This window comes from Saccharopolyspora indica, from assembly GCF_027853965.1.
Taxonomy (GTDB): Bacteria; Actinomycetota; Actinomycetes; order Mycobacteriales; family Pseudonocardiaceae; genus Saccharopolyspora; species Saccharopolyspora indica.
In genome coordinates this window covers 1-54,682 of the sequence record NZ_JAQGLB010000033.1, presented here as the reverse complement: position 1 = coordinate 54,682, position 54,682 = coordinate 1, and the positions used below count along the sequence as shown (strand labels likewise).

Here is a 54,682-nt window from a genome sequence, read left to right as displayed (position 1 = left end):
AGCCCGGAAGCCCGGAAGCCCGGAAGCCCGGAAGCCCGGAAGCCCGGAAGCCCGGAAGCCCGGAAGCCCGGAAGCCCGGAAGCCCGGAAGCCCGGAAGCCCGGAAGCCCGGAAGCCCGGAAGCCCGGAAGCCCGGCGCGCGGGTCGGTGGGATTCCGCGCCGGTGGAGCGGCGGGTGCTGGGCGTCGTCCGCACCCTGACCGCGCTGGACCGCCTGCTCGACGTGCTCCCGCTGCTGGCCGACGACATGCGCGTGGAAACGCGCTTCGCGGTGGCGGCCGGATCCGAGTTCGCGACGAACCTCACCGAGCAGCTGCACCTGCACGGCGCCCAGGTCGTCGACTGGGAAACGGCCATCGGCAAGGACTTCGACCTCGCCATCTCGCCCAGCGGCAACGGCCCGCTGCACGAGCTCGAGATGCCGGTCCTGACGCTGCCGCACGGCGCCGGTCACAACAAGCTGCGAGCCACCGAAACCGGTGTCACGGCTGAGGTTTCCGGCCTTTCCCGCCCTCAGCTGACGCACGGCGGACGAGTCGTCCCGGCGATCGTCGGCCTGTCGCACCCGAGCCAGCTCCCCCAGCTCCAGCACCAGTGCCCGGAGGCGATCCCGCGCGCGGAGGTGATCGGCGATCCCTGCTACGCCCGCCTGCGCGCCAGCCTGCCCATGCGCGAGCAGTACCGCAGCGCGCTCGCCGATGACCGCAAGCTGGTCCTCGCGGCATCGACCTGGGGCCCGGAGTCGCTGTTCGCCAAGCGCGGTGACCTGGCGAAACTCCTGACCGCCGACCTGCCGGAGCACCGGATCGCCCTGGCCCTGCACCCGAACGTCTGGCAGAAGCACGAGCGGCTCCAGCTCGAAACCTGGCTCCGCACGGCCCTGCGCAACGACCTGCTGCTGATCCCCCGCCTGCGGAAGTGGCAGGCGGCGCTGGTAGCCGCGGACGTGGTGATCAGCGACCACGGCTCCCTGGCCCTCTACGCGGCAGCACTGGGAAAACCCCTGCTGCTAGCGGCATTCGGCGACGCAGAGGTGGTCCCGGACTCCCCGATGGCACTGCTCGGCGACCGAGCCCAGCGCCTCGACCCGGCAGGCGACCTCCGAGCCCAGATCGACGCGGCGACCCCGATCCCGGACCACCACGAGCTCGCCGACCGCACCTTCGCGGGCAACTCCCCACAGCGCTTGCGCGAGCTGGTCTACCACTGGCTGGAGCTACCCGAACCGCCGTGGCCCGCCCGCCCGGAACCGGTGGACCTCTTCACTCCGCGCTGAGCTTCCGCCGCACCCGCTCGGCCTTGGGGCTCACGGCCTGCTCGTAGATGATGAGCGCTTCCTGCAAGCACTCACGGGCGCCTGGCCGACCGAGCGCGGTCAGCGAATCGGCCAGCAGTTCCAGCGGTTCTGCCACGTTGAAGGAAGACTGCTCGCGAATGACCGGAATCGCCTCGATCAGCAGCGGAATCGCCTGTTCGTGCTGGCCGAGCCCCTGGTGAGCGCGCGCCGTGGCGACGCTGATCCGGCTGGGCGTCTGCGTGTCCTCGGGAAACCCGGTGATGCGCTCCGCCGCCGTGGCCAGCTCGGCCAGAGCATCCTCGTACCGGCGAAGCTTGATGAGCGATTTGCCGGTCAGATATTCCTGGAGCGCCATGCCGCGCTGCTTTCCCAGCTCGTTGTTGAGCTGCCACGCCCGCGAGAAGTTCGCGATGGCCGCGTCGAATTCTTTGTCGGCGTGCATCGCCTTGCCCTGGAACTCCAGCGCAGAGGCCAAGATCCGTCGGTGCCCGGTGCGCTCGGCGATCTCCACGGCCCTCGCGCACTCATCGAGCGCCTCAGCCACCTCATCGCACTCCACCAGCAGCTGACCGCGCAGGCTGCGCATCCGCGCCTCGGCAAGCGGATCCTCGATCGCCACAGCGGATTTGATGGCCTCGCCCAAGGCCGACAGCGTGTCGGAGTAGTGCTTGTCCTTGTTGTGCAGCGCCCACAGCGGGCCGTCGCAGAGCGCGATCACGTCAACGTGCCAACCGCTTTCGGACGCGAGCCGAACCATGCCGAGCAGGTTGACCCGCTCGCTGCGCAACCACTCCAGCGCCGTTTTCTCGGTGAACGGATTGTCCCCGGGGAGGTCGTCATCTACCACGCGAAGGCGGGTCGGCTCCATCACCATCCGGTCGGCGAAACCGCCCTGCTGCCGGTACCAGGCGACGAGACGCCGGACCGCGTCGTCCGATTGCGCGTCCGATGTGCCGAGTGTTTCGGCGGCGTGCTCGGCCACGAGGTCGTGCAGCAAGAACTGGCACTGATCGTTCTCTTCCACGAGACAAAACCTGCGCAAATCTTCGAGATGGTAGTCGGCGTCGAACTCGCTGAGGTCGGTTAACGCTGCGACGGCCCCGACGGGCAGCGCGAGCGCAACCCGCCCGAGTAGCCCGTACACGCGGGCGGCGGCTAGCGTCAGCTGCTCGACGGCCAAGTCCAGTTCGGCGAAGGCCTTGCGGAAGTGCTTCCGCCGTCTGCGCTTCTCCGACAGCTCCTGCACCGCACGCGCGAGGGTCCACGACGTCCGGACGGTCAGCAGACCGATCATCACGTTGAGCGCGACGGGAAACCCACCCGTCCGTGCAGCCAGTTCCTTCGCGGCTTCGGGCGCGGCATCCAACCGTTCCCGCAGTTTGTCCCGCCGCAGGTAGTCGAGCGCGTACTCCTGTTCAAGCGGGTCCAATCTGATCAACTGCGCTCCGTGCGCAACGAGCTCGGCAGCCTCCTGGTGGCTCGTGCACAGCACGACGCTCGCACCGGACGCGGGCAGCAGTTCCAGGACGTCCGACGGCTCCACCACGTTCTCGAAGATGATCAGTAGCTTCAGGTCCTGGGTCCAGGTCCGCAGCATCGCAACCTTGGCACCGTCCGCCCGCGGAATCTGATCTTCCGGTGCACCGAGCATGCGCAGGCAGTGCTCTGCGGCGTCGCCCGAGCCGTATTTTCCGCGTTCGAAGTCGAACCAGATCTGCCCGTCCACGAACTCCTGCCGAACCTGGTGCGACCAGTGCCCGATGAGCGCGGTCTTCCCCACACCGCTGATACCGCTGACCACCGCAAATCCGGCCCGCCTCACCCGCGGCTCGACGAGCAGACGGTCTAGGTTGGCCTTCGGACCGTCGCGGTCGCTGAAGTGCTCCGGCGCGGCGCGCAGCTCCCCCGGCCGCTTCGGTCGCGGGCCAGCCATGTAAACGTCCCCGTTGATCAACCCGGCCTGCACGAGGTTGCCCGCGGAACCGTGGTTCTCGTTGCCCATACCCACCCCGGTGGCGTCGAACGGTAACGATCACCTGACGATACGCGACGAACCCCGCACCGCCCGCCGCGTGGCGCGAACCCGACCGGTGCCAACCCGCCCCGACCGGCCAGGTACGCTCCAATCAGGCCCTCGTAGCTCAGGGGATAGAGCACCGCTCTCCTAAAGCGGGTGTCGCAGGTTCGAATCCTGCCGGGGGCGCCACCTGAAAGCGCTGGTCACAGGCCAGCCAGCCGCTCGAACGACCGGGTTGGGTTCGAGCTTTCCACCACGCTCCGGGCGCAGTTGCCATTTTCCGCATCCATCGTCGTGATCGGCGATAGCGTGCTTAGCGGGAGGTGGCCATGCGACACGAGACGACCGTGACGATCTCCGCGCCGCCGGAGGAGGTTTGGGCCGTGCTGGCCGATGTGCCCGGTTGGCCTGGGTGGACGCCCACCGTCAGCTCGGTCGCGGCGTTGGACGGGGAGCTGCGGGTCGGGCACCGGTTCCGGGTCAAGCAGCCCGGGGTGGCCGCCGCCGTGTGGGACGTGGTCGAGGTCGAACCGGGCTCGTCGTTCTGCTGGGCCACCCGCTTCGCAGGCGGCCGGATGGTCGCCTCGCACTGGATCCGGGGCGCGGGCGTGGGCAGCGAAGTCCGCTTGCGGATCGACTTCACCGGCGGTCTCGCCCGCCTGCTGACTCCCTTGGTGGCCGGCCGGATCCGCCGCTTCGTCGACGAAGAAGCCGCCGCTCTGAAACGAGTTTGTGAATCATCCAGTCGCTGACACAACTGCGTTCACGAGTGACCTCGACCGCTCATTGGTCGTGAAGATTTTTCAGCGCGTGGGGTTCTGATCTGCGTGGTAGATCTCTACCCGCAGCACACATCGCGGGTACTCAAATGCAGAGAGGAACCAACTGTGTCTCGGCTTTCCACTGCTTCCCTCGTCGTCGCGGCATCCTTCGCGGGTGCACTGGCCTTCACCGCTCCGGCCACCGCAGCCGCGGGCACCATCAGCTACGACGTGGAAACCCTCACCACCACGTTCGCCCCCGCCGAAACCCAGCGGACCACCATCGAGAACCCGGCACCGGGCCGCTGCTACGACCTCCCGGCTCGCACCCAGGACGACCGATCCGTCACGGCCATCAGGAATTTCCAGAACGACACCGGCCGGTACGTCTTCTTCATCAACAAGCCGTGCGCGACGTACCAGCCGACCGATGAGAAGGTGCACGTCGACATCGCGGGTCCGGGCTGGATCCAGCGCGAAGTCACCAGCGAAGCGAAGGCGTTCTACGTGCAGTGAGCAATCGCCTTCCACCACGGGCCCCGGCGCCGAGCGGCGTCGGGGCCCGCGCGTGCGGCGACCGGCTCTTGCCCGGTGGCCGGGGATTCGACGATCATGCTCGGGTGGCAGAGCACGAGGCCGATCCGGGTTTCGACATCGAATCGCCGAACGCGGCTCGGATGTACGACTACTACCTCGGCGGCAACGCGAACTTCGCGGTCGACCGGGAGACCGCCGAGCGGTTCCTCAAGGTCGTGCCCAGCGCTCGGCAGTGGGCCTACGCCAACCGCGCCTTCCTCGGGCGCGCAGTGCGTTTCATGGTCGCGCAGGGCGTGGACCAGTTCCTCGACCTCGGGTCGGGCATCCCGACTGTCGGCAACGTGCACGAGATCGCCCAGGAAACCGCTCCCGCGGCTCGTGTCGCCTACGTGGACCGTGAGCCGGTCGCGGTCGCGCACGCCGAAGCGCTGCTCGACGGCACCCCGCGGGTGAGCATCACGCAGGCCGACATCCGCGATCCCGAAGCCGTGCTGAGCGCTCCGGGAGTCGCCGGGCTGCTGGACTTCAGCCGCCCCGTCGGCGTGCTGGCCGTTGCGATCCTGCACTTCGTGGCCGACGAGGACGACCCGTCGGAGATCGTGCGCCGCTACCGCGCGGCCTGCGCGCCGGGCAGCTACCTGGCGCTGTCGCACCTGTCCCCGGTGACCTTCACCGACGACCAGCTCAACGGGGCTCACGCGATCTACAACCGCACCTCCACGCCCGGCACGCTGCGCAGCCGCGACCACATCGCCGAGCTGCTCGCCGGCTACGAGCTCGTCGACCCCGGCCTGGTCCTGCTCCCGGAGTGGCGCCCGGACGACCCCGTCGATCCCGAAGCCGCCGCTCTCACCAACAGCTACGCCGCCGTCGGCGTCCTGCCCGCCGGGTGAGCCGGGAACTACGATCCCGGGATGGCCATGGATTCGGTTGATCGGATGGTCGCCGAATGGAATCGGCGGGCACCTTCGCTCGACGTCGAGCCGCTGCAGGTGATCGGCAGGCTGCTGCGCTGGGCGGAGCACGGGCAGCGCGCGATCAAGGACGCGTTGCGCCCGCTGGGGCTCAGCTACGGCGACTTCGACGTGCTGAACACGATGCGGCGGCGCGGCGATCCGGCAGGCGTCAACCCGCGTGAGCTCGCCCGGTCCTCGCTGGTCACCTCCGGTGCGATGACGGCTCGGCTGGATCGGCTCGCCGAGGCCGGTCTGGTGGTGCGCGAGACCGACCCCGCCGACCGGCGTGCTGTGCTCGTGCTGCTCACCGAACGCGGCGAGCAGCTGGCCACTGAGGCGTTGGCCGCGGTGCTGGCTGCCGACGAGGAGCTGCTCGCACCGCTTGACGATGCGCAGCGCGAACAGCTCGCGGCGTTGCTGAGAACAGCGCTCTCGCCGCACGAATCCGGCTGATCACCTGGCCTCGAACGCCGCCCGGTAGGCGGCCGCGCCCGGGAGCGCTTCGAAGGGCCAGGAGACCAGACCGACCACGGCGCGGCCCGCCAGCTCCTCCTCGACCAGCGCGGCAGTGGTCAGCGGGGTGCCGCCGCAGATCTCCACGACCTCCGCACCCGCGGCGACCGCCTCGGCCGCCGCCGCGACCGCGCCCGCCGCATCGGCGACCGGCACCACCGACGTGCGCTTGCCGTCGACCTCCACGTCGACGCGCCGCGCTCCGGGATCTTCGAGGTCGGCTCCGTAGATGGTCGCGGAGTCGCGCACCTCTGCGACCCCGGCGCCGAAGGCGAAACCGGACACCCCCACCGGCGCCCGCCCGTTGACGGCGTCGACGACCATCCGCGCTTCGCGCAGGCTGAAACCGCGGTACAGCTCGACCAGTTCGAGCCCGGCCGCGGCCTGCTCGGCGACCATCTCGGCCGCGGCTTCGGCATCGGGCACCCACACGAACGCGTTGACGCCGCCAGCGACCTGCTGCTCGATCCGCTGACCAGCGCGTTCGGCTCCGGGAGCCAGGAAGACGAACATCGTGTCGATCGATCCCACCGGACACCTCCGAGTTAGCTTGCCATTGAACTACTCAACACCAAGCAAAACCGTGGACCCTCTGCAGCTATTCCGGGCACGCGGCGCGAATGCGCTCCGGGAGCCGGCTCGGTGGGCCATGATTCCGGCATGGGCGAACGTGAGGTCGATTCGGAAGTGGTGGAGCGGTTGCTCCAGGACGAGCTCAGCCGGGGCGATGCCGCGATGGCTCGCACCGAGACCAAGACCAGCACCCTGCTCGCCGTGTTCAGCCCCATCCTCGCCGTCGGGCTCGCCGTGCTGCCCCGGGCCGCCGCGCCGCTCACCGCCGCACTGCTGTTCTGGGCCGCGTTGACGCTGCTCGCGGCCGCTCTGCTGCTCCTGCTGTGGAGCGTGCGGCCGCGGTTGCGGCGGAGCGGTTTCACCACCTACGAATCGATGACCGACGCCGAGATGCAGCGGCACTTCGCGCGCATCGCGGACGATCCGCAGCGCTGGCACCGCGAGCGGCTGCTGGTCGTCACTCAGGTCGGGGCGAGGAAGTTCCGGCTGCTGCGCACGGCGAGCCTGCTCATCATCAGCGCACTGCTCCTCGCGATCGCCGCCGCCATCGCCTCCGCGACCTTGGCCTGAAACGGCGAAAAGCCGGTGCGCGGTTCTCGCGCACCGGCTCCTCCGACGTCAGCCGCAGATCGCCGCGTCGACCAGTTCCCGGTACTTCGGGGACATGACGTTGGCGTTGGTCACCGTGGCCGCGTGCCTGCCGTCGGTGGTCACCTCGGTGTTCGACATGAAGCCGGGGACCATACCGTTGTGGCCCCAGGTCACCGCGCCGCAGGACATGGTGTAGCTGATGACGCCGAGCCCGACCTCCGCGCCGTTGGCCGGGACCGTCCGCCGCATCTCCGCCAGGCTCTCCGGCGAGGTGAGCTCACCGGCGACCACCGCCTGGTAGAAGCGGGTGATGTCCTGCTGGGTGGAGATCATGCCGCCCGCCGGGCCGAAGAACGACGGCTCGAACGCGGTCGCGTCGATCCACAGGAAGAACGGCGGGACGCGGCCACCGATGTAGCCGTTGATCAGCGGCGCCGGGATGGAGCGGTCACCCGCGGCCGGGTAGCTGGTGCCGGTCAGGCCGAGCGGCTGGATGATCCGGTTGGTGATCTCCTGGCCGACCGGTGCACCGGTGACCTCCTCGATCAGCATCCCGAGGATCTCGTAGTTGGTGTTGGAGTAGTGGAACTCCGCGCCCGGCTCGCTCACCGACGGGTGGCTGAGCCCGTCGCGCACCAGCTCGATCAGCTCGTAGGTGCCGTCCGGGTTGGGCTTCGGCGTCGGGTTGTTGCTGGTCGGGATTCCGCTGGTGTGCTGCAGGAGCTGGCGGACGGTGATCGCGTTCCCGTCGTGGCCGTTGCCCGCGACCAGACCGGGCAGGTAGCGCTCGATCGGCTCGTCGAGGACCACCTCGCCCTCGTCGACCAGCTGCATCGTCACGACCGCGGTGAACGTCTTGGTCTGGCTGCCGATCCGGTAGTGGTCGGTGGAGGTGATCGGCCGGACGGTGCCGTACTCGGCGGTGCCTGCCGAAAGCTCCCAGGGGCCGGTCCCGCTGTCGGCGTAGACGGCCGCCCCGGGTCCGACCTGCGCCTGGTAGGCCTTCAGCACGTCCTGGACGTCCGCGGGTTCGGCCGCCTGGGCCGAGACCGGGAGCACCAGCGCGGTCGCGACCGCGGCACCTAACGCCGCGAGCCGCCGCTTGCCTGTCATGTTCGGTCTCCTTGTCGGTTCAGTTGAGGTGGGGCCGTGAGCGGTTCGGGGCGCTATGGCACCCCGAACCGCTCACGGGCTCTGGTACTGGCAGGTGGCCAGGAGGACCAGCAGCAGGAACAGGATCGCCAGCACCGCAACGCATCCCGCCCCTTCGCGCTCGTTCTCCCGGTATTCGGCGCGGCCGCCGGGTTCGGCGCCCGGGTGCTGCTCGGCGTAGTGCTGCGCCAGCTGACCGGCGCTCCGCGGCTCGGTCAGCCACGGTGTCCGGTAGGAGCACTCGCCGCACCAGCACCGGCAGTTGCCGGCCATGTCGTCCCTCCAGAGCTCCTGGTCCGTCCCCGGTCATGGACGTTCCAGGCGCTTCATGATCAGGTCGACGTAGTGGTTCATGTCCGCCTGCAGGCACGGCAGCGACGCGTGCTTGCCGGTGCAGCCCTCCGCCCACTCGCTCCCGTCGCCGTAGTCGACGAAGGTGTGCGGGATCCCGGCGGCGGTCAGGTTCGCCGAGGTCACCAGGTTGGTGTCCTGGACGATCTTCTCCGCGACCGCCTGCACCGGGTTGACGGTCAGATCACCGCCGTTGCCGGTGTACAGGGCCACACCCATGCCGCGCAGGGATTCGACGTGCTGGGCCGGGCTCTGCGCGTTCCACACCCCGTCCAGCGGCCAGACCGGCGATCCGAAGATCGCGTCGGGCGCCACCGTCGGCGTGCCGGACGCCTCCATCACCGAGGTGCCGACCACGGCCGCGCGCACTCCCTGGTTGAGCAGGTCCAGCCCGCCGGAGAAGGCGCCCACGTAGCTGAACAGCTCCGGCCGGTGCTCGGCGTAGTGGAACGCGCCGAAGCCGCCCATCGAGTGCCCGACGATCGCCCGGCCCTCCCTGGTCGGGATGGTGCTCAGGTTCGCGTCGATCAGCGGGATCAGCTGGTCGAGGTGGAAGCTCTCCCAGTTCTGCGGGCCGACCGGGCCCGGGTTGACCCAGTTCGAGTACCAGCTGCGAACCCCGTTGGGGTGCACCGTGATCAGCGGGGCGTCCTCGGTCGCCCGCTCGGCCATCTGCTGGTTGGCCTCGGTGTTGGGCAGGTCGGGGTTGCCGTGCAGCGAGTACAGCACCGGGTAGCGCTCGGAGCTGTCGTAGTCGGCGGGCAGCGTGACCATGATGTCGTGCTGCCCCGCGGTCTGGCCCGGCAGCAGCGTCGGGTTCGGCACCTGGTCGGAGGCGACCGCGAAGACGAACGTGCGGTGGTCGTCGTCGACCCACTCCGGCTGGCTCACCACCGTCAGCCCGAAGCCGTCGTCGAGCCGCGGTGGTTCGGGCGCCGCGGAGGCGCTGGGAACGATCACCGCGGAGGCGGCCATCAGACCTATCGCCAGTGCGGCCCGGCCTCTTCTCATCACATCCGGCCTTTCCCCAGGGGTTGACCGATCGGCTGTCCCGACCGGCACCGCTGATCTTGCCGTTCGCGCTGATCAGCGGACCAGGACACCGAACCGGCCATGCATGTCCGGTCGGCCGGATAAGGTCCGATGGCCTAGATCATCCGGACGGGAGCCCACGTGACGAGCGAGTTCGGCCCGCTGCTGCGCCAGTTGCGCAAGCAGGCGGGCATGACGCAGGAACGGCTCGCGGAACGGGCCGAGCTCGCGGTGCGCACCATCCGCCGGCTGGAGACCGGCGCCGGGAACGATCCCCGGGTCGGCACGGTCAAGCTGCTGGCGCAGGCCCTGGAGCTCTCGCCGGACGACCGGCAGCGCCTGCTGGCCGCGGCCAGCAGCACGCCGCTTCCCGTGGCAGAGCAGCCTGCCGCGGCCACGCCGGAGACGATCGAGCAACCTGCTGCCGAAGCGCCTTCGGTGAAAGCCCCGCCGGAACGGCGGACCGCCGCCCAGCGGGCGCTGGACGAAGCCGCCGAGCAGCTCGCGCAGGTCGTCGCCGCCCGCTGGCAGCGCGAGGAGGAGCACCGCCGGGTGCACGACCCGTTCCAGCTGCCGGTGCGGTTCCGGGCCGGGGAGTCGAGCGGCGGGCTCGGCGAGATCGTCGACGTCTACCGCCGGACGCCGTCCGGCCGCCTGGTGGTGCTGGGCCGCCCGGGATCCGGCAAGTCGATCCTGGCGCTGCGGTTCGTGCTGGACCACCTGCGGACCCGCCGCGACACCGATCCGGTGCCGGTGATCTTCAGCATCGGCTCGTGGGACCCGACTACCACCGCGCTGCGGGACTGGCTGATCGACCAGCTGCTGCGCGACTACCCGGGCCTGGTCGCCACCGCTCCCGACGGCTCGACGCTGGCCGCCGCGCTGGTCGAGACCGGCCGGGTCCTGCCGGTGCTCGACGGCTTCGACGAGATCTCCAACGCCTTGCACCGCGCCGCGCTGGAAGCGCTCAACGCCACCACGCTGCCGCTGCTGCTGACCAGCCGTCCCGGCGAGTACGGCAGAGCGGTGGAGGCGACGGCCTTGGCGCGCGCCGCCGAGATCGAGCTCGTCGACCTCACCCGCGCCGACCTGGCCGACTACCTGGGGCCCGCGTGGGCCCCCGTCCTCGACGAACTGCGCGATCACCCGGAGAGCCACGCCGCCACCAACATCACCGCGGCGCTGACCACCCCGTTGATGGTCGTGCTCGCCCGGACCGTCCACCGCGACGCGAACCCGGCGGACCTGCTGGACACCGCGCGGTTCCCGACACCGGGAGCCATCGAGGCGCACCTGCTGGGCAGCTTCGTGCCGACGCTCTACCGCCCCGGCCCGCCGCAGCAGTCCACCAGCGGCAGGCCGCGCCGCAGCTGGGACCCGGCGCTCGTCCAGCGCTGGCTGGGCCACCTCGCCCACCACCTGGACCGGCGCGGCACGAGCGACATCGCCTGGTGGCAGCTGGGCAGCACGGTGCGCCGCTCGACGCGGATCCTCGCCGTCGTGGTGGCCAGCGCGGTCATCACCAGCCTGCTCGACCTCACCCTCAGCCTCCCGGCGTACCTGCACCACCTCGGCTTCGCCGGTGGAATCGGCGCGGCAGTGCTGGAGGCGTCGCTGGTCGGGCTGGCGATCGGGCTGGCGATCGGCCTGGTGCACGGGATGGCGATCGTCTACGGCGGTGCGGAGTTCCGGCCGACCCGCATGCAGATCCGGTTGCGCGGCCGCAAGAGCAGCCGTTCCTACCTCAGCAGGTTCGGGGCGGGCATGGTCGGCGGGTTCGTCGTGGGCATCGGCGTCTCATCGACGAACACGCTGGTGCGAGGCCTGCTGCACGGATTCCCGCCCGCTGGCGCGGCGATCGGCGTGACGCTGGTCGACGCGTTCCTGTTCGGGCTCATCTTCGGGCTCTCCGCAGCGCTGGTGCTGATGCTCGCCGCGGTGCTGGAGAAACCCCTGGACATCGACTCGGCGGCTGATCCGGTCGCGATGCTGGCCGAGAACCGCCGCACCGTGCTGCGCCAAACCCTGCTGCTGCTACCGGTCCTCGTGCTCGCGATCGCCTTCGGCGGCCAGCTCGTGATCAGCCTCTTCCAGGGGACGCTGGGCCCGCTCGTGTGGTTCCCGCACGGCGCCTTCGTCGGGCTCCTCGGCGGGATCAGCGTGACGCTCGCGTACTCGCTCGCCTTCACCGCGTGGGGCCAGTGGATCCTGCTCGCCCGCCTGTGGTTGCCGCTGACCGGATGGCTGCCCTGGGCGACGACGGCGTTCCTGGCCGATGCCTACGAGCGCGGGGTGCTGCGGCAGTCCGGGGCCGTCTACCAGTTCCGGCACGCCCGTCTCCAGGAGCACCTGAGCCGCACCTACCGCGAGCAGCGCTCGGCGTAGTGGGTCGGGGATTCGCCGAAGAGGGATTTGAAGTCGCGGGCCAGGTGGGCCTGGTCGGCGTAGCCGAGCTCGGCCGCCAGCGCGGCCCAGTCCAGCTCCGCGCCCGCCGACATCCGCTCGGTCACCTCGTGCAGGCGGTAGCGGCGGATCACCCACTTCGGGCCGATGCCCACGTGCTCGGCGAACAGGCGTTGCAGCTGCCGGACGTTCGTGCCGAGCTCCGCCGCCAGCGCACCGACCCGGGTGATCCGGGGTTCCGCGGCGATCATCGCGACGATCTCCGCGGCCTGCTCCGCCTTCGCATCGGGCTCGGGCGCGTGCTCGCGCAGGAGCCGTTCGACGTCCTGGACGTCGGGTGATCCGGGCAGTCCGCCGCCGAAGACCTGGCGCGCGTCGATCGACCGGTCGGTGATCGAGGAGACCGGTGCGCGCAGGAACGGGCGGAAGCAGCCGGGCCGGAACGCCACGCCGAACACACCGCTGCGCCCCGCCAGCACCTTGACCTGGTGCTTGCTGGAGACACCGGTGATCATCGCGCGACTGCCCTGGAACGTCAGGTGCACGTTGGGATAGGGCACGACCAGCTGCCGGTACGGCTCGGCGTAGTCCCACGACACGATCCAGTACCGCGCCACGTACCCGGCCAGGTCCGGGGAGGGCTGCGGGAAGGAGTGGCGCTGGAACCGCCGCCACGCGCCGCCGATCTCCCGAACGTCCCTGGACACGTCCGGAGTCTATGTCGCGTTTGTTCAAGACAGCGGCCGCGCGCGGTGGTTGGCTGCGGTCATGTCCGAAGCACAGCACCTGAACCGCGCGGCAGCGGCCCTGACCGAGGTCGTCGAAGGCATCGAACCCGGCCACCTCACCGCGCCGACCCCGTGCACCGAGTACGCGGTGCGCGACCTGCTGAACCACCTGCTGTTCTGGGGCCCGTCCCTGGAAGGCGCGGCCCGCAAGGAAGCCGTCCCGCCACCGGCCTCGACCGAGTCCGAAGTGGACCTGACCGAAGGTGACTGGAAGACGGCGGTCGTCGAGCAGACCGACCGCACGGCGCAGTCCTGGAGCGGGCCCGACGCGTGGTCGGGCAGCACGCACATGGGTGGCCCGAACGAGATGCCTTCGGCCGTGGTCGGAAGCATGGTCACGATCGAGTTCGCGGTGCACACCTGGGACCTGGCCGCGGCGACTGGCCAGTCCCCGCGTCTCGACGAGGACGTCCTCGGCTTCGCCTTCGGCGAGTTGGCGAAGATCGCGGAGCAAGGCCGCTCGATGGGTGCCTTCGGTCCCGAGGTCGCGGTCCCGGACACCGCCCCGCTGCTGGACCGGCTCGTCGCCCTGGCAGGCCGGAACCCCGGCTGGACGCCGTAGCCCGTTTCCGCTGGTGGTGGCCCGTGAGTGGTTTGTGGTGCCATAGCGCCACAAACCACTCACGGCACCTGACCAGCCAGGTTGCACTTCCGTAGCCGCCACCTCCGCCCTTCGGCCAGCACCCGCCGACCGAAGTGCGATGCGCCCACCGCCCTCCCGTCCGTAGGTTCCGCGCCGGATCTCGGACGAGAGGGGAATCTCGGATGCAAGTCAGGAAGCGACTGGTGGCGTTGGCCGGATTGCTGACGGTCACCGCCTGCTCGGCGCAACCACCGGTCAACGCGCTGACCAGCTCGGACGGCACGGTGGTGCGAACCGAGGGGGGCACGCTGCGCGGCTCGGCGGCCAACGGCGTCCGCGTGTTCCAGGGCATCCCCTACGCGGCTCCGCCGGTCGGCGAGCTCCGCTGGCAGGACCCGCGGCCCGCCGCGCCGTGGGCCGGTGAACGGGACGCGACCGAACCCCAGCTGGCCTGCGCCCAGAGCTCGCCGCAGCCGCAGCGCTGGGCAGGCGAAGACTGCCTCTACCTCAACGTGACGGCACCGGCCGGTGGTCGCGGCAAACCGGTGGTGGTGTGGTTGCACGGCGGGCAGTTCACCTCGGGTGCGGGCAGCCTGTTCGATCCCGCGCGCTGGGTGGAGCGCGGCGACGTGGTCGTGGTGACGGTCAACTTCCGGCTCGGCGTGTTCGGCCACTTCGCCCACCCCGGGTTGCCCGGCTCCGGCACGTTCGGGCTGCGCGACCAGCAGGCCGCGCTGGCCTGGGTGAAGCGCAACGCCGCCGCGTTCGGCGGGGATCCCGGCAACGTCACCCTCGCCGGGCAGTCCTCGGGGGCGATGAGCAGCTGCGCCCAGCTGACCTCGCCGCTGGCCGCCGGGTTGTTCGACAAGGCCGTGCTGCAGAGCGGCGGCTGCGACGTCAGCTGGCCCGACGACCTCGACTTCCGCGGGCAACCGGCGGGGAAGGTCTTCCGGCCGCTGCCGGAGGTCGAGACGACCGGCCGCCGGACCGCCGCCGAGCTGGGCTGCACCGGCGCCGACGACGCAGTGCTGGCGTGCCTGCGCGCGCTGCCCGCCGAGGAGCTGGAGCCGCTGACGGGCCGCTTCGCCCACCCCGCGCACGGAACTCCGCTCCTGCCAGCCGAGCCCGCGAAAGCGCTGGCCGCAGGGGCCTTCCACCGGGTCCCGGTCCTCTCCGGCTCCACCCGCGACGAGGGAACCACGTCGGCGGCGAGCTACGACGGCGGGAAACCGATCGGTGAGCAGACCTACGACGAGGTCCTCACCACGGCCTTCGGCCCGGACCGCCCGCTGGTCGAGGCCGTCTACCCGCGGTCGGCACACGGTTCGGCGGCCGAGGCCTGGGCCGCGATCACCACCGACCGGAAGTGGGCCTGCCCGCAGTACGGCACCTCGCGCAAGCTCGCCCGCCACACCTCGGTCCACCAGTACGAGTTCGCCGATCCGGCACCGCCGCCGATGTCCCCGGAGCCACCGGCGATGCCGATGGGCGCCTACCACACCTCGGAGCTCTGGTCGCTGTTCGACCTCTACGGCATCCCCGCGCCGCTCAACCCGGCGCAGCAGCGCCTTTCGGAGCAGATGATCGACCACTGGACGGCCTTCGCCCGGACCGGCGATCCCGGCTGGCCGGGATTCGACGCGGGCACCGCCCAACAGCTCGCGCCTGACCGGATCGGGCCCGTCGACCTCGCCGCCGAGCACCACTGCGACTTCTGGTCGGCCCGCTGACAGCGCACGGCGGCTGGGACGTTCCCAGCCGCCGTGCGTCACTTCCGGTCGAGGAGAACCAGCGGGATGGCCGCGGCGGCGAGCGCAGCTCCGATCAAGCACACCGTCGTGAGCGAAGCTCCTTGGGTGAGCGTTGCTCCGGCCAGCACGGGCGTGATGCTGATTCCCAGCTGGAACGCCGACACCGTGGTGGCCCCGGCGAGGGTCGGCGCGTCGGAGGCGATCGCGAAAACCCGTCCGTAGAGCGCGGGGTTCAGCACGAACGCGGCGATTCCCAGCAGGAGCACCAGCGGCACGACCGCCCAAACCCACGGCATCACGACGGCCAGCACGAGCGACAGGACCACGATCGCCGATGCCCCGGTGAGCAGCGCGAAGTGCGGTCGCCGGTCGGAGATCCGCCCGCCGGCGGACAGCCCCGCGAAGGCACCGACCCCGAACAGCGCGAGAACCGCCGGGATCCAGACCTCGGGGACGGCCGTGATGTCGGCGAGCATCGCCGCCAGGTAGTTGAACGTGATCATGTAGGCCGCGGTGGTCAGGATCGTGATCGCGTAGATGCCCCACAGCGCGCGCTTGCGCATCGTGGCGAGCTCCCGCGACACGCTCGGCGCCGGGCCTCCCCGGCCGGCCGGCGGCAGACCGAGGACGCAGCCGACCATCCCGGCGGCGGTGAGCGCCACGACGGCCCAGAAACCGCCGCGCCACTCGGTGAAGTGGCTGAGCAGGGTGCCCGCCGGGCCACCGGCGACCATCGCCACGCTGAGCCCGCTGACCACGACCCCGGAAGCCCGGGCGTTGCGGTCCGGGGTGACCAGGCCGATCGCGGTCACCGAGGCCACCGCGAAGAAGCCCGCGTAAGCGATGCCCGCGATCGCCCTGCTGATCAGCAGGACCTCGTAGTTCCCGAGCAGGCCGATCGCGATGCTGGCGGCGAAGACGGCCTGCGTGACCACCAGCGCGGTGCGCCGGGGCCAGCGCAGGCTGAGCACGGCGAACGGCGGCCCGCCGATCACGACGCCCAGCGCGAACGCGGTGATCAGGAGCCCGGCCGAGGACAGCGAGACGTCCAGATCTCCGGCGACCGCGGGCAGCACACCTGCCAGCAGGAACTCCGCGCTGCCCATCGCGAACAGGCTGAAGCTCAGCAGGTACACGCCGACGGGCAACCGGTTGGTGGTCGGGGTTTCCGCTGCGGTGGCGACCATCAGTTCGCACCTCCCAGTTCCTGCTCCAGCAGCCAGGCCGACATGCCGATGGCGGCGGTCGTTCCCGCACCCGCGGCGGCGACGACCTGCGCACGGGGATTGACCACGTTCCCGGCGGCCCAGAGCCCGGGAACATCCGTGCCGCCTTGCGGATCGACCGCGACGAACCCGGTCTCCGGGTCCTTCGCCGCGCCGAGCGCGGTCAGCACCGAATCGTGCGGAACGGGCCGCGGTGCCACGAAGATGGCCTCGCACCCGACCGCCTCGCCGTTGTCCAGCTCGATCGCGACCGGCGTGCCGGTGCCCTCCACGACGCGCTTCACATCCGCGTCGACCAGGCGCACGCCGTAGTCCGCGAGCCGCTGCCGCTCGACGTCGCTGAGCTCAACACCGTTGACGCAGAACGTCACCGACTTGCTGTAGCGGCGCAGCAGCGCGGCGAGGTGCTTCGACACCGCGCCCATCTCGCTGCCGATCAGGGCGATGTCCTGACCCTTGACCTCGTAGCCGTGGCAGTGCGGGCAGTGGTGCACCTCGGATGCCCACCGCTCGGCCAGCCCCGGGATGTCCGGCAGCTGGTCGGTCAGCCCGGTCGCCACCAGCACCGCCCGGGTGCGCAGGGTGCGACCGTCGCCGAGCTCCAGCTCGAACGTGCCGTCCGAACCCCGCCGCGCACCGGCCACCGACGCCTGCACGAGCTCGCCGCCGTACTCGGCCAGCTCGCTCCGCCCGGTCGCGAGGAACTCCCGCGGCGCCATCCCGTCCCTGCTCAGGTACCCGTGCATGTGCTCGGCAGGGCCGTTCCGGGGCGCACCGCCGTCCACGACCAAGGTCGCGAACTGCGCCCTGGCCAGCACCACTCCGGCCGACAACCCGGCCGCGCCGCCTCCGACGACGACCGCGTCCCACTTCACTGCGTCCACTCGGACCACCTCCACGAACAGAATCGCGAGGGCGGCCCGGTATCGGCAAAGAACGTTGCCGTTTCCGGGACGGATTGATTAGCTGGGCCCCGTGAACGAGCAACCGACCGTCGATGCCGCGATCGAGCAGATCGCTCCCCGCCTGCGCAAAGCCCGCGAGAAGAAGGACGTCAGCCTGGCCGAGCTCTCCCGCGCCACCGGCATCTCGACCAGCACCCTGTCCCGGCTGGAGTCCGGCCAGCGCAAACCGAGCCTCGAACTCCTGCTGCCGATCACCGCGGCGCTCGGCATCCCCTTCGACGAGATCGTCTCCGCACCCCGGATCGTCGACCCGCGCATCCCGCAGCAGCCCACCGAATCCGGTGGCCGGGTCCTGATCCCGCTCTCCCGCCACCAGTCGGAACCGCGCGCGTACAAGATGACCATCCCCGCGCACGACGAAGAACCCCACCTGCGCACGCACGCGGGCTACGAATGGCTCTACGTCCTCCGCGGCCAGCTGCGCGTGCGCCTCGGCGACAACGACTTCGTGATGGGAGCGGGCGAAGCGGCGGAGTTCGACTGCCAGATCCCGCACTGGTTCGGCGCCGCGGGACGCGGCCCCGTCGAAGTCCTCAGCCTCTTCGGCAAGCAGGGCGAACGCATCCACCTCCGCACCGCGCGGCGCTGATGGCTGGGTGGTCCTGGAGGTTCCGTCGTCCCTGGTCCGTGAGCGTTTTGGGGTGCTATGGCGCCCCAAAACGCTCACGGACCACCCTCAGAACTCCAGCGCCGTCTGCACGCCTTCCGCGTTGCGCCGCTCGAAGTCCAGCAGGTTCCGCTTGCGCTCCACACCACCGCCGTAACCGGTGAGGTCGCCGTTGGAACCGACGACGCGGTGGCACGGCACGATGATGCTGATCGGGTTCTTGCCGTTGGCGAGCCCGACCGCGCGCGAGGCGGAGGGCCGCCCGATCAGCTCGGCCAGCTCGCCGTAGGAAACCGTTTCGCCGTAGGGGATCTCGCACAACGCCGCCCACACCACGCGCTGGAACGGGGTGCCGATGAGCTCCAGCGGCAGGTCGAAGTCGGTGAGCCGCCCGGCGAAGTACTCGCCCAGCTGCTCGACCACCGGCCCGAACGCCGCGTCGTCGCGCTCCCCGAAGGACTCCTCCGGCGGCCGGTGCCGCTGGCGCTCCATGTAGACGCCGGTCAGCGCTCCCCCGACCCCGACCAGGGTGAGCGGGCCGACCGGGCTGTCGATGACGGTCTTCACCGGGTGCACAGGAACATCCTCTCGCCACCGGGGACCGGGCTTTCATCGGTCCCCGCAACACCAGGATCGCCCCTCGTCCGGGGGCGGCGCTGGCGGGAATCGGACATCGCCAGGACGACCGCGACCACCGCGCTGGCACCTCCCTGATCACCCCCAGGTCGATCAGGGAGGTGCGCACCGCGCGGATCTCAGCCGCGAGCCGAAAACCAGCCCGCGACCTGCGGAATCGCCGCGAACGCGGTGCCGTTGTGGTCCAGCGGGCCCGCGTTGACGAGTTCAGCGCCCATGGCCTCCTGGCAGCGCTCCGAGTTCGCGAACGGCACGTCGACGTCCTCGGTGCCGTGGTAGAGCCGGACCGGGACCTCCGGCGCCCATCGCGCGCACAGCCCGTCGTTCGCCTCGAACGCCTCGGCGACGTTCCCCGTGGGGTGCAACAACCTCTGGAGCATCTCGGGCTTCAGCAGCTCCTGCGGCGTCGCCGGCAGCCCCTGCAGGATCTCCGGATACGTGCGCGTCCCGTCGAACAGCGCTTCCACGGTCTGGTCGTAGGGCGCCTGGAACGCCTCGCTGGGCGAGTCGTACAGGTGGTACGCCCGGTTCCACGAGGTCACGACGTACCCGAGGTAGAGCACGGCCGAGCGCGGATCGACCCGCCCGTCCAGCGCACCGGGCAGCTCCGTCCCGGCGATGTCGTGCGGCCCGGCCACCGCACCGATCGCCCGGAGCTCCGCCTCGGGATCGTCCTGCAGAGCCTTCCCCAGCAGCACCGATGCGTGCGCGCCCTGCGAGAACCCGGCGACGTTGACGCCCCCGTCCAGCCCCTTGCCCGCCTGCTCGGCGACCTCCCGCGTGGCCCGCAAGCTGTCCAATGAGGACCGCACGGTCGGCTCGGCGAGCATGTACTCGGGCTGCCCGAGGCTCAGCCCCAAACCGGCGTAGTCGGGCGCGGTGGCGGCCTGCCCGGTCCCGGCGAACAGCAGCACTGCGGCACGGTCCGGGCTGTCCGCGAGCGACGCGGCCGTGCTGCGCGACGGGTTGGTGCCGTGCAGGTACACGGTGAGCGGCAGTTCCTCGTCGGAGCGCGGGAAAGCGGCGACACCGCTGGCCACCGTCGGCTGGCCTGCGAAGTCGGTGGTCCGGTAGAGGTACCGGTAGGCATCGACGCCGTACCGGATGTCGGCCGGCGCGAACCCCTGCTGCGCCAGGTGCGCGGTGAGCCCGGCGGCGTCCATCGAGACCAGCGGCTCGAAGGCCACCAGCTCACCGCCGGCGGGCGCGGCAACGGATTCCGGCGCGCAGGCTGCGGTCAGCACGACCGCTGTGGCAGCGACGAGAGCACGTTTCCTCATGGCGCTGAATGCTGGCCGTCGAGCAGCTGCCCCGGCGTCGGGCGAACGATCATTCCCGGATCGACTGCGGTCTAGGAGCGCATCGACTTTGGTCTGATTCCCGGCCGCCGCAGCCCGCCCTACCCTGTCCCGCGTGCAAATACGCATCGTGCCCGCGATCGTCGTCGCGCTGCTGGTCGGCCTGCAGCTCTTCGGCAAGCTGCAAGCGGACACCAGCCCCGGTGAACTGGCCGTGGCCATCACCGTGGCAGCACTGGCCTGCGTGCTGGCATTCGGCGTCCGGCGCTGGCCGATCCCGACAGCGCTCGTCCTGGCGGCGCTCGCGACGCTGTCGATCACGGCAACCCCGGCGGCGACGATGGCGACGGCGATCGTGGCGTGCAAGCACCGCCTCGGCACCACCGCGTGGGTCGCGCTGGCAGGCATCGCCGGTCATGCGGTCCTCGGCCTGTGGCAACCGATGCCCGGCCTCCCCTACAGCTGGTGGCTGGTGCTCGACGTGGTCACGCACGCGGCGCTGGTCGGCTGGGGCCTGATGATCAAGGCGAGGAAAGAGCTGATCGATTCGCTCGAGGAACGCGCCCGCCGAGCCGAAGCCGAGCAGGGCAGGCGCATCGCGGAAGCCCGAGCGGCGGAGCGCACGGCCCTGGCCAGGGAGATGCACGACGTCCTCGCCCACCGCCTGTCCCTGGTCGCGACCTACTCGGGCGCGCTCGAATACCGCCAGGACGCGAACCCGGCCCAGCTCGCGAAGGCGGCCGGAGTCATCCGCGACGGAGTCCACCAAGCCCTGGACGAACTCCGCGAAGTGATCGCCGTCCTCCGCGACGACACCGCGGAACGCCCCCAACTGGGCATCGACGACCTCCCCGCCCTGATCGCGGAAACCCAGGCGACCGGCACAGAGGTCGACTTCGAGGACGGCACTCCCACCGCCCCACCGCCGCCGACCGGCCGCACGACCTACCGGATCATCCAGGAAGGCCTGACCAACGCCCGCAAGCACGCGCCCGGCCAACGGGTGCGCATCACCCTGACCGGCTCCCCAGGAGATTCGCTGCGAGTCTCCCTCAGCAACCCGGCACCGGACGTCGACTCCGCGATCCCGGGCACCGGAACCGGCCTGGTCGGCCTGACCGAACGAGTACGTCTGACCGGAGGACACCTGGACCACGAATTGACCGCAACAGGTGAATTCGTGCTCCAAGCCTCGCTACCGTGGCCCACGTGATCCGAGTCCTGATCGTCGACGACGACCCCCTGGTCCGAGCGGGCCTGACCCTGATGATCGACGGAGCGGGCGGCATCACGGTGGTCGGCGAAGCCCCGGACGGCGAAACGGCGATAACGGCGACGAACGCCCACAACCCGGACGTGGTCCTGATGGACGTCCGAATGCCGGGCATCGGAGGCCTGGCTGCCACCAAAACCCTCCGAACCCGCAAGAACCCACCGGAGATCGTGGTCCTGACGACCTTCGACGCGGACGAGATCATCGTCGACGCCCTCCAAGCAGGAGCCAGCGGCTTCCTCCTGAAGGACACCCCACCCCCGGAGATCGTCGAGGCGATCCGAAAGGTGGCGGCAGGAGACCCGATCCTCTCCCCCACGGTGACCCGAAAGCTGATGACCAAGGTAACGGCCGGAGCAACCCGCTACGAAAAAGCCCGAACGGCCTTCGCCCAACTCAGCGACCGAGAACACGAAGTAGCCCTAGCGGTCGCAAACGGCAAAACCAACGCAGAGATAGCGACGGAACTCCTGATGAGCGTGGCCACGGTCAAAGCCCACGTCTCCCACACCCTGACCAAACTAGGCCTGACGAACCGAACCCAGATCGCCCTCCTCGCCCACGAAGCCGACCTGGTCTAGTTGGGCCTGCGGAAGTCTCGCTGGCGAAGCCGGTTCAGTGCTCAGACGGCATCCCACGCGTAGCGGAGCTCGTAGGACTCGCCGGGCATCACCATGTCGTTGACCTCGACCACCCGGTCACCGCTCCACGTGCGCCGACGCACGACCAGCACCGGCCCGCCACCAAGCCCGAAGATCTGCCGTTCATTCGCGTCCGGCATCCGAGCACTGACGATCTCCTCGTGCCCGGTGATCTCAAGGCCCTGCTCCTCCAACCGAGCAAGCACACCACCGGGCCCGGTCTCGACGTCCTCAAGCGCCGTACCCCTGGTGATCTCGCGCGGCAGTCGAGACACCGCCAGCATCACCGGTTCACCGTCCGCCCGCATGACTCGATCACGCACGCAGAGCTCGTCGTTCTCTTCAATGCCAAAGAATTCCGCAAAGTCCTGCGCAGGCTCAAACCACACCTTGACCGACGACGACGGCGTGAACCCCTGAGCGTCCGCTTCCGCCAGGAAAGCGGCCTTGTTCGCATCCCGCCGAGCCCTGGAGAGGCGTTCGCGAGAGTCCAGCCGACGAACGACCTTCGGTGGAGCGACGAACACGCCCACACCGTGACGCATCTGCACCAGGCCAGCGTCACGAAGCTCCTTCAACGCCTGCCGCACCGTGGTCCGGGACGCGTCGAACCGCTCCTGCAGCGCCTGCTCGGTCGGCAACTGGTCCCCGACCGACAACTCACCACGGTCGATCTGACCCCGCAGCGTCGCCGCGATCTCCTGGTACTTCGCCGCAGCGGACATCGGAACACCTCGCACTAGACGTCTGAGACCTCACGAACGAGTGTCCCACCTTGCCCGAGCCTCGCAGCCGCCGCTATGTTTCAGTCGTATGAGACGACTAACACGACTAGAACAACACATGCGGACGATGCTACAGAGCTGGTCGGAACAGCAACGGAAACGTCGAGAGCGCCGAGCGCTGACAAAACGCCGAAAACGGGTGCAGCTGTGAGCACCCCAACCTCGAAAACTCCCCCGGGAGCCACAAAACCGCAGCTGGCCCTGCCTCAAGCCGCCTGAAGCCAGGCACAAATCTCAGGCCCCCCACTCCGCCGAGCTGCATGATCGGTCCGAAGTGGACTGGGTACGTGAACGCTCGTGCATGAAGTGCTGGCGCCACCTCGCTGACAAGGGCCCGTGACGTCGCGGGGCCTGGTGGCGATTTCGCGCGAAATCGCCACGCCGCACGCCTACCGAACCCTGTTTTCGCGCGAAATCGCGCCACAACCACCCACGGAAGGAAACCCACCGCCATGTACTGGATCCAGCTCAGCACCTTCGCCCTGTTCAGCCTCCTCATCCTCGCCCTGCTCGCCACCCAGATCCAGATCCCCTTCGGCGGCCTCAAATTCGCGACAGGTCAGCACGCAAGAGGAGGCGAAGGCGAATACACCGTCGGGCACCTCATCGCCGACATCGAAGCCGAACATCACCGCACCACAACCACCGACACCGGTGCCCATGCGCGACGCCGCGAACAACCACCCATAACCCCAGAGCTCGCAGCGCAACCCGAACCTGATCTGCAATTTCCCGACATCGACCTCGACGACCAACCCACCGGCCGCCACCACCTCCGCCGGTAGCCCCCGAGCCGGGCCGGTGCGGCACGACATCCCCCGGCCACCGCCGCACCGGCCCACTCAGGTGACCGGGCGCGAACCCCTCCCCGCGACCGGCCACCGACCACCTCAAGGTCCCCCACCGCGACATCTGTCGCCGCGGCGCTTCTGCTTTAGGCAGGTCAGGACCAGCCTGCTGTCACGGCCTCGAAATGCTCGCGAACCGCTTCTGGGCTTGGGCCCGTTACGAACTCGGCATCGGCCAGGTCCGCGTAGACCGGAAAGTCCTTCAACGACGGAGCGAGCACCACCCGCCATGTCTCAGGGTCGACCGCCAGCAGGCCGTTGTCGTGCAGCAGGTGCACATCCGCACGCAGCAGAACGCCTTCGTCCAGATCGTGCGTTTCGTGCTCGGCGAACTTCTTGATGTGCGCAGCCTGCAAGACTTCAACAGGGCACGGACCAGTCACCGCGCAGGAAGCTCCATACCTTTTCAAGAGCTCTGTACGGAACGGGCCCTGCCCGTTGCGGACCTTGGTCGTCGCTGCACGGCGCCCACCGCGTGGGGCAGGGCGCCGAGGAAATTCGTTCTCAGGCAGTGCGGGCGGAAGGTGGATGGACAGGTCAGACAGCATCGCTTCCAACTTGCCCGCGTCGACTACCCGGATCGCATTCTGATCAGCTCTGTCCAGGAACGCAGCTTTGAGCTCGTCCGTCTCGATCGCCCCGTCGAGCGACCGCCAGAAGCCACCGTAGAAAGCGGCGAACTGGGTGACCTCGACGAACCGCTCCTTCGGTTCGTCGAACTCCCTTCCGCACGTGCGACAGCGGTACTTCGGACGTTGCTTCGACCGCTCATCGAACTTCCCCAACTCACAGTCCGGGCAGACGAGCTGCGGCTTCGTCACGCCGTCCTGTTTCTCGATCCGATGGATGCGGCCAACCCCGTGCACCTCTGCATTGTCCCGGATCACCACCAAGTCACCGACTTTGACGCGGCGGTGGTTGGGAACCTTGCTGTCGTAGACGTACTGGACGCCGAGGACGTCGGCATAGCCCGTGTTCCCGCCGTATTTGCGCTGTTCTGCCGAGAACATCGCCCATGCCTTGGGCTCAGCCGGCGTCTCAGGGCTAGCAGGTGCTTCAGGCACAGCGGCTGCCTCAGGTTCAACGGGTTTCCCGGGCACAGCAGGCTCTGCGATCTCGACAGACTCCTCGGGCAGAGCACGTTCAGCAATCTCAGCTGCCTCGACGTGCATCGCCTCCTCGTTGTCGAGGAATTCCTGCAGCACGACCCTGTCCAGCTTTCCAGCCCTCGTCTTGGCCTTCTTGTAGCTCGGCAACGAAGTCATCAGGTCGTTCAGCTTCCGCTGCACGCTGCTGGGTGATCGGAACTTGCGCCCGCGCTCCTCCAGCGCGTGGAAGGGCAGCCTCTGGAGCAACGCCGAGAGCTCAATCGCCTTCTGGTCTGTTGCGCGCAGGGCCTTCCTGCCGTTCTTGAACAGCAACGAGCAGGCGAGGATCAGCTCCTCTCGCGTCCAATTCGGCGGTCCGAGTTCCTTCACCTCGAACCCCTCACGCCGGAGCACCGTGACGGTCTCGTCATCACCCACTTGGTGCCGGAGCAGTGGCTCCCGCCCTGGCAACAGCCCGTGCGCAGCCGCGAGGATGACCTTCGCGCCGTACTCCCGACCGTCCTCCGTGAGGACGTAATCGCGGCCCAGGTCAAAGTTGTACCGACGGCAGAACTCCGATAGACCGAGCTCGTCGTGCTCCGAGACGGCACGTCTCACCTGGTCAGCAGTGATGTCCTCAACTGTCACACGAACGAGGATAAAGATCACACTGACGTGCCGCCCAGGAAAACACGCACCGCCTCTTCAGCAGCCGGAACTAGAGCTCTGCGAAACGTGTTGAACCGAGCTGGCCTCGTCGCAGTCGAGCGTTCAGCAGAACTGCGGAAACAGGCATCCGCCAAGTCATAACTGCGACGCACACCACCAGATACGGCAACACGGACTGGCGTATCCGATCAGACCTTTTCGGCCGAACTTGCCTTCCCAGGCAGAACGAAGGAGGCCAGGAGAGCCGCTGCTGAGATGGCCGTTGCCACCACCAACGCGGTGGTGAAGCCCGCGGGGTCGGTCGCGCCGTCGGGGGTGCCTTTGGCTGCCAGGCCGGAGAGGACTCCGATGCCTACCGAGGCTCCGAGGTTGAACATTGTGGCGTTTAGGCCTGGGAGGATTCCTGGGGATTCCTTCGGGGCGTAGATGACTCCCATGCCGTTCAACGCTGTTGCTGCGCAGGCTGCGTAGGAGACTCCCATCAGGGCTACCAGCGCGAACAGGAGCCAGGGGGAGTTGACCGCGAAGATCGTGCCTGCGATCAGCAGCAGGTTGCCCACCAGGCCGATTCGGAGCATGTTTCGGTAGCCGATGCGCGGGGCCAGCGACCCGGCCAGCGGGGCGAGGATCCAGCCCGCCAGGGCGTAGGGCATCAGGAACATCAGCGCTGTCGTGGTGCCGTCGTAGGCGAAGCCTGCTGTGGCGTTTTGGGCGAGGGTTGGGTAGACGAAGGTCAGGACCGCGAAGATCGAGGCCATTGTGCAGAACGTCGTCAGGAGGAGGCCCCAGACTCCCCTGCTTCGCAGGGCTCGGAGCGGGAGCAACGGGTCTGCTTGGTTTCGCTCTACCAGCCAGAACAGGGGGAGCAGGAGCAGGCCCACCAGCAGGCAGACCAGGGGCCAGGTTGCGAGCCAGCCCATCGTCGGGCCGAGGGTCAGCCAGGCGTTGATGCCCAGCAGTGCCAGGCAGATCACCGCCGCTCCTCGCCAGTCCATGCGGGCGCCCGTGCGGGCCGAGTCCGGGACCCAGGCTGCGATCATCGCTACCGCGATCACCTCCAGGGCGAAGGTGAGGCCGAAGATCCCTCGGAAGCCGATCGTGTCCGTGATGACCCCGCCCAGCAGCGTGTCCACGCCGGCCACTCCGCTGTTCACCGCCGTGAGGATGCCCAGGTAGCGGCCGAACTGCTTCGTCGGGAGGATGTCTCGGAGCGTCAGGATGCCGAGGGAGATCGTGGCACCGCAGGCGCCTTGGAGGGCTCGGCCGATCATCAGGATCTCGACGTTCGGGGCCACCGTCGCGATCAGGCTGCCGGTGGCCATCACCGCGATCGAGCCGAACAGGACTCGGCGGCGGCCGATGATGTCGCTGTAGCGCGGCAGGACCACGCCCGCCAGGCCCGCCACGAACAGGAACACCGTGGCGCTCAGGCCGATGGTGCCCACGTCCGTGCTCAGGGACTTGGCCATGTCGTCGATGGCCGGCGACAGCATCGTCGCGTTCATCTGGAAGCTGGCCACCGCGACCAGCAGGGCCGTCAGCACCAGCGGCGGGCGGACCCGCGGGGCGGTCAGGGTCACGCCATCTCCCGGGAGAGGGCGGTGCGGGTGGCCAGGAGGTTCTTGATGTAGGCGTAGAACGCCGGGGCGTCGATCTCCTCGATCACCGTCGCGTTCGGCTCCAGGCCGTGCACTCCCCAGGACATCGCCGCGTAGCCGCGGGTCAGCTCGCCCGCCGTTTCCACGTCCACGTGGTAGCGGGCGCTGCGGGTGATCAGCTCCGGGCGCAGGAGGACCGCCGCGGTCAGGGAGTCCGGGTGGGTGGTGCCGTCGATGCCGACGCTGCGGTCGAACTCCAGGGTCGCCGCGCAGACCTTGGTGAAGAAGTCGCCGAGCGGGGTGCCCAGGGCCGCGATCTCGTCGAGCTTCGGCTGGTCGAACACCGCCTGGTCGAGGGTCAGCGGGGCCCACGGGACCACCACGATCTCGAAGCCCGCCGCGAAGACCGTCTTGGCCGCTTCCGGGTCCACGTAGAAGTTGAACTCCGCCGCCGCGGTGATGTTGCCGCGGGCGTTGTTGGAACCGCCCATCACGTAGAGGGTCTTGACGTTGCCGGCGAAGTCCGGGGCCTTGACCACCGCGGTCGCGATGTTGGTCAGCGGGCCGATGGCGACGATCGACAGCTCGCCGGGGTTCTCCGCGGCCAGCCGGATCAGCGCGTCCACCGCGTGCTCGGGCTCCGGTTCGCAGCCGGTCAGGTCCATCGTCAGGCCGCCCGCGCCGTCGCCGTGCACGTTCTCCGCGCTCTCCCACGCGCGCACCATCGGGCGGCGGCAGCCCAGGTGGATCGGCACCTCGCCGAGGCGGCCCGCCACGTTGCAGGTCAGGTGGGCGTTGCGGACCTGGTGGTCGAAGTCGACGTTGCCCGCCACCATCGTCACGGCGCGCAGGTCGGCTCGCGGGTCGAGCAGGCCCGCGAGCAGGGCGATGCAGTCGTCCTGTGCCGTGTCGGTGTCGAGCACCAGCGGGATGGTTTCGGGCATCGCATCTCCTGCACGAATATGTTCACTGATTTGTCCACTCGGTGGAACCGCACGTACTGTAAGTCGACCCAGATAATGCGTCAATCGGAGCATGCAGCTCGGCAGTTGGCGCTGTCGTGCAGGACACATATGTACACTGTTGTACATCCAGGGAGGTGCCATGCGGATCGCTGTTGTGGGCAGCTACGGCACGGGCATGACGATGCGGGCGGAGCGGATTCCGGGCCGCGGCGAGACGCTGGGCGACGCCACCTTCTCGCTCGGGCCGGGCGGCAAGGGCTCCAACCAGGCCATCGGCGCGGCTCGGCTCGGTGCCGACGTCTCGTTCCTGACCGCGGTCGGCGATGACGTGCTCGGCGCGCAGGGCCGGGAGCTGTGGCAGCGCGAAGGCGTCGACGCCAGCTCGGTGGCCACTGCGGACGCTCCGACCATGACCGGGGTGATCCTCGTCGAGCAGGACGGGGAGAACCGGATCATCGTCGCGCCCGGCGCGCTCGACCTGCTGTCCCCGGCGCACGTCGCCGGGTTCGCCGAGGTCATCGCCGCCGCCGATCTGCTGATGGTCTGCAACGAGATCCCCGCCGACACCGTCGCCGCCGCGCTGCGCACCGCCGCCGAGCACGGCACGCCGACCCTGTTCAACCCGGCTCCCGCCCGCGATCTGCCGCAGGACGTGGCGGCGCTGGTCGACGTCCTCACCCCGAACCTCACCGAGGCGCAGGTGCTGACCGGGCTGGACACCACCGACCCCGACGCCCTGCTGGACGCGCTGCGCCAGCGGTTCGCCGCGAAGATCGTGCTGACCTGCGGCACCGACGGCGCGCACGTCGACGACGGCGTCGAACGCGCGCACATCCCGCCGGTGCTCGCCACCCGGGTCGTGGACACCACGGGCGCCGGCGATGCGTTCAACGCCGCGTTCGCCGTCGCCTGGTGCCGCGGCTGGGACCTGCGCCGCGCGGCCCGCTACGCGGCGGCGGCCGGTGCCTTCGCCGTGGCCCACCACGAGGTGGTTCCCGGCCTCCCCCACTCCGAAGACCTCGAAGAAAGGTGATCGACGTGTCCGCTTACTCGGCCGCCGAACCGGCATCGCTGGCCCCGTTCATCCAGCACACCGCCATCGAGATCGGCCTCACCCGCGAGGACCTGGTCCGGCACTGCGAGGAGGCCGTGCAGTTCGGCTTCAACGCCGCGATGATCCCGGCCTCCTGGGTTCCGCTGGTGGCCGAGCGGCTGCGCGGCAGCGGGGTTCAGGTCGCCAGCGCGCTGGACTTCCCCACCGTCGGCTCGATGACCACGGCGGGCAAGGCCGCCGAGGCGCGGGCGATCGCCGAGGCCGGTGCCGACCAGCTCGACATGGGCGTGCAGGTGGGCTGGCTGCGCAGCGGCATGGAGCAGGAGTTCCGCGACGACATCGCCGCCGTGGTGGAGGCCGCTGGGATTCCCGTGAAGGTCATGCTGGAACTGCCGAAGTTCGACGAGGCGGAGCGGGAGCGCGCGGTGCAGCTGGCGATGGACGCCGGTGCGGCGTACCTGAAGAACGCCAGCAGCGGCGCGGTCGAGGTCGCCAACGCCGACAGCATCGCCTACCTCGTCGAACGCGCCCGCCCGGGCGTGCAGGTGAAGGCGTCTGGTGGGATCAAGACCGCCGAGCAGGCCGTGTCGCTGCTCGACGCGGGGGCGTCGCTGCTGGGAACGAGCGCGGGCATCGCGATCGTGACCGGCGGCGCGGCGGCTTCGTCGTACTGACCGCAGCGGGGGTCGTGAGCGCGTGCGCTCACGACCCCACGACCGAAGGGGGCCGGGTGAGGATCTCGCGGGATGCTCCGGAACCGCTGCACGCGCAGATCGCGGCGTCCTTCCGGGAGAACATCGTCAACGGCCGCTGGCCCGCGCACTACAAGCTCCCGCCCGAGCCTGCGCTGGCCGAGCAGCTGGGCGTCAGCCGCGGGACGCTGCGCAAGGCGCTGGCCGTGCTCATCGAGGAAGGGCTGCTGGTGCAGACCCGCGGGCGGGGCACGTTCGTCACCGCAGGCGTGCTCGAGCCGCAGATCGCGCAGCGGCTGCACTCGCTGTCCGAGGGCTTCCGCGCGCAGGGGTACGCGCTGGAAGTCCAGGTCGTCAGCGCTCGGCTGGAAGGGCTGCAGATGACTGTTCAGGCGCTCCTCGGGGCGCCGCCGGGGACGCCGGGGCTGCGGCTGGTGCGGGTGTTCCGCGGGCCGCAGGGACCGCTGGCGTACCTGGTGAACTGGGTTCGGGCGGACCTGTGCCCCGGGATCGAAGGCGTCGATTTCGAGCGGAATTCGCTGTTCGACGTGCTGGAGAAGTCCTACCGGCTCCCGGTGGCCGAGGGTCGCCGCACGTTCAGCGCCGAGCCGGCCCGCGAGGACGTCGCGGAGGCCTTGGAGATCGCCACCGGGACGCCGGTGCTCTACCTGGAGCAGGTGACCTACACCCGCGACGGGCAGGCCGTGGAGTACTCGGACGTCTGGATCAACAGCACCGCTGTGAAGGTCACTTCGCTGCTGACGCGCTGAGCCAGGCGAACGGTTCGAGCTGCTCGTCCAGCGGCGCGTCCACGAGCCGGTTGGCCAGGGTGGACGTGGTGTAGGCGCCGATGCCGAGGACCACTTCCAGCGCGTTCTGCCTGGTGTAGCCGTGCGCCAGGAATGCTCGCAGCTCCTCGGTTTCCACCGCCCCGGCGCGCTCCACGAGCCGCAGCGCGAACACGCGGATCGCTTCGAGCCGCCGATCCGCCAGCGGCCGCTGGTCGCGCAGTGCCTCGACGAGTTCGGGATCCGCGTTCAGCGCGGCGAGCTTCGCGGAGTGCATCGCGACGCAGACGTGGCACTCGTTGCGGGTCGCGATCGCCATGATGACGACCTCGCGGGCGAGCGGGTCCAGGGTCGTGTCCTCGAACATCGCGCTGAGCTTGAGGAATCCGTTGAGCAGGTGCGGTGATTCGGCGAGCCGCGCCACGGCCGCGGGCAGGTGGCCGAGCCGTTCGGCGGTCGCGGTCACGGCCCGGCGGGAACCTTCCGGCGCGGTTTCGGCGGTGTGGTCGGTGAACAAGGCACTCCCCTAAACTCGACAACGTGGTTGACGAAAAAGTAAACGAGGTTGTCGATTATGGCAAGCGCTGACGCCCCGGGCTTCGAGCTGCCGCTGCTGCTCTTCGCCGGCTTCCGGTCGCTGATCGACCAGCTGCACGCCGAACTCGCCGAGCAGGGCCACCCCGACGTGCGCCCGGCGTACGGGTTCGCGATGCAGGCCATCGGCCCGGATGGCGCGACCGCCAGCGAGCTCGGGCGCAGGCTCGGCATCTCCAAGCAGGCCGCGGGCAAGACCGCCGACCGCCTGGAGAAGCTCGGCTACGTCGAACGCGCCGACGATCCGGACGACGCCCGGCGCAAGCTGCTCCGGCTGACCGACCGGGGCGCGGACGCGCTGGCCCGATCCGCGGCGATCTTCGACGACCTGCGCGCGCAGTGGGCGGAGTCGCTGGGCGCGGAGCGGCTGCGCGACCTGGAATCCGGCCTGCGCGCGATGGTTCCGGGCAACTCCTTCCGACTGGACGTCCCGGGCTGGTTCGGCCAGGCGTAACCCGGAAATCTCCCACATTCCGGGAATGTTCATCACAGGTGCACCGAAAACCCCTGCCACGAACCGTTTTTCCGGACCCTCGACCGGGGACGACATAGGATCGATCCCGAGATCGAACCTTGGAGGACTGGGAATGTCGACCTACGTGCTGGTTCCGGGCGCTTGCCACGGCGGCTGGTGGTACGACCCGATCGCGGCGGAACTGCGCGCCGCGGGGCACACCGTGCACGCGGTGACGTTGACCGGGCTGGGCCCGCGGGAGTCCGGTGCCGGGGTCAACCTGGACACCCACATCGACGACGTGGTGCGCCTGCTGGAGTCCGAGGACCTGAACGAGGTCGTGCTCTGCGGGCACAGCTACGCGGGCATGGTGATCACCGGCGTCGCCGACCGGGCGCCGGAGCGGATCGCGACCCTGCTGCACGTCGACGCCTTCGCCCCCGAGGGCGGCGATTCCGCCTGGTCGTTGACCGACGGTTTCTGGCACGACTGGTACGCGGGCGGCGCGGGCCGCGATGGTTTCGCGTTCGCGCCGCTGCCGGTTCACGAAGAGCGCGCGATGCCGCACCCGCTGGGGACCGTCGTGCAGGAGCTGCGCCTGACCGGTGCGCACCTGCGGGTTCCGCGCCGCGAGTACGTCTACTGCACCGCGTTCGAGAACTCCCCGTTCACGCCGACCTACGAGCGGCTGAAGGACGACCCGTCGTGGCACGTCCGCGCGCTGCCGGTCGGGCACGACCTCGTCCAGGAGGCCTTCGACGACTTCCGCGAGATCCTCCTCGACGCCGCACCCGAGACGTCACGGGCGTGAGCCGAGCGGGGCGCTTCCTGCGCATTCCAGGCAGCGCCCCCGCTTGTGGACAGATCCTGTCCTAAAGGACTCCTAGGGTCGGTTGCAGAACGATCCGAGGAGGAGACATGGCGACTTACGTGCTGGTTCCGGGCGCTTGCCACGGCGGCTGGTGGTACGACCCGATCGCGGCGGAACTGCGGGCGGCCGGGCACACCGTGCACGCGGTGACGCTGAGCGGGCTGGGGCCGCAGGAGTCGGCCGCCGGGATCAACCTGGACACCCACATCGACGACGTGGTGCGCCTGCTGGAGTCGGAAGACCTCCGCGAGGTCGTGCTCTGCGGGCACAGCTACGCGGGCATGGTGATCACCGGCGCCGCCGACCGCGCACCGGAGCGGATCGCAACCCTGCTGCACGTCGACGCCTTCGCCCCCGAGGACGGCGAATCGGTCTGGTCGCTGACCAGCGGTTTCTGGCACGACTGGTACGCGGGCGGCGCTGGCGAGGACGGGTTCGCGTTCGCGCCGCTACCGGTCTTGGACGAGCGCGCGGTACCGCACCCGCTGGCCACGATCACCCAGCAGATCCGCCTGACCGGCGCGCACCGCCGGGTCCCGCGCCGCGAGTACGTCTACTGCGCCGCCTTCGAGAACTCCCCGCTCACCGCGACCTACGAGCGGCTGAAGGACGACCCGACGTGGCACGTCCGCGCGCTGCCCATCGGGCACAACATCGTCCGCGAGGCCTTCGACGACTTCCGCAAGATCCTCCTCGACGCCGCGTGACCCGAACGGATGAGAGGTGAAGGGCACCTTTTAGCAAGTAAGTTGCCTAAAGGTGCCCTTCACCTCGAAGAATTCACCTTGTGGGCGGCTTTTCGGGCGGATTTGGCGATCTTCTTGTCGGGGTGGTGGTCGCCGATCAGGGTGAGCACCTCTTGCGCGTGGGGGTGGTCCAGGCGCCAGATCTCGTCGAAGAGCGCCGCTTCTTGGCCGGCGGGGGCCGAATCCGCCAGCAGTGCGGCCAGCTCGTCCTGGTCGTGAGCGGCGCCTGTCGACAGCAGGTCCGCGAGCAGCCATGCCGCGTCGGCCGGGGTCGACTCGACGTCCGGCGCACCGGATTCCTGCAGCACCGACTTCGCGTACGGCCGCAGCGCCGGGTCGTCCAGAGCTTGCCGCCACCGCTGCTCCGCGCCTTCGACGGACTTCGCGAGGGACATCGCGATCACCCGGTGCTCCACGTCGCCGGACGCGGCCGAGGCGATCAGCTCGTCGACCGCTTCGGCGGGAGTGCGGGACTCCAGCCACGCTTCCCGCTCGGCCGCCAGTTCGGCGTCGCTCGCGGCCACGGCGAAGTCCACCAGGTCACCGGCGGTCATCTCCGCGGCCGATGGCAGGACCGGCACTTCGACACCGTCTTCGGCCAGCGCGCCGGCGAGCGCGTACTGGCCGAGCGGGGTGAGCCGGGCCGTCTCGTCGTCGACCTGCACCGCGCCCAGGTCGACCAGGATCGCGAGCAGCCGGTCCGCCAGGTCGCCACTGGTCTCGACCCAGCGCTCCCACTCCTCCGGCTCGACGTCGACGACGTCCGCGACCATCCGCCGCAGCGCCCCGGCGGGAATGCCCTCGTGGCGGGTCATGAACAGCATCACCAGGGCGAAGGCGCCGACGTCGGCCAGCTCGGGGTCGGCGTCGTCGTCCTGGAAGGCGTCCTCGCTGATCAGCCCCAGCACATCGGACCAGACGCCCAGCACGTCCTCATCGCTGCCGCCCGGCCACTCGTCGAGCGCGGGGCCCGGCGCGGCGGCGGTGGCGGGATCGATGAACTCCGCATCGACCGCCAGGTCCCACCGGCGGGCCAGGTCCGGGACGCCGGCCAGGCCCTCGACCGGTTCCGGCACCGGCAGACCGAGCGCCTCGGCCGCTGCGGTCACCTCGGCGGCCGTCCAGTCCTCAGCCCCGCGCGAGCGCTCGACGGCGCGCAAGGCCAGGGACCGGAGGTTGTCGAGCAGCTCGCTCCGCCTCGCGGCCGCCGCCAGCTCTTCCTCCGACGGCAACCGCAGCGGCGGGAGCCGGTCCGGCAGCCCGAGCATTTCCTTGAAGCTCAGCGGCGCCTCATCGGGGTCGCCGAGCTCGGACAGCAGGGTCTCGGCCAAGTCGCGCTCCATGGGCCGGAGAGTACCGCCGACGGCCGAGGATCACCGCAGCCACCGTCTACTGCGGACGATAGGCGCGGAGGAACACCCGCACCCCTGCCGCGACGATCTCGTCCAGCTCCGCCTCGTCCATGGGCCGCGCGCCGGAGTAGGTGCGGCTCTGGATCTCCGTGCCCACCAGTGCGACGAAGTGCATGGCCGCGCGGTCCGGGAGGTCGACGTCGAGCAGGCCTCGCTCGCCGAGTTCGGCCATCCGGCGCGCGAGCGCCTCGTGCACGCGCCGCGGCCCCGCTTCCTGCCAGGCCTCCAGGACGTCCTCCGGGATGTGGCCGACCTCGGCGTTGATCTGCCGCACCAGCGCGAAGTGCGCGCCGAAGGCCCCCGAGGTCAGGGCGAACGCGCGGCCGAGGCCGACCAGGTCGGACTCCAGGTCGGCGATCTTGCCCAGGTGGCGGTCCAGGTCGGCGTACTGGGCCTCGCGGACCTCCGCCGCGCTCTCCATGACCACCTCGCGGAACAGCTCCGCCTTGTCCGCGAAGTGGTTGTAGATGGTGCGCGTCGACACCTCGGCCGCCTTGGCGATCGCGTCGATGCTGGCGCGGGTGTAGCCGTCGCGGCCGAACACCTCCCGCGCCCCTTCGAGGATGGCCCGCCGCTTCTCCACCCCTCGACGCGAGGCGTTCTCCCTGCTCACAGCACCCTCCGGAAATAAGTACAACGACCATTGCACTAAGTGCATTACATGTTGTACTTTACCTCGTGTCAGCCTCCACCGCACGCATCCGAGGAGCGAAGATGTCCGCACTGCGACTGGCCGTGATCATCGCGAGCAACCGCGAAGGCCGCTTCGGGCCGACCGTGGCCGACTGGTTCACCGAGCAGGCGCAGGAGTTCGGCGACGTCGACGTCATCGACCTGGCCGAGATCCCGCTGCCCACCGTCATCGACTTCGGCGCCGCACCGGACCCGCACGTCACCGAGCTGGCCGGGCGGCTGGCCGCGGCCGACGCCTACGTCGTCGTCACCCCCGAGTACAACCACAGCTTCCCCGCCCCGCTGAAGAACGCGATCGACCTCTACCGCGCGGAATGGCAGGCCAAGCCGGTCGGTTTCGTCTCCTACGGCGGGATGGGCGGCGGCCTGCGCGCCGTCGAGCAGCTGCGGCTGGTCTTCGCCGAACTGCACGCGACGACCGTCCGCGACACCGTCAGCTTCCACAACGCCTGGGACCGCTTCGACCAGAACGGCGTCCCGCTGGACGCGGGCTGCAACGCCGCCGCGAAGGGCATGCTGACCCAGCTCTCCTGGTGGGCGCGCGCCCTGCGCACCGCGCGGACCGCCGAGCCTTACGCCGCCTAGGAGACCGACCGTGAAGAACAAGCTGACCCTGCTGTTCGTGCTGCTCGGCTACCTGCTGCTGCCGATGTCGATGTCCGGGACCACCGTCGCGCTGCCGCAGATCGGGACCGCGCTCAACGCCTCCGGCGGTGCGCTGCAGTGGGTGGTGACCGGGTACTTCCTCACCGCGTCGTCGTTCATGCTCGTCGCCGGGTCGGCCGGCGATCTGATCGGGCGGCGCCGGATCTACCGCTTGGGCGCCGCGACGTTCACGCTCGGCAGCTTCGTCGCGGCACTGACCCCGAACATCCTGGTGCTGGACGTGGCCCGCACCGTGACCGGCATCGGCGCGGCCGGGGTGATGGCCGGTGGCGGCGCCATCCTGGCGACCACGTTCACCGGCGCCGAGCGGACCAAGGCGTTCGCCGCGATGGGCACCACGGCGGGCATCGGGCTCGCGATCGGTCCGACGCTGGCCGGCTGGCTGGTCGGATCGCTCGGCTGGCGGGCCACCTTCGGCACCTTCGCCGCAGCCGGGATCCTGCTGCTGGCAGGCACTTTCGCGATGAGCGAGTCGCGCGCCGCGCACCGACCGCGGGCCGACCGGCTCGGCGCGGTGACCTTCATCGCCGGGCTCGCTTCGGTGATGTTCGCGATCACCCAGAGCTCCCGGGCGGGCTGGGGCAGCCCGCTGGTGCTCGGCCTGCTGGCCGCGGGTGCCGGGCTGCTGGCCGCGTTCGCGGTCGTCGAACGGCGCAGCGCGCATCCGCTGCTGGACCTGTCCCTGCTGCGCAACCGGCAGTTCGTCGGCTGGGTGCTCGCCGGGGTCGTGATGGTGCTGGGCTTCGGCGGGATGACCTCGTTCCTGCCCACCTACCTGCAGGGCGCGAACGGGCTGTCGGCGCGCGATTCCGGGCTGGTCATGCTGATGTCCACGGCTCCGATGCTGGTCCTGCCGCTGGTGGGCAGCCGGCTGGTGAACCGGGGCACCTCGCCGCGGCTGCTGATCGCCACCGGGCTGCTGATGATCTCGGCGGGCAACGCGTGGCTGACCCGGCTGCACCCGGGCATCGAGGCGTGGCAACTGCTCGGTCCGCTGCTGACGATCGGCATCGGCGTCGGCCTGGCGAGCGGGTTGATCGACGCGCAGGCGATGAACCAGGTCGACCAGTCGCGCGCCGGGATGGCCGCCGGACTGCTCAACACCGTGCGCGGTGGTTCCCAGACGCTGGTGCTGGCGTTGTTCGGATCGATCCTGATCAGCCTGCTGACCGGGCGGATCGGCGCGGAGCAGGCCGGCCGGGTGGCGACCGGGAAGCTCACCGGCCCCTCGCCCGACGTCCTGGCCGGGCACCTCACGGAGTCCTGGCAGGTCCTGCTCTGGGCGATCGCGGCCCTGACCGCGCTCGGCGCCCTCGCGGTCGCCGCGCTCCTCAAGCCGGGCCGGACATCGTCCCCGCTGCCTGCGCCACCGGTTCCGGCGACGACCTGACCTGCGACCGTGCACGATGCACTGCCGTTGCGCTCGAACTGTGCAGTTCATCCACTGACGACGGGTTGACCAGGGCTTACGGTGTCCGCCAACCGCCTCTCCGAGCCAATCCGAGGAGCTCGCCATGGCTTCGTCCGTCGGGGTCGACGACTACGCGCTGACCAGAGTGCCCGACCACGCCCGCTACTCCTGGTGGTCGGTGGCCGTGCAGCGGTTCGGCCAGGTCTCGGCGCTGAGCCAGTTCCTGCTCGGCGCCACGCTCGGCTTCGGCATGAGCTTCTGGGACGCCTTCCTCGCGCTGACCCTCGGTGCCGTGATCCTGGAGGTCGTGGCGATCTTCGTCGGGATCATCGGCGCCCGCGAAGGCCTGTCCACCTCGATGCTCGCGCGCTGGACCGGCTTCGGCCGCGCCGGGTCGGCGCTGATCGGGCTGGCCATCGCGATCAGCCTGATCGGCTGGTTCGGCATCCAGTCCGCGGTGTCGGCCAAGGGCCTGGTCTCGCTGGTCGGCGGCCTGCCCGAGTGGGGCTGGGCGCTGGTGTTCGGCCTGCTGGTCACCGCGATCGTGCTGCGCGGTTTCCGCTCGATGGCCTGGGTCGCCTACGTGACCGTGCCCGCCTTCCTGGTGCTCGTCGGCTGGTCGATCGGGGTGGAGCTCACGCAGCACGACCTCGGCGCGCTGATGGCCTCCGCCCCGCCCGGCCCGCAGCTGTCGCTGCTGGAGGGGACCACGCTGGTCGCGGGCGGGTTCATCACCGGCGCGGTGATCACGCCCGACATGACCCGCTTCAACCGCACCGTCGGCGACGTGGTCAAGCAGACGCTGGTCGGCATCACCCTCGGCGAGTACGTGATCGGCCTGGCCGGGGTGCTGCTCGCGCACGCCGTGCGCTCCGCCGACATCACCACGATCGTCACCTCCTCGGTCGGCTGGGTCGGCATCCTGGTCGTCGTCGCGGGCACCCTGAAGATCAACGACTGGAACCTGTACTCCTCCGGGCTGGGCCTGGTGAACTTCGTCGGCACGGTGTTCGGCAAGAAGCTCAACCGCGGCATCGCGACCGCGGTGTTCGGCCTGATCGGCAGCGTGCTGGCCGCGGTCGGCATCCTCGACCAGTTCACCGGCTTCCTGACCGTGCTCGGGGTGGCGTTCCCGCCGATCGGCGGGATCATGGTCGCCGAGTACTTCATCGTGCGGCGCTGGCGCGGGGAGCTCGAAGCATCGCGGGCGCGCGGCGAGATCCCCGCGTCCTCCCCGAACTGGGTGCCCGCGACGCTGGTCGTCTGGCTGGTCGCCGCGCTGGTCGGCGGATTCGTGGAGATCGGCCTGCCGAGCATCAACTCGCTGGTCCTCGCGTTCGTGCTCTACGTCGTCGCCGGAAAGCTCGGCCTCGTCCGCGGCGTCGGCAGCACCGCCGCGCGGACTCCCGTCGGCTGAGTCCGGGGCGGTGGCGATTTCGCGCGAAATCGCCACCCTGCCCGCAGGGCAACCGGTGGTTTCGCGCGAAATCGCCACTCGCACACTGAAAAGGAGTTCCGACTTGCGCATCGGCATTGACGTCGGCGGCACCAACACCGACGCCGTCCTGCTGGACGGCACCGAGGTGCTCGCCGCGGTGAAGATGAGCACCACCACCGATGTCACTTCCGGGATCGTCGCGGCCATCGACGGTCTCCAGCGGCAGCACGCGTTCGACCCCGCCGGGGTGCGCGCGGTGATGATCGGCACCACGCACTTCATCAACGCCCTCATCGAGGCCCGCCGGCTCGCCCCGACCGCCGCGGTGCGGCTCAGCCTGCCCGCCGGTGCGTCGCTGCCGCCGATGGTGGACTGGCCGCAGCGGCTGGTCGACGCCGTGTCCGGGCGCAGCTACCTGTGCCACGGCGGGCACGAGTTCGACGGCAGGCACATCGCCGAGCTGGACGAGGCCGAACTGCGCAAGGCCATCGACGACATGGGCCGCAACGGGGTGCGCAGCGTCGCGATCACCTCGGTGTTCTCCCCGGTCAACCACGACTTCGAGCAGCGGGCGGCGGAGCTGATCGCCGCCGAGCTGCCGGACGTGGCGATCTCGCTGTCCCACGAGATCGGCCGGATCGGCCTGCTGGAGCGGGAGAACGCCACGGTCATCAACGCCGCGCTGCGGGAGCTGGCGGCCAACATCGTGGACGGCCTGGCCACGTCGGTGGCCGGTGCGGGCATCACCGCGCCGCTGTACCTGAGCCAGAACGACGGCACGCTGATGGACGTCGACTTCGCCCGCCGCTACCCGGTGGCCACCTTCGCCTCCGGCCCGACCAACTCGATGCGCGGGGCCGCCGTGCTCTCCGGCCTGGACACCTGCGCGGTGATCGACGTCGGCGGCACCACCAGCGATGTGGGCGTGCTCAACCAGGGCTTCCCGCGCGAGGCGACCACCGCGGTCAGCGTCGCCGGGATCCGCACCAACTTCCGGATGCCGGACGTGCTGTCGATCGGCATCGGCGGCGGCAGCCTGGTGCGCGACGGGGCCGTCGGCCCGGAATCGGTGGGATACCAGCTGACCTCGAAGGCCCTGGTGTTCGGCGGTGACACGCTGACCGCCACGGACATCGCGGTGGCCGCCGGGCGCGCCGAGATCGGCGATCCGGAGCTGGTCAAGCACCTCGACAAGGACGTGGTCCGGGCCGCGCTGGAGCGCATCGCCGCGGACAACGCCGACGCCGTCGAGCGGATGCGGACCTCCGCCGAGCCGCTGCCGGTGGTCGCCGTCGGCGGTGGTTCGGTGCTGCTGCCCGACGAGCTGGGCGATGCGGGCGAGGTGCACCGGCCGCAGAACTTCGCGGTGGCCAACGCCATCGGGGCCGCGATCGCGCAGATCGGCGGCGAGGTGGACCGGGTGTACGCGATCGAGCCGGGCCGCCGCGATTCGGTGGTCGACGAGGCCAAGCAGGAAGCGGTCGACCGGGCGGTGGCCGCGGGCGCGAGCCCGTCCACCGTGGACATCGTGGACTTCGACGAGGTGCCCATCCCGTACCTGCCGGGCAACGCGACCCGGATCCGGGTGAAGGCCGTCGGCGACCTGCAGCTGGAGGCGTGATCATGCGCGAGATCGCACTGTCCGACCTGGACGACATCGCCCGCGGCGCCGCCATCCTGGGCACCGGCGGTGGCGGCGACCCGCACATCGGCCGGCTGCTGGCCAGAGCCTCGCTGCGCGAGCACGGCCCGGTTTCCCTGACACCGCTGGAAGAAGTGCCGCCGGAGGCCGCGGTGCTGCCGGTGGCGATGATGGGCGCGCCGACCGTGATGGTCGAGAAGCTGCCGTCGATCGAGCAGATCGGCCTGGCCGCCCGCACCCTCGCCGACTACCTCGGCCAGGAGCTCACGCACATCGCGTGCGCCGAGGCGGGCGGGGTCAACTCGCTGATCCCGGTGGCCGCCGCGGCGCAGCTGGGCCTGCCGCTGATCGACGCCGACGGCATGGGCCGCGCGTTCCCAGAGATCCAGATGGTGCTGCCCACGCTGTACGGCATCAAGGCCACCCCGATGGCCATCGCCGACGAGAAGGGCAACCGCGGCGTGCTGGACACCGTGGACAACCACTGGGCGGAGCGGCTCGCCCGCAGCGTCACCATCGACATGGGCTGCTCGGCGATGATCAGCAGCTTCGCGATGACCGGCGGGCAGGCCCGCGAGTCCCTGGTGCCGGGCACCCTGACGCTGTGCGCGGAGCTGGGCCGGCTGGTGCGCACCGCGCAGGCCGAGCACCGCGATCCGGTGGACGCCGTGGTCGAGCGGTTGGGCGGGCGGCGGCTGTTCACCGGCAAGGTCGTCGACGTCTCGCGGCGCACCGTGTCCGGTTTCGCCCGCGGTGACGCGCGGCTGGTCGGCATGGACGGCGACACCGGCGCCGAGCTGGTGCTGCGGTTCCAGAACGAGCACCTCGTCGCCGAGCGCGACGGCACCGTGCTGGCCTCGGTGCCGGACCTGATCTGCACCCTGGACCGGGAATCCGGCGAGGCGATCACCACCGAGGCGATGCGCTTCGGCCAGCGGGTCGCGATCATCGCCGCCCCCGCCGATCCGCGCTGGCACACCCCGGCGGGGCTGGAGCTGGCCGGGCCGCGCTACTTCGGCTACGACATCGACCCGGTGGGGGTCGGGCAGTGAGCTGGCAGCTGACCGAGGAGCACCTGACCGACCTGGCCCGCGGCGCGGCCGTGCTGGGCACCGGGGGCGGCGGCGACCCGTACGTGGGCCGGTTGCTGGTGCAGCAGGCGATCCGCGAGTCCGGGCCGGTCACCGTGCTCGATCCGTCCGAAGTGGACGACGAGGCGCTGGTGATCCCGACGGCGCAGATGGGTGCGCCCACGGTGGTGCACGAGAAGATCCCGAGCGGCGAGGAGGCGGTCACCGCGCTGCGGGCGCTGGAGGCCCACCTCGGGGCCGAGGCGACGGCGACGATGCCGATCGAGTGCGGCGGGATCAACTCGATGATCCCGCTGGTGGTGGCGGCCCGCGCCGGTCTGCCGGTGGTGGACGCCGACGGCATGGGCCGCGCGTTCCCGGAGCTGCAGATGGAGACCTTCGGGGTCTACGGCGTGACCGGGTCGCCGATGGCGGTGGCCGGTGAGCGCGGCGAGACGGCGGTGATCGACGCGGGCGCCGACAACGCCCGGATGGAGTGGCTGGCGCGCGGCGTCACCATCCGGCTGGGCGGGGTCGCGCACATCGCCGAGTACTCGATGAGCGGGGCCGAGGTGAAGCGCACCGCCATCCCGCGCACCCTCACGCTGGCGCACACCGTCGGCAAGGCCATCCGCGAGGCCCGCGAGCGCAACGCCGATCCGGTCGCGCACCTCGGCGAGGTGCTGAAGAGCACCTTGTACGGGCACCTGCGGGTGCTGTTCCGCGGCAAGGTCTCCGACGTCGAGCGGCGCACCGAGGCCGGGTTCGCGCGCGGGCGCGCGGCGGCGGTGTCCTTCGACGGCGAGCACGAGCTGGAGATCGAGTTCCAGAACGAGAACCTGGTGGCGCTGGTCGACGGCGAGGTGCGGTGCGTGGTCCCGGACCTGGTGTGCGTGCTGGATGCCGAGCAGGCGGAGCCGATCACCACCGAATCCCTGCGCTACGGCCAGCGGATCACGGTCATCGGCATCTCCACGCCGGAGCTGATGCGCACCCCGGAGGCACTGGCCGTCTTCGGCCCGGCGGCCTTCGGCCTGCCGCACGAGTTCCGCCCGGTCGAGGACATCTGACCCGCGCGGGTGGCGATGGCCGCGCCGTCGCCACCCGCGAGCGCCCTCTTGACTCGGGCGGGTGACCAGGACACCCTGACTGAACCCGAATTGTCTTCATGTTTTTGCGTGGAGGAGCGGTTCATGACGGGCTTTCCACCTGACTTCACCTGGGGCGTGGCCGCAGCGGCCTACCAGGTCGAGGGCGCTGCGAACGAGGACGGGCGCACCCCGTCGATCTGGGACACCTTCGCCCACGCCGAGGGCACCACGGCGGACGGCTCCACCGGGGACGTCGCCTGCGACCACTACCACCGGTTCGCCGAGGACGTGGCGCTGATGGCAGACCTCGGAATCGACTCCTACCGGCTGTCGGTGTCCTGGTCGCGGATCGTCCCCGACGCCTCCGGAAGGCCGAACCCGGCCGGGCTGGACTTCTACGACCGGCTGCTGGACTCCTTGGCGGACAACGGGATCAGCCCGGCGGTGAACCTCTTCCACTGGGACCTGCCGCAGTGGGCGCAGGACGCGGGCGGCTGGCAGCAGCGGGACACCGCCGCGCGGTTCGCCGAGTACGCGGAGATCGTCGCCGCACGGCTGGGCGACCGGGTCGGCACCTGGTCCACGATCAACGAGATGTTCGAGCACTTCGCGCTCGGGCACGTCACCGGCGAGCACGCGCCGGGACTGACCCTGCCGCTGGAGGAGGCCGCCGGGGTCGTGCACCACCTGCTGCTGGCCAGCGGCCACGCCGCGCAGGTGCTCCGCGGTCGGCTGATGGGGATCACCAGCTACGCCCCGGCGCGCCCGCACACCGACTCCGACGCCGACCGCGACGCGGCCGCGCTCTACGACGTCCTGCAGAACCGGCTGTTCACCGACCCGGTGCTGCTCGGCCGGTACCCCGCGGAGCTCGAACCGCTCATCGAGCCGTTCGTGCGGGAGGGCGACCTGGCGGTCGTCCACGCGCCGCCGGACCTGTGGGGCGTCAACTACTACTCGATCAACTCCGTCCGGGCCACCGAGGGCGCGGTCCCGCTCGAAGTCCTCGCGCCGCAGGGGTTCCCGCGCACCGCGTTCGGCTGGGCCGTCGCCCCGGAGGGCCTCACCGAGGTCTTGACGACGCTGCACGAGCGCTACGCCGAACACCTCCCACCGCTGGTGATCACCGAGAACGGCTGCGCCTACGACGACACCGTCGACGCCGCAGGCGGGTGCGACGACCTGGAACGCGTCGTGTTCCTGGACGAGCACCTGGCAGCGGTGCGCGCGGCGATGAACGCCGGGGTGGACGTGCGCGGGTACTACGTGTGGTCGCTGCTGGACAACTTCGAGTGGGCGGAGGGATACACCAAGCGGTTCGGGCTGGTGCACGTCGACTACGCGACCCAGCGGCGCACCCCGAAGACGTCGTTCGGCTGGTACCGCGACCGGATCGCCGCATCGCGATGACCGCCGACGGCCTCGGCGAACCGACCGAACGGGTGCCGGTCCGCTGGGTGCTGGCGTTCTCGCTGGCCACGGTCGGCACCTTCGTCGGCTGGTACGGGCCGTTGCAGATCCTGCTCGCCAAGCAGGCCGACGCGTTCGCCCCGGGCGACAAGGAAGCCGTGCTCGCGTTCGCGGCCGGGATCGGCGCGCTGTTCTCGATGCTGGCCAACCCGCTCTGGGGCGCGCTCTCGGACCGCACCGCTTCCCGCTTCGGCAGGCGGATCCCGTGGGTCGCGGTGGGCACGCTCGGCGGGGTCGCCGGGCTGCTGCTGATGGCCGCGGCGCAGGGCGTGGTGGGCATGATCGCCGGGTGGTGCCTGGTGCAGACCGCGCTCAACGCACCGTTCGCCGCGCTGTCGGCGGCCATCCCGGACCAGGTGCCGCTGCGGCACCGCGGCACCGCGGGCGGGTACTTCGGGGTCGCGCAGACGATCGGGATCATGGCCGGCACCGGGCTCGCGGTCGCGGGCGGCGGGATCGTCGGCGGATACCTCGCGTGCGCGGTGTTCGTCCTGCTCGCGCCCGTGCCGTACGTGCTGCTGCGGCGGGACCGGGTGCTACCGGCGGAGCTGCGCCCGCCGTGGAGCCCGCGCGCGTTCTTCGCCGGGTTCTGGCTCGATCCCAGACGCCACCGCGACTTCGCGTGGGCCTGGCTGACCCGCTTCCTGATCAACCTCAGCAACTCGATCACGTTGCTGTACCTGCTGTTCTACCTCAAGGACGCGGTGCGGCTGCCCGATCCGGGCGGCGGCGTGCTGGTCCTGACCGCGATCAACGCGGTGACCGTGCTGGGCTCGGTGCTGGCCGCCGGGATCTGGTCGGACCGGATCGCCAACCGGCGCGCCTTCGTGGCCTGGTCCGGCGTGATCATGGCCGTCGCCGGTTTCCTGCTCGCGGGCTGGCAGACCTGGCCGAGCGCGGTCGTCGCGGCGCTGGTCCTCGGCGTCGGGTTCGGCGCGTACACCTCCGTCGACTTCGCGCTGATCACCCAGGTGCTCCCGGCCGCGCTGGACCGCGGCAAGGACCTCGGCGTGATCAACATCGCGAACGCGCTCCCCCAGGTGCTGGCCCCGGCCGTCGCCGCGCCGATCGTCGCGCACCTCGGCGGCTACCCGGTGCTCTACACCGCCGCCTCGGTCGTCGCGATCGCCGGTGCGGTGCTGGTCTACCGGATCAGAACCGTTCGCTGAGCCCGTCCGCGCCGGGTTTGCGCTGATGGGGCAGGCTGTGGGCGTGCAGATCGGCCTTGCGGACGTGCCCGCGCTGGAACGGGGCGTTTCGCTGCTCGGATCCGGTGGTGGCGGCGACACGGTGACCGCCTCCGCACTGCTGCGCGGGCGGCTCGCCGCCGGCCGCCGGGCCGCGCTCACCCCGATCCGCGAGTTGACCGGCGATGCCCGGGTGGTGCCGATCGGAGTGATCGGGGCGACCGCGGTGTTCGCCGAGAAGCTGCCCAGCGGGGCGGAGTTCCGGGACGCCCTCGCCGCGATCGAGCGGTGGACCGGCCACCGCGCCGACGCGCTGGTCTCGATCGAGGTCGGCGGGCTCAACGGGATCGTGCCGCTGGTCGTGGGCGGCCAGCTGGGCCTTCCGGTGGTGGACGCGGACCTTTCGGGGCGCGGCGTGCCCCGCCTCGACCAGCTCTCCGTCGCCGCCGCGGGCAAGGGGCTGACGCCCGTCGTGCTGGCCGAGCCGGGCGGGCAGGTGCTGGTCCTCGCCGAGGCGACCTCGACCGAGGTGGAGCGCACCGCGCGCGCCTTCCTCGCCGGTTCCGGCGGCTGGGCGGTCCTCGCGCTGGCCCCGATCCGCGCCTCCGAGCTGCCGGAATGCGCGATCCCGGACACCGTGAGCGCCGCGCTCTCCCTGGGCAGGCAAGCGCTTTCGGCGGATGCCGCGCAGCTCGCGGCGGCCACCGGCGGGCGGGTGCTTGGGCTGGGCCGGGTGGTGGAGGTGTCGCGGCGGCCGGGCCCCGGCGAGCACGGCCGGACCGCGTTCGCCCGCGGCAGCGCGACCGTCCGGGATCACCGGACGCAATCGCTGCTCCGGCTGGAGATGGAGAACGAGTACCTGTTCGCGATGCGCGACGGCGAGCCGGTGGCGTCCACGCCGGACGTCCTCGCGGTGCTCGACCACCGCACCGGCGCGCCGATCCCCTGCGACGTCATCCGCCGCGGCGTCGAGGTCACCGTCCTGCAGCTGCCCGCCGCCGGGTTCTGGACCGACCCGCGCCGCCGCCAAGTGCTGGCGCCGCGCGCCTACGGCATCGACTCCGACCCCGTCCTGCTGGAGGTGCGGCGATGACACCCCCTGTGTCAACCGGAGTCCTGCTCAACCGCACCTCAGGGGACCGTGATGCAACCCAGCCACAAGAAACCGCCAAAACGCGAGAGCGACGCCGAACGCAACCACCACTGAAAATCGCGGAGAGGCGGGACTGCCGATGACCATCAGCGTGCACCGCCTGCTCGCGCTGCCGGACTGGCGGGAGTCGGTCCGGGTGCTGGCGGGCGACGTGGACCGGCCCGTGCAGCTGGCCCGGCCGATGGCGCACTCCGTCCAGCCCGGCGAGCTCGTGGTGGTGGTCCAGCCGATCCCCGCCACCGACTGGCGCATCGACGCGCTGCTGCGCCGGACCGCCGACGCCGGCGGCGCCGGGGTGCTGCTGCCGGAAGGCGGCCTGCTGGAGACCACCCGCTTGCTCGCCGAACGGCTGGGCGTCCCGCTGCTGACCTCGACCGCGCCTCCGCTGGACCTGCTGATCTCGGCCCGGATGCTGCTGGCCGCACCGGCGCTCGACCGCGCGGACCTGGTGCTGGCCGTCCACGATGCGCTCGGCCCGCGCGTCCGGCCGCCCGAGGAGGTCGTCACGACCTTGCGCGACCTGCTGGACGCACCGGTCGCCCTGCTCGACGACAGCGGCGCGCTGATCGCCGGAGAACTCCCCCACGCTGCCGAAGTCCGCGTGCACGAACCGGTTCCGCAACGCGCCCAGCTCGACGAAGGCATCCTCCTCGCACACCCGGTGCTGCTCCTGGACACGACGCGCCCGACGCTCTGGCTGGCCACCGAGCTGCCCGGCCGCAGCGCCGCTCGCGCCGACGTCGTGCCGCCTGCGCTGTCGGTCGCCGCCGCGGCGGTGCAGCGCTGGCTGCTCACCAACCGGATCGAGCTGGAGCGCGACGCCCGGTCCCGGGCCGCGCTGCTCGCCGATCTCCTCCGCCTGGACGACGAGCCGACCGCCGACCTGCGCCGCCGAGCGGCCGACGCGGGCTGGAGCCTCGGTGGCTGGCACATCGGCATCCGGATCGGCACGCAGTCCTCCGTGGACACCGTGGCGCGGAGCCGGGAGGTCGAACGGGTGCTGCGCGCCGAGGGCGTCGGGGCCGTGGTGGTCGAGCACGGCGACGGCTGGACCGGCTGGGCGAGCTTCGAGCAGGAACCCACGGCCGACCGCGTGCGATCGCTGGCCGCGCAGCTGCGCGCCGCCACCCGCGAACTCCGGCGAACCCTGGACGTGCACGTGGGAGTCGGCCGCCCGCACCCGCAGGCCGAAGGGCTGGCGACCACGATCGCCGAGGCCACCGACGCCGCGCGGATGGCCCGGACCCGCCCCGAATCGGGCCGCTTCCTGCACGTCGACCAGCTCGGCATGGCCCAGCTGCTGCTGGAGTGGACCCGCACCGACACCTTCGAACCCGCCGCCCGCACGCTCATCGCACCGCTGCGCGGCCAGCCCGGCGACCTGCTCCGCACCCTGGCCGCCTACCTGGACGCGGAGTCCTCCATCGCGGAGACCGCCGCGGTCCTCGGCGTGCACCGCAACACGGTCGCCGCGCGCATCGAGCGGATCGAACGACTCCTCGCGGTCGATCTCAGCCATCGCGACGAACGCCTCGCACTGCACCTGGCCTGCCGCGCGGTCACCCTCGCCGAGGGCTAGGACCCCTCGTGATCACCCGGACGCGCGGGCCGTGGAAACTACCCGCGGAAAGCCGTTCAACCGGACGAGGATGCTTATGACGACCGCAAGCAGTGTCCGCGCCGAATCGGTGCTGGCCGTGCTCCGACCGGACGTGCGCGAGCTGACCGCGAACGTCGACGCCGCCGTGCTCCGCCCGGCCGACCTGGCCGCCCTCGACCGGGCCGACCGGGCCCGGATCGCGCTGCGCGTCGCGCTGGTGAACGACCAGCCGGACGACGAACTGGCGGCCGAGCTCGACGCGCTGGCGGGCGAGGGATCCGCCGAGGTCGTCCAGGACACCGAGCGATGGGCCGAGCTGTCCGAGGCGCAGCAGGCGCTTCTCGCGCACTGCGAGCAGGTCGCTCTGGACCCGGCCGACGTGAGCGTCGCCGAGATCGGCGAGCTGCGCGAGCAGGGCTTCAGCACGGCGCAGGTCGTGGCGGCCGCCCAGGTGGTCGCGGCCACCAGCTTCCGGATCCGGTTGCTGCGCGGGCTTCAGCTGGTCGAGGAGGCCGACGCCGGACCGTGCGCGGAACCGGCGAACACCATCGCCGTCGGATCGACCGCGGACGGCTGCGAGCTGCCGACGCCCGGCGAGGCGTTCCCGCAGATGCGCTGGGTGCCGTGGGTGGAGGCGGACTCCTTCGACGTGGCGCTGCAGCACGACCCGGAGGCCCTGGAGGCGTGCAGCGCGCTCTACAACGCGATCATGACCGACCCGGGTGAGCTGGCCGCCGCCGAGCGGGAGCTGGCCGCGCTCGCGGCCTCCCTGCGCACCGGGTGCGCGCTGTCCTCCGGCGTCCACGGCCGCCGCCAGGTCGAGCTGTCCGACGACCTGGTGACCTCGGTGGCCCTGGCGGAGGCGGGCCCGGCGGCGGTGCCCGACCAGCGCCAGCGCGCCATCGTCGACGCGGCCGCCGCGCTGGCTCCCACGCCGACGGCGCTGACCGCCGAGCACATCAGCCGCCTGCGCGCGGCCGGCGTGAGCGTCGAAGGCGTCCGCGACCTGATCGCGGTGGCGGCCATGACGGCCTGGACCAACCGCCTGGCGATGACCCTCGGCAACGCCACCACCCGCGACTCGGACTGGTGAACACCGAGCCTCCGCACCCACAGACGTGAGCGCTCCACCGCACTGAAACACCAGGTCGGTGTCAATTTCGTACGAAATTGACCATCACCCGGGTGAACGTCAATTTCGTACGAAATTGACGGCGACCCCGCCGGGCCTCCGCCACGTGTCGGGTTTCGCGGTCCGGGGTAGTCGGAGCCTGCGGAACTGGAGGAGGCTCACATGGTTCAAGTCGCGACCGAGCCGGTGATCGTCAAAACCCCTGCGGGAGAGCTCGAAGGGGATCTCGTCGTGCCACCGCCTGCCCGGGCGGTGGTTCTGTTCGCGCACGGTTCCGGGAGTTCCCGGCACAGCCCCCGCAACCGCGCCGTCGCCGAATCCCTGCAGGACGCCGGGTTCGGCACCATGCTGCTCGACCTGCTCACCCCGGAGGAGGCCAAGTTCGACCAGCGGACCCAGGAGCTCCGCTTCGACATCGACCTGCTCACCGAACGCCTGGTGCCCGCGATCGACGAGCTGAACGCCTGGTCGGCCACCAGGGGCATGCCGATCGGGCTGTTCGGCGCCAGCACCGGCGCCGCCGCCGCGCTGAAGGCCGCCGGGCGGCGGCCGGACCGCGTCGCCGCGGTGGTGTCGCGCGGCGGTCGCCCCGACCTGGCCGGGACGGGCCTGGATTCGGTGCAGGCCCCGACGCTGCTGATCGTCGGCGGCGACGACCGCGAGGTGCTCAACCTCAACCGCCAGGCGGTCGAGCTGCTCACCGCGCTGCCGCTGACCGACGTCAAGATCGAGATCGTGCCGCACGCCGGTCACCTGTTCGAGGAACCCGGCGCGCTGGACCGCGTCGCGGAGCTGGCCGCCGACTGGTTCCGCAGCTACCTCGGCGCCGGCGTCGAGCACCCGACCGGACCCGACGGCGGTCACTGGAAGCCACCGGAACCGCGCCGCCGACCACCTGCGTAGTCCCGCACAACCGAATAGCCCGGCACGCCCGCCGCCACGGGCGAACCATCGCGAACGGCGCGAGCAGTCGTGATCGCACCGTGCAACGCCGCGCGGTACAGCAGCGAGCCCGTGCTCACTCGCCGGACGCCGAGCGCGGCGAGCTCTTCGAGGTCGAGCCCGGGCTGGAAGAGGATGTTGACCGGGACCCGCACCGCATCCACCAGCGCGCGGATGTCGTCGACGGCGGTCATGCCCGGCACGAAGATGCCGTCGGCACCAGCCGCCGCGTACCGGACCGCGCGATCGATCGTGTCGCTGAGCGACGGTGCGGTGCCGAGCCAGTAGGTGTCGGTGCGCGCGTTGAGGAAGAGATCGGGAGCGCGCCGCTTCACCTCGCCGATGAGCTCCTGCAGGTCGCCGAGACCGTCCTCCAGGTTGATCCCGGCCACGCCGAGCTCGGCGAGCTCCTCGGCGACCTCGGCCGCGGCGCCGAAGCCCAGCTCGATGTCGACGCTGATCGGACGAGGTAGCTCGACCAGCCTGCTGGCGAGTTCGACCGTCTGCGCGCGGGTGCGCCCCGCCGCGTCCAGCTCACCGTGCGCGACGGCCACCCCGAGGCTGGTGGTGCCGATCGCCGCGAAGCCCTCGGCGACCAGCGCTGCGGCGGAGGCGAAGTCCCAGGCGTTCGGCAGCAGCAGCGGCGATCCCGCCCGGTGGAGTGCGTGGAATTCTCCCGGCATGCCGCCACCGTAGGGCCGGAACGCTTCGGTGCCCGCCGAAGTGTCCTCGCAGCAGAATGGCTGTGACACCCCTCGTGTCGAGTCCTGATCAACCGCACCTCAGGGGACCGTGATGCAACCCGGCCACAAGAAACCGCCCACCGCGCGATCCCTCCCGAACGCAACCACCACTGAAAAATCGCGGAGAGGCGGGACCGAACGCGATGTGGCCAGGCTGGCCGCGCTGCTCGCCGACCCGACCAGGGCCGCCTTCTGCCTGGCGCTGCTCGACGGGCGGGCGTGGACCGCGACCGAGCTCGCCGGGCACGCCGGGGTCGCGGCGTCGACGGCCAGCGAACACCTGAACCGGCTGGTCGAGGGCGGCCTGCTCGCCGAACGCCGCCAGGGTCGGCACCGCTACGTGCAGCTGGCGAACGCGCAGGCGGCGGATCTCCTCGAAGCGTTCATCAGCCACCTCGGCCCGGCCCGGCAGCCGCCGACCGGCCTGCGCGCGGTCAGCGCCTCGGCGGCGCTGGCCAACGGCCGCACCTGCTACGACCACCTGGCCGGTCGCCTCGGTGTCGCGATCACCGACGGCATGACCGCGGCCGGACTGCTCGACCAGAGCGACGGATTCGCCGTCACCGACACCGGTTTCAGCTGGCTGACCGGCACGTTGGGGATAGCGGAGGCGGATCTCCGGAGCACCCGGCGCCCGCTGGCCCGCCCCTGCCTGGACTGGACCGAGCGCCGCTCCCACCTGGCTGGCACCGCCGGAGCGCACCTGCTGCGCAACTTCCTCGCCAACGGCTGGATCAAGAAGATCGGAACCGGCCGCGCGGTGCGCCTCACCGCAACCGGAACCACGGCGCTGCGCGACCACCTCGCGATCGACGCGCAAGTCCTCGGTCTCGCGTGATCAGCGCGGCATGCGGCGCCAGATCGCCTGCGGGACCAGGCGCATCGCCGCGAACACCCAGCGCAGGATCGGCGGCACCCACACCACGCGGCGGCCGCGCCGCAGCGCCTTGACGGTCGCGTCCGCGACCTGGTCCGGCGTGCTCGACCACGGCGCCGGGCTCATGCCGGTGGTCATCCGCCCGATGACGAAACCCGGCCGCACGATCAGCAGTTCCACCCCGCTGCCCACCAGCGCGTCCGACAACCCGCTGGCGAACCCGTCGAGCCCGGCCTTCGCCGACCCGTACACGTAGTTCGCGCGGCGCACCCGCACCCCGGCCACCGACGAGAACACCACGATCCGGCCGCTTCCCCGCTCCCGCATCAGGTTCGCGAGGTGCGTCAGCACGCTGATGTGCGCGACGTAGTCGGTGTGCACGATCTCGATCGCGTGCGCCGCGTCGCGCTCCGCGCGCTCCTGGTCGCCGAGCAGGCCGAAGGCCGTCACCGCGACCTCGATCGGCCCGTGCTCGTCGACGATGCCGCGCAGCAGCTCGGCGTGGCTGCTCACGTCGTCCGCGTCGAACTCCGCCCGCGCCACCTCGGTCGCGCCCACCTGGCGGAGCACCGCCTCCTCGGCGTCGAGGTCCGCCGACCGCCGCGCTGCCAGCACGACCTTGCCGTGGCCCTGCTTGACCAGGCGCTCGGCCACCGCCATGCCGATCTCGCTGCGGCCCCCGAGGACCAAAACCGCTCCGCTCATCGCGGTAAGTCTGCCACCGCCGCATGTCGGTGCGCCCACGTACTGTCCCGGAGGCGGAAGGAGGAGCGATGGGTGACTTTGTGCCAACCGCAGCACATCTCAACCGCACCCCAGGGGAACGTGACGCAACCCAGCCACAAGAAACCGCAAAACGCGACATCAACGCCCAACGCAACCACCACTGTGAATCGCGGAGAGGCGGAAACGGGAGATCCATGCCCGTCCTCACCCAGCGCCAGCTCAACCGCACCGCGCTGCAGCGGCAGCTGCTGCTGAGCCGATCCGGGAAGTCCGCGATCGAGGCGGTCGAGCACCTGGTCGGAATGCAGGCGCAAGCACCGTTCCCGCCCTACTTCGGGCTGTGGACGCGGCTGACCACCTTCCAACCCGACGACCTGGCCCAGCGGCTGCTGGACCGCAGCGTGGTCCGCATCGTGCTGATGCGCGGCACGGTGCACCTGGTCTCCGCCGAGGACTGCTTGCTGCTGCGGCCGATGGTGCAGTCGTTGCTGGATCGCGGCGTGCGCAGCAACACCCAGCACCGCAGCGAGCTCATCGGGCTCGACGAGGACGAGCTCACCGCCATCGGCCGGAAGCTGCTGGACGAGCAGCCCCGCAGCGCGGCCCAGCTGCGGCCGCTGCTCGCCGAGCGCTGGCCTGACCGGTCCCCGGCCGCCCTGGCCTTCGCGGTGCGGAACCTGTTGCCGCTGGTGCAGATCCCGCCGCGCGCGATCTGGGGCCGCAGCGGTCAGCCCGTCTACGCCACCGCCGAGACCTGGCTCGGCCGCCCGCTCGCCGATGCGGCACCGGTCGAGGAGGTGCTCCGCCGCTACCTCGCCGCGTTCGGCCCCGCCACCGTCGCGGACGTGCAGACCTGGTCCGGGCTGCGCGGGCTGAAGGACGTGGTGCGCGGGATGGACCTGCGCGGCTTCCGCGACGAGAACGGGCGCGAGCTGCTCGACCTCCCCGACGCCGAGCTGGCCGATCCGGAACTGCCGAGCCCACCGCGCTTCCTGCCACCGTTCGACAACCTGCTGCTCTCCCACCACGACCGCGGCCGCGTCATGTCGCCCGAGGACCGGAAACGCCTGTTCAGCGTGAAGAACGCGGTGCTGCCCGGCACGATCCTGGTGGACGGGTTCCTGCACGGCACCTGGCAGATCACCCGCAAACGGGACACCGCGACGCTGCACATCACCGCCTACCGGGCGCTGCCCGACGCGGAGGCGCTCGAGGAGGAGGGCCGCCGGTTGCTGGCCTTCGCCGAGCCCGATGCCGTTGAACAGTCCGTGAACATCGCCGTCGACGCGGAGTGATAGGTGTTTACCGAAAGAACTCGGGGACCTACCCTGGGCTAGATCGTTTCCACCCCGGACCGAGCGGACCCACTCCATGGCAGATGTTGACCGGCCGCAGATCGACACGAGCAAACCCAGCATCGCGCGGGTCTACGACGCATTCGTGGGCGGCAAGGACAACTTCGAGGTGGACCGCCAGGTCCTCCGGCAGATCCAGCAGATCGCGCCGGAGGCCATCGAGGTCGGCAGGCTGTGCCGGGCCTGGCTGATCCGCGTCGTCCGGTTCATGGCCGGTGGCGCCGAGATCGACCAGTTCCTCGACCTGGGATCAGGCCTGCCCACCGCGGAGAACACCCACCAGGCGGCGCAGCGGCTCAACGCCGAGGCCACGGTCGTCTACGTGGACAACGACCCGTCGGTGGCAGCGCACGGCCGCGCGCTGCTGGAGGAGAACGAGAACACCCACTTCGCGATGGGCGACCTCCGCGACCCCGCGGCGATCCTGAGCGATCCGATGGTCACCAAGCACCTCGACCTGAGCAGGCCGGTCGGGCTGATCCAGTGCAACACGCTGCACCACGTGACCGACGGCGAAGACCCGAACCGGATCATGCAGGCCTACGTCGACGCACTCGCGCCGGGCTCCTACATCGCGATCTCGCACCTGTACAACCCGGACGACGGCAGCGCCCACGCCGAGCTCGCGGTCGCGTCCCAGGCGCGCTTCAACGAGATGATGGGCAGCTGCTACTACCGCCGCCGCGAGGAGATCGCCGCCCTGTTCCGCGACCTGGAGATGGTCGAACCGGGCCTGACCTACCTCTTCGACTGGTGGCCCGACGGGCCCCTCCTGCGCCGCCCCAGCGCCGAAGCCCACAACCTCCTCGGCGGAGTGGCCCGCAAGCCCTGATCCCGTGAACCGCGAACGGCCCGCGCACCAGCTTGAGTTCTAGGAGTCGTCGCAACACCCGATCTACGGGGATGCGATGGACTTCGAGACTCGGAACCGGTCGGTTAACCAGGGCCGTCGACGGTTGACGCGTGAGCGGG

53 protein-coding genes and 1 tRNA gene are annotated in these 54,682 nt (G+C 70.6%); 35 read left to right on the top strand and 19 right to left on the bottom strand.

Annotated elements, in window-relative coordinates; genetic code table 11:
- On the top strand, window positions 1-1,275 hold a 1,275-nt coding region (locus tag OU416_RS38480), incomplete at its 5' end, for a hypothetical protein (RefSeq protein ID WP_333779682.1).
- Here OU416_RS38480 and OU416_RS38475 read toward each other — a convergent pair.
- Entirely contained in the window at window positions 1,262-3,298 is a 2,037-nt protein-coding gene (locus OU416_RS38475) for a tetratricopeptide repeat protein (RefSeq protein WP_270932031.1), read from the bottom strand. The two genes, OU416_RS38480 and OU416_RS38475, sit on opposite strands and share 14 nt — an antisense overlap.
- Window positions 3,299-3,426: 128 nt before the next feature.
- Here OU416_RS38475 and OU416_RS38470 point away from each other — a divergent pair.
- From OU416_RS38470 to OU416_RS38450, 5 genes are all read left to right on the top strand, one after another.
- A tRNA-Arg gene (locus tag OU416_RS38470) sits at window positions 3,427-3,502 on the top strand.
- Between the two features lie 140 nt (window positions 3,503-3,642).
- On the top strand, window positions 3,643-4,065 hold the full coding sequence (locus OU416_RS38465) for an SRPBCC family protein (RefSeq protein WP_270932030.1): 423 nt from the start codon (window positions 3,643-3,645) through the stop codon (window positions 4,063-4,065).
- A gap of 135 nt (window positions 4,066-4,200) precedes the next feature.
- The gene (locus OU416_RS38460; RefSeq protein ID WP_270932029.1) at window positions 4,201-4,590 is read left to right on the top strand and encodes a hypothetical protein; all 390 of its coding nucleotides are present in this window, start codon (window positions 4,201-4,203) and stop codon (window positions 4,588-4,590) included.
- A 104-nt stretch (window positions 4,591-4,694) separates the two neighbouring features.
- Window positions 4,695-5,504, top strand: a complete 810-nt coding sequence (locus OU416_RS38455; RefSeq protein WP_270932028.1) for an SAM-dependent methyltransferase — start codon at window positions 4,695-4,697, stop codon at window positions 5,502-5,504.
- 21 nt (window positions 5,505-5,525) lie between these two features.
- Window positions 5,526-6,020 (top strand): MarR family winged helix-turn-helix transcriptional regulator, encoded by a 495-nt coding sequence (locus tag OU416_RS38450; protein WP_270932027.1) that lies wholly within the window; start codon window positions 5,526-5,528, stop codon window positions 6,018-6,020.
- Here the strand turns inward: OU416_RS38450 and OU416_RS38445 are convergent, their stop codons facing one another.
- Window positions 6,021-6,611 (bottom strand): DUF6506 family protein, encoded by a 591-nt coding sequence (locus OU416_RS38445; RefSeq protein ID WP_270932026.1) that lies wholly within the window; start codon window positions 6,609-6,611, stop codon window positions 6,021-6,023.
- Window positions 6,612-6,740: 129 nt separating this feature from the next.
- Between OU416_RS38445 and OU416_RS38440 the strand changes: the two genes are divergently transcribed.
- Window positions 6,741-7,223, top strand: a complete 483-nt coding sequence (locus OU416_RS38440; RefSeq protein ID WP_270932025.1) for a Pycsar system effector family protein — start codon at window positions 6,741-6,743, stop codon at window positions 7,221-7,223.
- A gap of 48 nt (window positions 7,224-7,271) precedes the next feature.
- On the opposite strand, the gene OU416_RS38435 is transcribed toward OU416_RS38440, so the two are convergent.
- The 3 genes from OU416_RS38435 to OU416_RS38425 form a co-directional block, all read right to left on the bottom strand.
- Window positions 7,272-8,357 carry a serine hydrolase domain-containing protein gene (locus OU416_RS38435; RefSeq protein WP_270932024.1) on the bottom strand — a complete coding sequence of 362 codons (1,086 nt, stop codon included), beginning with the start codon at window positions 8,355-8,357 and terminating at the stop codon, window positions 7,272-7,274.
- Window positions 8,358-8,429: 72 nt separating this feature from the next.
- On the bottom strand, window positions 8,430-8,669 hold the full coding sequence (locus OU416_RS38430) for a hypothetical protein (RefSeq protein WP_270932023.1): 240 nt from the start codon (window positions 8,667-8,669) through the stop codon (window positions 8,430-8,432).
- Window positions 8,670-8,702: 33 nt separating this feature from the next.
- Window positions 8,703-9,758, bottom strand: coding sequence for an alpha/beta hydrolase (locus OU416_RS38425; protein WP_270932022.1), 1,056 nt, complete (start codon window positions 9,756-9,758; stop codon window positions 8,703-8,705).
- A gap of 162 nt (window positions 9,759-9,920) precedes the next feature.
- Here OU416_RS38425 and OU416_RS38420 point away from each other — a divergent pair, with 162 nt between their 5' ends.
- Entirely contained in the window at window positions 9,921-12,164 is a 2,244-nt protein-coding gene (locus OU416_RS38420; RefSeq protein ID WP_270932021.1) for an XRE family transcriptional regulator, read from the top strand.
- Here the strand turns inward: OU416_RS38420 and OU416_RS38415 are convergent.
- Window positions 12,140-12,889, bottom strand: coding sequence for an AraC family transcriptional regulator (locus OU416_RS38415; protein ID WP_270932020.1), 750 nt, complete (start codon window positions 12,887-12,889; stop codon window positions 12,140-12,142). The two genes, OU416_RS38420 and OU416_RS38415, sit on opposite strands and share 25 nt — an antisense overlap.
- 61 nt (window positions 12,890-12,950) lie before the next feature.
- Between OU416_RS38415 and OU416_RS38410 the strand changes: the two genes are divergently transcribed.
- Both OU416_RS38410 and OU416_RS38405 read left to right on the top strand, forming a co-directional pair.
- Window positions 12,951-13,532: a TIGR03086 family metal-binding protein gene (locus OU416_RS38410; RefSeq protein ID WP_270932019.1), complete on the top strand. Its 582-nt coding sequence runs from the start codon at window positions 12,951-12,953 to the stop codon at window positions 13,530-13,532.
- A gap of 203 nt (window positions 13,533-13,735) precedes the next feature.
- Complete coding sequence (locus tag OU416_RS38405) at window positions 13,736-15,283, top strand: carboxylesterase/lipase family protein (protein WP_270932018.1); 1,548 nt, start codon at window positions 13,736-13,738, stop codon at window positions 15,281-15,283.
- A 38-nt stretch (window positions 15,284-15,321) separates the two neighbouring features.
- Here the strand turns inward: OU416_RS38405 and OU416_RS38400 are convergent, their stop codons facing one another.
- Window positions 15,322-16,491, bottom strand: a complete 1,170-nt coding sequence (locus OU416_RS38400; protein ID WP_270932017.1) for an MFS transporter — start codon at window positions 16,489-16,491, stop codon at window positions 15,322-15,324.
- Window positions 16,491-17,414: an NAD(P)/FAD-dependent oxidoreductase gene (locus OU416_RS38395; protein ID WP_270932016.1), complete on the bottom strand. Its 924-nt coding sequence runs from the start codon at window positions 17,412-17,414 to the stop codon at window positions 16,491-16,493. Before OU416_RS38395 ends, OU416_RS38400 begins: the two co-directional genes overlap by 1 nt.
- Before the next feature lie 91 nt (window positions 17,415-17,505).
- Between OU416_RS38395 and OU416_RS38390 the strand changes: the two genes are divergently transcribed.
- Complete coding sequence (locus tag OU416_RS38390; RefSeq protein WP_270932015.1) at window positions 17,506-18,084, top strand: helix-turn-helix domain-containing protein; 579 nt, start codon at window positions 17,506-17,508, stop codon at window positions 18,082-18,084.
- A gap of 87 nt (window positions 18,085-18,171) precedes the next feature.
- Here OU416_RS38390 and OU416_RS38385 read toward each other — a convergent pair whose 3' ends face one another.
- Window positions 18,172-18,678, bottom strand: coding sequence for a methylated-DNA--[protein]-cysteine S-methyltransferase (locus OU416_RS38385; protein WP_372907116.1), 507 nt, complete (start codon window positions 18,676-18,678; stop codon window positions 18,172-18,174).
- A 179-nt stretch (window positions 18,679-18,857) separates the two neighbouring features.
- On the bottom strand, window positions 18,858-20,018 hold the full coding sequence (locus OU416_RS38380; RefSeq protein ID WP_270932013.1) for a lipase family protein: 1,161 nt from the start codon (window positions 20,016-20,018) through the stop codon (window positions 18,858-18,860).
- Between the two features lie 133 nt (window positions 20,019-20,151).
- Here OU416_RS38380 and OU416_RS38375 point away from each other — a divergent pair, with 133 nt between their 5' ends.
- Window positions 20,152-21,249, top strand: coding sequence for a sensor histidine kinase (locus tag OU416_RS38375; RefSeq protein ID WP_270932012.1), 1,098 nt, complete (start codon window positions 20,152-20,154; stop codon window positions 21,247-21,249).
- Entirely contained in the window at window positions 21,246-21,890 is a 645-nt protein-coding gene (locus tag OU416_RS38370; RefSeq protein WP_444420554.1) for a response regulator, read from the top strand. The genes OU416_RS38375 and OU416_RS38370 overlap by 4 nt, the downstream gene beginning before the upstream one ends.
- Window positions 21,891-21,931: 41 nt before the next feature.
- On the opposite strand, the gene OU416_RS38365 is transcribed toward OU416_RS38370, so the two are convergent.
- Window positions 21,932-22,675, bottom strand: coding sequence for a GntR family transcriptional regulator (locus OU416_RS38365; RefSeq protein ID WP_270932010.1), 744 nt, complete (start codon window positions 22,673-22,675; stop codon window positions 21,932-21,934).
- Between the two features lie 512 nt (window positions 22,676-23,187).
- Between OU416_RS38365 and OU416_RS38360 the strand changes: the two genes are divergently transcribed.
- Window positions 23,188-23,520: a hypothetical protein gene (locus OU416_RS38360; protein WP_270932009.1), complete on the top strand. Its 333-nt coding sequence runs from the start codon at window positions 23,188-23,190 to the stop codon at window positions 23,518-23,520.
- Between the two features lie 158 nt (window positions 23,521-23,678).
- Here the strand turns inward: OU416_RS38360 and OU416_RS38355 are convergent, their stop codons facing one another.
- The 3 genes from OU416_RS38355 to OU416_RS38345 all read right to left on the bottom strand — a co-directional run bounded on the left by OU416_RS38355 (window position 23,679) and on the right by OU416_RS38345 (window position 27,882).
- Window positions 23,679-25,319: an HNH endonuclease signature motif containing protein gene (locus OU416_RS38355; protein WP_270932008.1), complete on the bottom strand. Its 1,641-nt coding sequence runs from the start codon at window positions 25,317-25,319 to the stop codon at window positions 23,679-23,681.
- A 209-nt stretch (window positions 25,320-25,528) separates the two neighbouring features.
- Complete coding sequence (locus OU416_RS38350) at window positions 25,529-26,920, bottom strand: MFS transporter (protein ID WP_270932007.1); 1,392 nt, start codon at window positions 26,918-26,920, stop codon at window positions 25,529-25,531.
- Window positions 26,917-27,882 (bottom strand): nucleoside hydrolase, encoded by a 966-nt coding sequence (locus tag OU416_RS38345; protein ID WP_270932006.1) that lies wholly within the window; start codon window positions 27,880-27,882, stop codon window positions 26,917-26,919. The genes OU416_RS38350 and OU416_RS38345 overlap by 4 nt, the downstream gene beginning before the upstream one ends.
- A gap of 160 nt (window positions 27,883-28,042) precedes the next feature.
- Between OU416_RS38345 and OU416_RS38340 the strand changes: the two genes are divergently transcribed.
- From OU416_RS38340 to OU416_RS38330, 3 genes are read left to right on the top strand one after another with little or no spacing between them, the layout of a single operon-like run.
- Window positions 28,043-28,936: a ribokinase gene (locus OU416_RS38340; RefSeq protein WP_270932005.1), complete on the top strand. Its 894-nt coding sequence runs from the start codon at window positions 28,043-28,045 to the stop codon at window positions 28,934-28,936.
- Window positions 28,937-28,941: 5 nt separating this feature from the next.
- A complete protein-coding gene (gene deoC, locus OU416_RS38335) occupies window positions 28,942-29,631 on the top strand; it encodes a deoxyribose-phosphate aldolase (RefSeq protein WP_270932004.1) in 690 nt (229 codons plus the stop codon).
- Window positions 29,632-29,687: 56 nt separating this feature from the next.
- Window positions 29,688-30,419: a GntR family transcriptional regulator gene (locus OU416_RS38330; RefSeq protein ID WP_270932003.1), complete on the top strand. Its 732-nt coding sequence runs from the start codon at window positions 29,688-29,690 to the stop codon at window positions 30,417-30,419.
- Here OU416_RS38330 and OU416_RS38325 read toward each other — a convergent pair.
- Window positions 30,397-30,954, bottom strand: coding sequence for a carboxymuconolactone decarboxylase family protein (locus OU416_RS38325; protein WP_270932002.1), 558 nt, complete (start codon window positions 30,952-30,954; stop codon window positions 30,397-30,399). The genes OU416_RS38330 and OU416_RS38325 overlap by 23 nt on opposite strands.
- Window positions 30,955-31,011: 57 nt before the next feature.
- On the opposite strand from OU416_RS38325, the gene OU416_RS38320 reads away from it, so the two are divergent.
- The 3 genes from OU416_RS38320 to OU416_RS38310 all read left to right on the top strand — a co-directional run bounded on the left by OU416_RS38320 (window position 31,012) and on the right by OU416_RS38310 (window position 33,063).
- Window positions 31,012-31,485: a MarR family winged helix-turn-helix transcriptional regulator gene (locus OU416_RS38320; RefSeq protein WP_270932001.1), complete on the top strand. Its 474-nt coding sequence runs from the start codon at window positions 31,012-31,014 to the stop codon at window positions 31,483-31,485.
- Window positions 31,486-31,618: 133 nt separating this feature from the next.
- On the top strand, window positions 31,619-32,296 hold the full coding sequence (locus OU416_RS38315) for an alpha/beta fold hydrolase (protein WP_270932000.1): 678 nt from the start codon (window positions 31,619-31,621) through the stop codon (window positions 32,294-32,296).
- A 107-nt stretch (window positions 32,297-32,403) separates the two neighbouring features.
- Window positions 32,404-33,063: an alpha/beta fold hydrolase gene (locus tag OU416_RS38310; RefSeq protein ID WP_270931999.1), complete on the top strand. Its 660-nt coding sequence runs from the start codon at window positions 32,404-32,406 to the stop codon at window positions 33,061-33,063.
- Between the two features lie 59 nt (window positions 33,064-33,122).
- Here OU416_RS38310 and OU416_RS38305 read toward each other — a convergent pair whose 3' ends face one another.
- Both OU416_RS38305 and OU416_RS38300 read right to left on the bottom strand, forming a co-directional pair.
- Complete coding sequence (locus tag OU416_RS38305) at window positions 33,123-34,445, bottom strand: hypothetical protein (RefSeq protein WP_270931998.1); 1,323 nt, start codon at window positions 34,443-34,445, stop codon at window positions 33,123-33,125.
- A gap of 46 nt (window positions 34,446-34,491) precedes the next feature.
- Complete coding sequence (locus OU416_RS38300; protein ID WP_270931997.1) at window positions 34,492-35,127, bottom strand: TetR/AcrR family transcriptional regulator; 636 nt, start codon at window positions 35,125-35,127, stop codon at window positions 34,492-34,494.
- Between the two features lie 101 nt (window positions 35,128-35,228).
- Between OU416_RS38300 and OU416_RS38295 the strand changes: the two genes are divergently transcribed.
- From OU416_RS38295 to OU416_RS38240, 12 genes are all read left to right on the top strand, one after another.
- Entirely contained in the window at window positions 35,229-35,792 is a 564-nt protein-coding gene (locus OU416_RS38295; protein WP_270931996.1) for an NADPH-dependent FMN reductase, read from the top strand.
- A 10-nt stretch (window positions 35,793-35,802) separates the two neighbouring features.
- On the top strand, window positions 35,803-37,263 hold the full coding sequence (locus tag OU416_RS38290) for an MFS transporter (protein WP_270931995.1): 1,461 nt from the start codon (window positions 35,803-35,805) through the stop codon (window positions 37,261-37,263).
- A gap of 124 nt (window positions 37,264-37,387) precedes the next feature.
- A complete protein-coding gene (locus tag OU416_RS38285) occupies window positions 37,388-38,701 on the top strand; it encodes a purine-cytosine permease family protein (RefSeq protein ID WP_270931994.1) in 1,314 nt (437 codons plus the stop codon).
- A 103-nt stretch (window positions 38,702-38,804) separates the two neighbouring features.
- A complete protein-coding gene (locus OU416_RS38280) occupies window positions 38,805-40,343 on the top strand; it encodes a hydantoinase/oxoprolinase family protein (protein ID WP_270931993.1) in 1,539 nt (512 codons plus the stop codon).
- Between the two features lie 2 nt (window positions 40,344-40,345).
- Entirely contained in the window at window positions 40,346-41,416 is a 1,071-nt protein-coding gene (locus OU416_RS38275) for a DUF917 domain-containing protein (RefSeq protein ID WP_270931992.1), read from the top strand.
- Entirely contained in the window at window positions 41,413-42,504 is a 1,092-nt protein-coding gene (locus OU416_RS38270; protein ID WP_270931991.1) for a DUF917 domain-containing protein, read from the top strand. The genes OU416_RS38275 and OU416_RS38270 overlap by 4 nt, the downstream gene beginning before the upstream one ends.
- Before the next feature lie 123 nt (window positions 42,505-42,627).
- Complete coding sequence (locus OU416_RS38265) at window positions 42,628-43,935, top strand: GH1 family beta-glucosidase (protein ID WP_270931990.1); 1,308 nt, start codon at window positions 42,628-42,630, stop codon at window positions 43,933-43,935.
- A complete protein-coding gene (locus OU416_RS38260) occupies window positions 43,932-45,164 on the top strand; it encodes an MFS transporter (RefSeq protein WP_270931989.1) in 1,233 nt (410 codons plus the stop codon). Before OU416_RS38265 ends, OU416_RS38260 begins: the two co-directional genes overlap by 4 nt.
- A gap of 43 nt (window positions 45,165-45,207) precedes the next feature.
- On the top strand, window positions 45,208-46,275 hold the full coding sequence (locus tag OU416_RS38255) for a DUF917 domain-containing protein (RefSeq protein WP_270931988.1): 1,068 nt from the start codon (window positions 45,208-45,210) through the stop codon (window positions 46,273-46,275).
- A 139-nt stretch (window positions 46,276-46,414) separates the two neighbouring features.
- Complete coding sequence (locus tag OU416_RS38250) at window positions 46,415-47,914, top strand: helix-turn-helix domain-containing protein (RefSeq protein ID WP_270931987.1); 1,500 nt, start codon at window positions 46,415-46,417, stop codon at window positions 47,912-47,914.
- A gap of 76 nt (window positions 47,915-47,990) precedes the next feature.
- The gene (locus OU416_RS38245) at window positions 47,991-49,028 is read left to right on the top strand and encodes a peroxidase-related enzyme (protein WP_270931986.1); all 1,038 of its coding nucleotides are present in this window, start codon (window positions 47,991-47,993) and stop codon (window positions 49,026-49,028) included.
- 201 nt (window positions 49,029-49,229) lie between these two features.
- Window positions 49,230-49,970, top strand: coding sequence for a dienelactone hydrolase family protein (locus tag OU416_RS38240; RefSeq protein WP_270931985.1), 741 nt, complete (start codon window positions 49,230-49,232; stop codon window positions 49,968-49,970).
- Here OU416_RS38240 and OU416_RS38235 read toward each other — a convergent pair.
- A complete protein-coding gene (locus tag OU416_RS38235; RefSeq protein WP_270931984.1) occupies window positions 49,928-50,692 on the bottom strand; it encodes an isocitrate lyase/PEP mutase family protein in 765 nt (254 codons plus the stop codon). The two genes, OU416_RS38240 and OU416_RS38235, sit on opposite strands and share 43 nt — an antisense overlap.
- Window positions 50,693-50,897: 205 nt before the next feature.
- Between OU416_RS38235 and OU416_RS38230 the strand changes: the two genes are divergently transcribed.
- Window positions 50,898-51,590 carry an ArsR/SmtB family transcription factor gene (locus OU416_RS38230; protein ID WP_270931983.1) on the top strand — a complete coding sequence of 231 codons (693 nt, stop codon included), beginning with the start codon at window positions 50,898-50,900 and terminating at the stop codon, window positions 51,588-51,590.
- Here OU416_RS38230 and OU416_RS38225 read toward each other — a convergent pair whose 3' ends face one another.
- Complete coding sequence (locus tag OU416_RS38225) at window positions 51,591-52,334, bottom strand: SDR family NAD(P)-dependent oxidoreductase (protein WP_270931982.1); 744 nt, start codon at window positions 52,332-52,334, stop codon at window positions 51,591-51,593.
- Between the two features lie 215 nt (window positions 52,335-52,549).
- Here OU416_RS38225 and OU416_RS38220 point away from each other — a divergent pair, with 215 nt between their 5' ends.
- Together OU416_RS38220 and OU416_RS38215 are read left to right on the top strand one after the other, a co-directional pair.
- The gene (locus tag OU416_RS38220) at window positions 52,550-53,650 is read left to right on the top strand and encodes a winged helix DNA-binding domain-containing protein (RefSeq protein WP_270931981.1); all 1,101 of its coding nucleotides are present in this window, start codon (window positions 52,550-52,552) and stop codon (window positions 53,648-53,650) included.
- Window positions 53,651-53,726: 76 nt separating this feature from the next.
- Window positions 53,727-54,542, top strand: a complete 816-nt coding sequence (locus OU416_RS38215) for an SAM-dependent methyltransferase (protein WP_270931980.1) — start codon at window positions 53,727-53,729, stop codon at window positions 54,540-54,542.
- The last annotated feature ends 140 nt before the right edge of the window (window positions 54,543-54,682 follow it).

What these genes read in the sequence shown, in the direction of transcription:
- OU416_RS38400 (WP_270932017.1), bottom strand. Translation starts at nt 16,491, where the DNA reads ATGGTCGCCACCGCAGCGGAAACCCCGACCACCAACCGGTTGCCCGTC.
- OU416_RS38240 (WP_270931985.1), top strand. Translation starts at nt 49,230, where the DNA reads ATGGTTCAAGTCGCGACCGAGCCGGTGATCGTCAAAACCCCTGCGGGA.
- OU416_RS38320 (WP_270932001.1), top strand. Translation starts at nt 31,012, where the DNA reads ATGGCAAGCGCTGACGCCCCGGGCTTCGAGCTGCCGCTGCTGCTCTTC.
- OU416_RS38430 (WP_270932023.1), bottom strand. Translation starts at nt 8,669, where the DNA reads ATGGCCGGCAACTGCCGGTGCTGGTGCGGCGAGTGCTCCTACCGGACA.
- OU416_RS38425 (WP_270932022.1), bottom strand. Translation starts at nt 9,758, where the DNA reads ATGAGAAGAGGCCGGGCCGCACTGGCGATAGGTCTGATGGCCGCCTCC.
- OU416_RS38275 (WP_270931992.1), top strand. Translation starts at nt 40,346, where the DNA reads ATGCGCGAGATCGCACTGTCCGACCTGGACGACATCGCCCGCGGCGCC.
- OU416_RS38310 (WP_270931999.1), top strand. Translation starts at nt 32,404, where the DNA reads ATGGCGACTTACGTGCTGGTTCCGGGCGCTTGCCACGGCGGCTGGTGG.
- OU416_RS38260 (WP_270931989.1), top strand. Translation starts at nt 43,932, where the DNA reads ATGACCGCCGACGGCCTCGGCGAACCGACCGAACGGGTGCCGGTCCGC.
- OU416_RS38315 (WP_270932000.1), top strand. Translation starts at nt 31,619, where the DNA reads ATGTCGACCTACGTGCTGGTTCCGGGCGCTTGCCACGGCGGCTGGTGG.
- OU416_RS38405 (WP_270932018.1), top strand. Translation starts at nt 13,736, where the DNA reads ATGCAAGTCAGGAAGCGACTGGTGGCGTTGGCCGGATTGCTGACGGTC.
- OU416_RS38410 (WP_270932019.1), top strand. Translation starts at nt 12,951, where the DNA reads ATGTCCGAAGCACAGCACCTGAACCGCGCGGCAGCGGCCCTGACCGAG.
- OU416_RS38360 (WP_270932009.1), top strand. Translation starts at nt 23,188, where the DNA reads ATGTACTGGATCCAGCTCAGCACCTTCGCCCTGTTCAGCCTCCTCATC.
- OU416_RS38235 (WP_270931984.1), bottom strand. Translation starts at nt 50,692, where the DNA reads ATGCCGGGAGAATTCCACGCACTCCACCGGGCGGGATCGCCGCTGCTG.
- OU416_RS38295 (WP_270931996.1), top strand. Translation starts at nt 35,229, where the DNA reads ATGTCCGCACTGCGACTGGCCGTGATCATCGCGAGCAACCGCGAAGGC.
- OU416_RS38345 (WP_270932006.1), bottom strand. Translation starts at nt 27,882, where the DNA reads ATGCCCGAAACCATCCCGCTGGTGCTCGACACCGACACGGCACAGGAC.
- OU416_RS38225 (WP_270931982.1), bottom strand. Translation starts at nt 52,334, where the DNA reads ATGAGCGGAGCGGTTTTGGTCCTCGGGGGCCGCAGCGAGATCGGCATG.
- OU416_RS38440 (WP_270932025.1), top strand. Translation starts at nt 6,741, where the DNA reads ATGGGCGAACGTGAGGTCGATTCGGAAGTGGTGGAGCGGTTGCTCCAG.
- OU416_RS38365 (WP_270932010.1), bottom strand. Translation starts at nt 22,675, where the DNA reads ATGTCCGCTGCGGCGAAGTACCAGGAGATCGCGGCGACGCTGCGGGGT.
- OU416_RS38435 (WP_270932024.1), bottom strand. Translation starts at nt 8,357, where the DNA reads ATGACAGGCAAGCGGCGGCTCGCGGCGTTAGGTGCCGCGGTCGCGACC.
- OU416_RS38215 (WP_270931980.1), top strand. Translation starts at nt 53,727, where the DNA reads ATGGCAGATGTTGACCGGCCGCAGATCGACACGAGCAAACCCAGCATC.
- OU416_RS38305 (WP_270931998.1), bottom strand. Translation starts at nt 34,445, where the DNA reads ATGGAGCGCGACTTGGCCGAGACCCTGCTGTCCGAGCTCGGCGACCCC.
- OU416_RS38340 (WP_270932005.1), top strand. Translation starts at nt 28,043, where the DNA reads ATGCGGATCGCTGTTGTGGGCAGCTACGGCACGGGCATGACGATGCGG.
- OU416_RS38220 (WP_270931981.1), top strand. Translation starts at nt 52,550, where the DNA reads ATGCCCGTCCTCACCCAGCGCCAGCTCAACCGCACCGCGCTGCAGCGG.
- OU416_RS38475 (WP_270932031.1), bottom strand. Translation starts at nt 3,298, where the DNA reads ATGGGCAACGAGAACCACGGTTCCGCGGGCAACCTCGTGCAGGCCGGG.
- OU416_RS38450 (WP_270932027.1), top strand. Translation starts at nt 5,526, where the DNA reads ATGGCCATGGATTCGGTTGATCGGATGGTCGCCGAATGGAATCGGCGG.
- OU416_RS38265 (WP_270931990.1), top strand. Translation starts at nt 42,628, where the DNA reads ATGACGGGCTTTCCACCTGACTTCACCTGGGGCGTGGCCGCAGCGGCC.
- OU416_RS38245 (WP_270931986.1), top strand. Translation starts at nt 47,991, where the DNA reads ATGACGACCGCAAGCAGTGTCCGCGCCGAATCGGTGCTGGCCGTGCTC.
- OU416_RS38250 (WP_270931987.1), top strand. Translation starts at nt 46,415, where the DNA reads ATGACCATCAGCGTGCACCGCCTGCTCGCGCTGCCGGACTGGCGGGAG.
- OU416_RS38380 (WP_270932013.1), bottom strand. Translation starts at nt 20,018, where the DNA reads ATGAGGAAACGTGCTCTCGTCGCTGCCACAGCGGTCGTGCTGACCGCA.
- OU416_RS38285 (WP_270931994.1), top strand. Translation starts at nt 37,388, where the DNA reads ATGGCTTCGTCCGTCGGGGTCGACGACTACGCGCTGACCAGAGTGCCC.
- OU416_RS38465 (WP_270932030.1), top strand. Translation starts at nt 3,643, where the DNA reads ATGCGACACGAGACGACCGTGACGATCTCCGCGCCGCCGGAGGAGGTT.